The sequence below is a fragment of the Micromonospora sp. NPDC049004 genome (assembly GCF_040649315.1).
In the GTDB taxonomy this organism is placed as follows: Bacteria; Actinomycetota; Actinomycetes; order Mycobacteriales; family Micromonosporaceae; genus Micromonospora.
Genome location: NZ_JBEZFG010000008.1, coordinates 1 through 56,900, shown reverse-complemented (window position 1 = coordinate 56,900; position 56,900 = coordinate 1). Strand labels below are relative to the sequence as shown.

The 56,900-nt window shown below is 71.8% G+C and carries 47 protein-coding genes, 2 tRNA genes and 1 pseudogene; 8 read left to right on the top strand and 42 right to left on the bottom strand.

Annotated elements, in window-relative coordinates; genetic code table 11:
- Positions 1-116: 116 nt before the first annotated feature.
- The 6 genes from AB0B97_RS23310 to AB0B97_RS23285 all read right to left on the bottom strand — a co-directional run bounded on the left by AB0B97_RS23310 (position 117) and on the right by AB0B97_RS23285 (position 6,778).
- Positions 117-193, bottom strand: a tRNA-Ile gene (locus AB0B97_RS23310).
- A gap of 61 nt (positions 194-254) precedes the next feature.
- A complete protein-coding gene (locus tag AB0B97_RS23305; protein WP_357496358.1) occupies positions 255-1,943 on the bottom strand; it encodes an insulinase family protein in 1,689 nt (562 codons plus the stop codon).
- A complete protein-coding gene (locus tag AB0B97_RS23300) occupies positions 1,940-2,887 on the bottom strand; it encodes a hypothetical protein (RefSeq protein ID WP_357496356.1) in 948 nt (315 codons plus the stop codon). The genes AB0B97_RS23305 and AB0B97_RS23300 overlap by 4 nt, the downstream gene beginning before the upstream one ends.
- Positions 2,888-2,941: 54 nt before the next feature.
- On the bottom strand, positions 2,942-4,180 hold the full coding sequence (locus AB0B97_RS23295; RefSeq protein WP_357496354.1) for an FAD-dependent oxidoreductase: 1,239 nt from the start codon (positions 4,178-4,180) through the stop codon (positions 2,942-2,944).
- Entirely contained in the window at positions 4,170-6,293 is a 2,124-nt protein-coding gene (locus tag AB0B97_RS23290; protein WP_357496352.1) for an MMPL family transporter, read from the bottom strand. The genes AB0B97_RS23295 and AB0B97_RS23290 overlap by 11 nt, the downstream gene beginning before the upstream one ends.
- A 412-nt stretch (positions 6,294-6,705) precedes the next feature.
- A tRNA-Asn gene (locus AB0B97_RS23285) sits at positions 6,706-6,778 on the bottom strand.
- Positions 6,779-7,071: 293 nt separating this feature from the next.
- Between AB0B97_RS23285 and AB0B97_RS23280 the strand changes: the two genes are divergently transcribed.
- Complete coding sequence (locus AB0B97_RS23280; protein ID WP_234584388.1) at positions 7,072-7,476, top strand: hypothetical protein; 405 nt, start codon at positions 7,072-7,074, stop codon at positions 7,474-7,476.
- A 79-nt stretch (positions 7,477-7,555) separates the two neighbouring features.
- Here the strand turns inward: AB0B97_RS23280 and AB0B97_RS23275 are convergent, their stop codons facing one another.
- From AB0B97_RS23275 to AB0B97_RS23165, 23 genes are all read right to left on the bottom strand, one after another.
- Positions 7,556-8,563 carry a sugar phosphate isomerase/epimerase family protein gene (locus AB0B97_RS23275; RefSeq protein ID WP_234584387.1) on the bottom strand — a complete coding sequence of 336 codons (1,008 nt, stop codon included), beginning with the start codon at positions 8,561-8,563 and terminating at the stop codon, positions 7,556-7,558.
- A gap of 212 nt (positions 8,564-8,775) precedes the next feature.
- Positions 8,776-9,279 carry an ATP-binding protein gene (locus AB0B97_RS23270; protein WP_357496349.1) on the bottom strand — a complete coding sequence of 168 codons (504 nt, stop codon included), beginning with the start codon at positions 9,277-9,279 and terminating at the stop codon, positions 8,776-8,778.
- A 296-nt stretch (positions 9,280-9,575) separates the two neighbouring features.
- Positions 9,576-11,684 (bottom strand): lectin, encoded by a 2,109-nt coding sequence (locus AB0B97_RS23265; RefSeq protein WP_357496347.1) that lies wholly within the window; start codon positions 11,682-11,684, stop codon positions 9,576-9,578.
- Between the two features lie 60 nt (positions 11,685-11,744).
- Entirely contained in the window at positions 11,745-14,600 is a 2,856-nt protein-coding gene (locus tag AB0B97_RS23260; RefSeq protein WP_357496345.1) for a PQQ-dependent sugar dehydrogenase, read from the bottom strand.
- 476 nt (positions 14,601-15,076) lie between these two features.
- Positions 15,077-16,144 (bottom strand): polyprenyl synthetase family protein, encoded by a 1,068-nt coding sequence (locus AB0B97_RS23255; RefSeq protein WP_357496343.1) that lies wholly within the window; start codon positions 16,142-16,144, stop codon positions 15,077-15,079.
- Positions 16,141-17,556: a nucleotide pyrophosphatase/phosphodiesterase family protein gene (locus tag AB0B97_RS23250; protein ID WP_234584382.1), complete on the bottom strand. Its 1,416-nt coding sequence runs from the start codon at positions 17,554-17,556 to the stop codon at positions 16,141-16,143. Before AB0B97_RS23250 ends, AB0B97_RS23255 begins: the two co-directional genes overlap by 4 nt.
- The gene (eboE, locus tag AB0B97_RS23245; RefSeq protein ID WP_357496341.1) at positions 17,553-18,752 is read right to left on the bottom strand and encodes a metabolite traffic protein EboE; all 1,200 of its coding nucleotides are present in this window, start codon (positions 18,750-18,752) and stop codon (positions 17,553-17,555) included. Before eboE ends, AB0B97_RS23250 begins: the two co-directional genes overlap by 4 nt.
- Positions 18,752-19,606, bottom strand: coding sequence for a TatD family hydrolase (locus AB0B97_RS23240; protein WP_357496339.1), 855 nt, complete (start codon positions 19,604-19,606; stop codon positions 18,752-18,754). The genes eboE and AB0B97_RS23240 overlap by 1 nt, the downstream gene beginning before the upstream one ends.
- Positions 19,607-20,215 carry an EboA domain-containing protein gene (locus AB0B97_RS23235; protein WP_357496337.1) on the bottom strand — a complete coding sequence of 203 codons (609 nt, stop codon included), beginning with the start codon at positions 20,213-20,215 and terminating at the stop codon, positions 19,607-19,609.
- Between the two features lie 74 nt (positions 20,216-20,289).
- Positions 20,290-21,384 carry a sugar phosphate isomerase/epimerase family protein gene (locus tag AB0B97_RS23230; RefSeq protein ID WP_357496335.1) on the bottom strand — a complete coding sequence of 365 codons (1,095 nt, stop codon included), beginning with the start codon at positions 21,382-21,384 and terminating at the stop codon, positions 20,290-20,292.
- On the bottom strand, positions 21,381-22,397 hold the full coding sequence (locus AB0B97_RS23225; RefSeq protein WP_357496333.1) for an SCO3242 family prenyltransferase: 1,017 nt from the start codon (positions 22,395-22,397) through the stop codon (positions 21,381-21,383). The genes AB0B97_RS23230 and AB0B97_RS23225 overlap by 4 nt, the downstream gene beginning before the upstream one ends.
- Positions 22,381-23,547 (bottom strand): inositol-3-phosphate synthase, encoded by a 1,167-nt coding sequence (locus AB0B97_RS23220; protein ID WP_357496331.1) that lies wholly within the window; start codon positions 23,545-23,547, stop codon positions 22,381-22,383. The genes AB0B97_RS23225 and AB0B97_RS23220 overlap by 17 nt, the downstream gene beginning before the upstream one ends.
- A gap of 503 nt (positions 23,548-24,050) precedes the next feature.
- Complete coding sequence (locus AB0B97_RS23215) at positions 24,051-25,259, bottom strand: Gfo/Idh/MocA family oxidoreductase (RefSeq protein ID WP_234588915.1); 1,209 nt, start codon at positions 25,257-25,259, stop codon at positions 24,051-24,053.
- A 20-nt stretch (positions 25,260-25,279) separates the two neighbouring features.
- Positions 25,280-26,332, bottom strand: a complete 1,053-nt coding sequence (locus AB0B97_RS23210; protein WP_357496329.1) for a substrate-binding domain-containing protein — start codon at positions 26,330-26,332, stop codon at positions 25,280-25,282.
- A 119-nt stretch (positions 26,333-26,451) separates the two neighbouring features.
- Entirely contained in the window at positions 26,452-27,576 is a 1,125-nt protein-coding gene (locus tag AB0B97_RS23205; protein WP_234588911.1) for an ABC transporter permease, read from the bottom strand.
- Positions 27,573-29,210 (bottom strand): sugar ABC transporter ATP-binding protein, encoded by a 1,638-nt coding sequence (locus AB0B97_RS23200; RefSeq protein WP_357496326.1) that lies wholly within the window; start codon positions 29,208-29,210, stop codon positions 27,573-27,575. The genes AB0B97_RS23205 and AB0B97_RS23200 overlap by 4 nt, the downstream gene beginning before the upstream one ends.
- The gene (locus tag AB0B97_RS23195) at positions 29,207-30,385 is read right to left on the bottom strand and encodes an ROK family protein (RefSeq protein WP_357496324.1); all 1,179 of its coding nucleotides are present in this window, start codon (positions 30,383-30,385) and stop codon (positions 29,207-29,209) included. Before AB0B97_RS23195 ends, AB0B97_RS23200 begins: the two co-directional genes overlap by 4 nt.
- A gap of 232 nt (positions 30,386-30,617) precedes the next feature.
- Positions 30,618-30,890, bottom strand: a complete 273-nt coding sequence (locus AB0B97_RS23190; RefSeq protein WP_357496322.1) for a hypothetical protein — start codon at positions 30,888-30,890, stop codon at positions 30,618-30,620.
- Positions 30,891-30,919: 29 nt separating this feature from the next.
- Entirely contained in the window at positions 30,920-31,312 is a 393-nt protein-coding gene (locus tag AB0B97_RS23185) for a hypothetical protein (protein ID WP_234588904.1), read from the bottom strand.
- Complete coding sequence (locus tag AB0B97_RS23180) at positions 31,309-31,896, bottom strand: hypothetical protein (RefSeq protein ID WP_234588902.1); 588 nt, start codon at positions 31,894-31,896, stop codon at positions 31,309-31,311. Before AB0B97_RS23180 ends, AB0B97_RS23185 begins: the two co-directional genes overlap by 4 nt.
- A gap of 83 nt (positions 31,897-31,979) precedes the next feature.
- Entirely contained in the window at positions 31,980-32,297 is a 318-nt protein-coding gene (locus tag AB0B97_RS23175) for a hypothetical protein (protein ID WP_234588899.1), read from the bottom strand.
- Positions 32,298-32,367: 70 nt separating this feature from the next.
- A complete protein-coding gene (locus tag AB0B97_RS23170; protein ID WP_234588897.1) occupies positions 32,368-32,913 on the bottom strand; it encodes a hypothetical protein in 546 nt (181 codons plus the stop codon).
- 35 nt (positions 32,914-32,948) lie between these two features.
- Positions 32,949-33,488 (bottom strand): MauE/DoxX family redox-associated membrane protein, encoded by a 540-nt coding sequence (locus tag AB0B97_RS23165; RefSeq protein WP_357496319.1) that lies wholly within the window; start codon positions 33,486-33,488, stop codon positions 32,949-32,951.
- A 202-nt stretch (positions 33,489-33,690) separates the two neighbouring features.
- On the opposite strand from AB0B97_RS23165, the gene AB0B97_RS23160 reads away from it, so the two are divergent.
- The gene (locus AB0B97_RS23160) at positions 33,691-34,461 is read left to right on the top strand and encodes an AfsR/SARP family transcriptional regulator (RefSeq protein WP_234588893.1); all 771 of its coding nucleotides are present in this window, start codon (positions 33,691-33,693) and stop codon (positions 34,459-34,461) included.
- Here AB0B97_RS23160 and AB0B97_RS23155 read toward each other — a convergent pair.
- From AB0B97_RS23155 to AB0B97_RS23135, 5 genes are all read right to left on the bottom strand, one after another.
- The gene (locus AB0B97_RS23155; protein ID WP_357496316.1) at positions 34,427-35,437 is read right to left on the bottom strand and encodes a YihY/virulence factor BrkB family protein; all 1,011 of its coding nucleotides are present in this window, start codon (positions 35,435-35,437) and stop codon (positions 34,427-34,429) included. The two genes, AB0B97_RS23160 and AB0B97_RS23155, sit on opposite strands and share 35 nt — an antisense overlap.
- Before the next feature lie 64 nt (positions 35,438-35,501).
- Positions 35,502-36,311 carry an ABC transporter permease gene (locus AB0B97_RS23150; protein WP_357496314.1) on the bottom strand — a complete coding sequence of 270 codons (810 nt, stop codon included), beginning with the start codon at positions 36,309-36,311 and terminating at the stop codon, positions 35,502-35,504.
- A 9-nt stretch (positions 36,312-36,320) separates the two neighbouring features.
- Positions 36,321-37,112 (bottom strand): ABC transporter permease, encoded by a 792-nt coding sequence (locus tag AB0B97_RS23145; protein ID WP_357496312.1) that lies wholly within the window; start codon positions 37,110-37,112, stop codon positions 36,321-36,323.
- A 252-nt stretch (positions 37,113-37,364) separates the two neighbouring features.
- Positions 37,365-37,556, bottom strand: coding sequence for a DUF397 domain-containing protein (locus tag AB0B97_RS23140; protein ID WP_357496310.1), 192 nt, complete (start codon positions 37,554-37,556; stop codon positions 37,365-37,367).
- Positions 37,547-38,350, bottom strand: a complete 804-nt coding sequence (locus tag AB0B97_RS23135) for a helix-turn-helix transcriptional regulator (protein ID WP_357496308.1) — start codon at positions 38,348-38,350, stop codon at positions 37,547-37,549. Before AB0B97_RS23135 ends, AB0B97_RS23140 begins: the two co-directional genes overlap by 10 nt.
- A gap of 254 nt (positions 38,351-38,604) precedes the next feature.
- Here AB0B97_RS23135 and AB0B97_RS23130 point away from each other — a divergent pair, with 254 nt between their 5' ends.
- A complete protein-coding gene (locus AB0B97_RS23130; RefSeq protein ID WP_357496306.1) occupies positions 38,605-38,841 on the top strand; it encodes a flavin reductase in 237 nt (78 codons plus the stop codon).
- 65 nt (positions 38,842-38,906) lie between these two features.
- Here AB0B97_RS23130 and AB0B97_RS23125 read toward each other — a convergent pair whose 3' ends face one another.
- Positions 38,907-39,446 carry a hypothetical protein gene (locus tag AB0B97_RS23125; RefSeq protein ID WP_357496304.1) on the bottom strand — a complete coding sequence of 180 codons (540 nt, stop codon included), beginning with the start codon at positions 39,444-39,446 and terminating at the stop codon, positions 38,907-38,909.
- A gap of 131 nt (positions 39,447-39,577) precedes the next feature.
- Entirely contained in the window at positions 39,578-40,510 is a 933-nt protein-coding gene (locus tag AB0B97_RS23120) for an ABC transporter ATP-binding protein (RefSeq protein ID WP_357496302.1), read from the bottom strand.
- Positions 40,511-40,892: 382 nt separating this feature from the next.
- Between AB0B97_RS23120 and AB0B97_RS23115 the strand changes: the two genes are divergently transcribed.
- Together AB0B97_RS23115 and AB0B97_RS23110 are read left to right on the top strand one after the other, a co-directional pair.
- A complete protein-coding gene (locus tag AB0B97_RS23115; protein WP_357496791.1) occupies positions 40,893-42,911 on the top strand; it encodes a TRAP transporter fused permease subunit in 2,019 nt (672 codons plus the stop codon).
- A complete protein-coding gene (locus AB0B97_RS23110) occupies positions 42,908-43,927 on the top strand; it encodes a TAXI family TRAP transporter solute-binding subunit (RefSeq protein ID WP_357496300.1) in 1,020 nt (339 codons plus the stop codon). Before AB0B97_RS23115 ends, AB0B97_RS23110 begins: the two co-directional genes overlap by 4 nt.
- Before the next feature lie 7 nt (positions 43,928-43,934).
- Here AB0B97_RS23110 and AB0B97_RS23105 read toward each other — a convergent pair whose 3' ends face one another.
- Both AB0B97_RS23105 and dnaG read right to left on the bottom strand, forming a co-directional pair.
- Positions 43,935-44,471, bottom strand: a complete 537-nt coding sequence (locus AB0B97_RS23105; RefSeq protein WP_357496298.1) for a hypothetical protein — start codon at positions 44,469-44,471, stop codon at positions 43,935-43,937.
- Positions 44,472-46,377 (bottom strand): annotated as a pseudogene (gene dnaG / locus AB0B97_RS23100) (DNA primase).
- Between the two features lie 114 nt (positions 46,378-46,491).
- Between dnaG and AB0B97_RS23095 the strand changes: the two are divergent.
- A complete protein-coding gene (locus AB0B97_RS23095) occupies positions 46,492-47,694 on the top strand; it encodes a low temperature requirement protein A (protein ID WP_357496296.1) in 1,203 nt (400 codons plus the stop codon).
- Positions 47,695-47,697: 3 nt separating this feature from the next.
- On the opposite strand, the gene AB0B97_RS23090 is transcribed toward AB0B97_RS23095, so the two are convergent.
- Genes AB0B97_RS23090 through AB0B97_RS23080 form a run of 3 tightly spaced genes read right to left on the bottom strand, consistent with a single transcriptional unit; the run spans position 47,698 to position 50,140 of the window.
- The gene (locus tag AB0B97_RS23090; RefSeq protein WP_357496294.1) at positions 47,698-48,528 is read right to left on the bottom strand and encodes a siderophore-interacting protein; all 831 of its coding nucleotides are present in this window, start codon (positions 48,526-48,528) and stop codon (positions 47,698-47,700) included.
- A gap of 14 nt (positions 48,529-48,542) precedes the next feature.
- Entirely contained in the window at positions 48,543-49,796 is a 1,254-nt protein-coding gene (locus AB0B97_RS23085; RefSeq protein WP_357496292.1) for a deoxyguanosinetriphosphate triphosphohydrolase, read from the bottom strand.
- Positions 49,793-50,140, bottom strand: a complete 348-nt coding sequence (locus AB0B97_RS23080) for a VOC family protein (protein ID WP_357496290.1) — start codon at positions 50,138-50,140, stop codon at positions 49,793-49,795. The genes AB0B97_RS23085 and AB0B97_RS23080 overlap by 4 nt, the downstream gene beginning before the upstream one ends.
- Positions 50,141-50,389: 249 nt before the next feature.
- Here AB0B97_RS23080 and AB0B97_RS23075 point away from each other — a divergent pair, with 249 nt between their 5' ends.
- A complete protein-coding gene (locus tag AB0B97_RS23075; protein ID WP_357496288.1) occupies positions 50,390-50,890 on the top strand; it encodes a roadblock/LC7 domain-containing protein in 501 nt (166 codons plus the stop codon).
- A gap of 115 nt (positions 50,891-51,005) precedes the next feature.
- Here the strand turns inward: AB0B97_RS23075 and ppdK are convergent, their stop codons facing one another.
- Entirely contained in the window at positions 51,006-53,741 is a 2,736-nt protein-coding gene (ppdK, locus tag AB0B97_RS23070; protein WP_357496286.1) for a pyruvate, phosphate dikinase, read from the bottom strand.
- 259 nt (positions 53,742-54,000) lie between these two features.
- Here ppdK and AB0B97_RS23065 point away from each other — a divergent pair, with 259 nt between their 5' ends.
- The gene (locus AB0B97_RS23065) at positions 54,001-55,713 is read left to right on the top strand and encodes a beta-N-acetylhexosaminidase (protein WP_357496284.1); all 1,713 of its coding nucleotides are present in this window, start codon (positions 54,001-54,003) and stop codon (positions 55,711-55,713) included.
- The last annotated feature ends 1,187 nt before the right edge of the window (positions 55,714-56,900 follow it).

The window sequence follows — 56,900 nt, the reverse complement described above, 5'->3', positions numbered from 1 at the left end:
TCGACCGGGCGTTTACGTGCCCACCTCGACACGCCCGTGGGGGCGGATTTTCGGCGGCCCGCCCCCAGTTTGCCCCCAAAGCATCGCGCCATCCGCGCAACGATCTTCGTTTTGGCTGGTGGGGCGGGCGGGACTCGAACCCGCGACCGAGGGATTATGAGTCCCCTGCTCTAACCGGCTGAGCTACCGCCCCGACACCGCGCGGATCTTATCCCGCTCGGTGGATCACGGGCCAGCACCGGTGTGGCCCCGCCTCATCCCCGCCGCCGTCGCCACAGCAGCACGATGGGCAACGCGAGGATAACAGTGAGCAGCCAGGCCGCCACGATGACGCCCCAGAACCATTCCTCGCCCGGCTCGGTGCCGGCGGCGACCATGACGTACGTCAGCAGCAGGCTCACCGCGCCCACCACCAGGACGGCCACGCCGCTGACCACGATCGCCGCGATCTCCCACCAGGGGCGGTCGGCGGGCGTCGCGGCCGGCTGTTCGGCTGCCGACGGCTGCGGGATGGCGTCCGGCGAGCGGGCCGGCATGGCGATGTGCCGGTCGGCCGGCACCTGGGCGTCGATGACCGGAAGCGCCGCCGGGTGCAGGTTGAACATCGTCGGCTCGACGTGCAGCACGATGGCGTCCGCGCCGATCAGTTGCCGCGCCCCGTCGGGCCAGGCGAGCATCGCGGAGCAGTCGGCGTACCGGACGGTCAGCGGCCCGTCGGTGCCCAGGTAGGTCACCCCGTCCACGCCGATGCGGAGCGCGCCGGCGCCCTGCTTCGCCGCGTACGTGGTGCCGTCGACGGTGTCGCTGGAGTGGGTGGGGGCCGCGACGAAGCCGGCCCAGTCGGCGCGGAGACCGCCCGGCACCATGAGCAGCGCGGACGACGTCACCTCGCCGGCCACCTGGTGCAGGTCGGCGAGGCTGACGGCCTTCAGCTCGGCCCGGTGCTCGTCGATGCTGAGGTTCGGCTCGCCGGTCAACACGTTGAGGGCGTACCCCGGCAGGCGCGCGGCGTCGACCTCGGCGGTGCCGAGCACGTCCTGCCGCTTGGCGACTGTGGCGTCCAGGTCGGCCTGCTCGATCCGCCCGACCCGCAGCTTCGCCAGCACGTCGACGAAGCCGCCCAGCACGGCGTCCTGCTTCTCCGCCAGCGCGTCGGCGAGCGCCCGCAGCGTGGCGTACCCGTCGCCGCGCGGCTCGTACCCCGTGGTGGTGGTGTAGGAGAGCCCCGACTCCTGGCGCAGCGACCGGTACAGCTCCCGCTCGAGCACGCCGGAGAAGACGGTCGCAGCGGTGCTGCGCCGCACCACCGAGTCGAGCACGACGGCGCGGGCGCCGCTGACGAAGTACGCCGGGGTCTGCGGCAGCGCCGACGAGACCGCCGGCACCGGCTGCCGGACCCCACTGGGCAGCGCGAGGCGCAGCCCGGCGGGCACCCGGTCGCCGGCGATCCAGAGCACCGCGTTCTCCCGGGTGAACGAGCGGGCCGCCCACTCGCGCAGGTGGTCGGCGGTGAGCGCGCCCAGGCCCCACTCCGGGTAGCTGCTGAGCCCGAAGTCCCGCGCGCCGTGTCGCCACAGTGGGATGTCGTCGATCGCGGCGGCGCCCCGGCTGCTCCACTCGGTGCGCAGGATGTCCTTCTCGACGTCCAGCCGCGCCACCGGCAGGTCGGCCAGGTGCCCGCAGACGGCGGTCAGGAACGCCGCGATGTCCGCCTCGGAGCCCTGGGTGTGGAACATGGTGAACGCCGGGGCGGTCACGCCGTTGACGTGGTAGTCGGCCAGGCCGAGCGGTGCGAGCGCGAGGTGCTCGATGAGGTGGGTGATGCCGGCGCGGCTGAGCGTCTCGTCGGCGGTGCCGACCCGGAAGGTCAGCCCGGCGCGCATCGGCCCACCGGTGGGGGCGAGCAGCGTGGGCACCCCGTCCACGTCCAGGTGCTGGATCATGACTGGCCACCCTTCGCGTACGCCTTGGCGCGGTACTTCGTGAAGCCCTCGGCGTCGTCGACGTAGGCCCAGGGGTATTCGGTGCCCAGGTTGCCCAGGGCGGTGAACTGGCTGGCGGCGGCGGGCCACTGCTCGGTGAGGCTGAACATCAGCGCGAACGTCGAGCGGATCCAGACCCAGCCCGGCCGGTCGACGAAGTCCGGGTGCAGCACGGATCGCTGCCCGGCCTGCATCACCTCGTCCACGACGGGCGCGCTGCGCACGTACGCGGTGCGCTCCCGGTCGGTGTCGAAGTCCAGCCAGCGTTCCAGGTGCGCCTCGGCGACCAGCACGGCGTTGGGCGCCCCGGCGGGCGCGGCCTGCGCGCACTCGCGGGCGAACGCGAAGGCCCGGTCCCAGTCGCCGCTCCACTTCGGGCAGAGCTGCTGGAGCAGGGCCGCCTGTGCGGGGGCGTGGTGGGGGTGCTGCTGGGCGAGCCGGTCGTAGCGGCGGCGTGCCTCGTTCTGGCCCAGTTGCAGACCCCGGGCGATGGTGATCCGCTGCGTCCAGGCGGCCGCGTCGTCGGGGTACCGGGCGGTGACGTCGATGAGCACCTGCTCGGCGCGACGCAGGTGTTCGTGGAACTGCTCGAACTGCGACCGGCTGACGTGTTGGGCCCGGTAGGAGCTGCGGATCCGCCAGCCGTCGCAGATGAGGTGCGTGCCGTGCAGGGTGCCCGCCAGCCGGTCGGTGGTGTCGTCGTCGTACACGCGGTGCAGGAACGCCGCGGACGCGGCGTGGTCGCCGGCCTCCCTGACGAGCAGGGTGTGAAAGGCGGGGTCCCGGTCGGCGAACACGGCCCGGACGGCGGGCCAGTCGGCGGCGTCGAGCGCCTTGCGCAGGTCGTTGACCTCGGGGTACGCGGCAGCGGCATCGAAGGTGGGTGCCGGGAGGGGGGCGGGCATGGCGGCGATCATAGGTGATCAACTACGGCTGCGGTGCCCTCGTTCGAGGCGGGCTCAGCCGGCGCGCAACTCCTTGAGCACCGCCCCGGCGGCACGCCAGCCGCTGGCCAGAGCGCCCTGGATCGATGGACTGTCGCGGTGGTCACCGGCCACGAACAGCCCCTCCCCCATCGAGACGGGCTTGCGCAGCCGCCCCTGCGGCGGCGGCGCGGCAGGCAGCGCGTCCGGAACGACCACTGTGGTGAGGTGGGTCCAGTCGGCGGTGGATCGACCGTACAGCCGGGTCAACTCGGCCCGGATGGTCGACTCGGGCGGGGCCGTGGGACCCACCACCGACGTGGCCACGAGGTGCCGTCCGGCGGGCGCGTAGGTGCGTGCGGCGTTGCTGAGCACCACGGTGTTCGCGACGATCTCCCGCCGGTCGCCGTCGACGAGCAGGATCGGCTCGGCGAGCGGCGGCTCGGGCGCGCTGTGGTAGTACGTGGTGTAGCTGTGCATGCGTACCGTCGCCAGAGCCGGCAGCAGCGCGGCCGCGGCGAGCGGGTCGACGGCGACCACGACGGCCCGGCAGCGGATGTCGCCGGCCTGGGTGCGGACCAGGCCGGGCGCGACCTGCGCGACAGGGGTGTCCAGGTCGAGCAGGTCGGTGGGCAGTGGGTCGGCGATGGCCCGGGGCAGCGCGGCCATCCCCTCGGCGGGCAGGCCGATCCGGCCGCGGGCGAACGAGCGCAGCACCATCGCGAGCACGTGGCTGGACGTGGCCAGCTCCCGGTCGATGAACACGCCGGACAGGAACGGCCGCAGCAGCTCCTCGATGATCGCGTCGGAGAGACCGGCGCGGCGCAACGCCGTCTCGGCGCTGGTCTCCGGCGCGGTGAGCAGCCGGGACACCGGCAGCGTGGCGCAGCCGGTGGCGAGCGCGGCGAAGCGCAGCCGGTCGAGCAGCGAGCCCACGCCGGCCAGCGCGGTACGCGGCCCGCCGGCCGGCTCCCGCAACGGGTTGACCAGCCGCAGCAGGTCGTCGCCCCGGCGCACCAGCACCCCGGACGTGAAGTAGCCGAGGTTGAGCCGGTCGGTGTCGAGCAGCGTGCCGAGCCGCGGGTAGGCCGTGTTGAGCACCTGGAAACCGCTGTCGATCAGGTAGCCGTCCACGACGTCGGTGGCGATCCGGCCGCCCAGCCGGCCGCCGGCCTCCAGCAGGCGCCAGGGCACGCCGGCGCGGTGCAGCCGGCGGGCGGCGGCGAGGCCGGCCAGGCCGCCGCCGACGACCACCACGTCGGTCTCAGCCAGCATCGCGCGCCTCCCGCTCACCGTTCGCCCGGGACAACCGGCCCGGCCACCAGATCTTCGGCCCGATGTCGTACGCGAGCGCCGGCACCAGCAGCGACCGGACGATGATCGTGTCGATCAGTACCCCGATCGCGACAGCCGTGCCCAGCTCGACGAGCACCACCAGCGGCAGGACGGCAAGGGCGGAGAAGGTCGCGGCGAGCACGATGCCGGCGGAGGTGATCACCCCGCCGGTGACGGCGAGGCCGGCGAGCACACCGGCGCGGGTGCCCCGCTTGACCGACTCCTCGCGGACCCGGCTCATCAGGAAGATGTTGTAGTCGATCCCGAGGGCGACCAGGAAGACGAACGCGAACAGCGGGAACGACGAGTCCACGCCGGGGAAGTCGAAGACGTGGCGGAACAGCAGCGCGCAGAGACCGAGGGTCGCCGCGAAGCTGAGCAGCACCGTGCCGATGAGCAGCACGGGAGCAAGGAGGGCCCGCAGCAGCAGGGCCAGGATCACCGCGATGACCACCAGCACCACCGGGATGATGACGTTCTGGTCGCGTTTCGCGGCGTCGGAGGTGTCCACGTTGATGGCGGTGAAGCCGCCGACGACGGCGTCCGCGCCGGGCACCTGGTGTACGGCCACCCGCAGGTCGCGGATGGTCCGCTCGGCCCCATCGCTGTCGGGCGGGTCGGCGAGCGTCGCCTCCAGCTGCACCCGCCCGTCGACGACCTTCGGCGGGGCATTCCGCTCGGGTGGGCCGGTCTGCGGGCCGTTGGAGAGTGGACGGACGTCCGCGACGCCGCGTACGCCCTGGGCCACCTGCGCCACCTGCCGCGCGCTCTGCTCGGTGGCGAAGATGGTTGCCGGGCTGCCGGTGCCGGCCGGGTAGTGCCGGGCGATGACGTCCTGACCGTCCACCGAGTCGGTGCGCTGCGTGAACAGGTCGGACTGGCCGAGGGTCGTGGCGCCGAGCTGCGTCAGGCCGAGCGTGAGGAGAGCCAGGACGACTGCGGTGCTCAGCCAGATCGGTCGGGCGTGCCGGGCCACGAAACCGGCGATGCGACTCCAGATGCCGTGCTCGGCCCGCGGGTCGGCCTGGTCGACGTGGGGCCGTCGGGGCCAGAACGCCCACCTGCCGCCGAGCACCAGCAGCGCCGGCAGGAAGGTGAGCATCACCAGCAGGGTGGCGGCGATGCCGATGGCGGCGACCGGGCCGAGCGCCCGGTTCGAGTTGAGGCTGGACAGCAGCAGGCAGAGCAGACTGACGATGACCGTGCCGCCGGACGCGATGATGGCCGGAGCCGCACCCCTCCACGCGGCACGCATCGCGTCCCACGGGCGGTCGTGCCGGTGCAGCTCCTCGCGGTAGCGGGCGATCAGCAGCAGCGCGTAGTCGGTGCCGGCGCCGAAGACCAGCACGGTGAGGATGCCCTGCGCCTGGCCGTTGAGCTTGACGATGTCGGCGTCCGCGAGCAGGTAGACGAAGACCGAGGCCAGCGCGTACGACATTCCGGCGGCCAGCAGCGGAAAGATCCACAAAACGGGGCTGCGGTAGACGATCAGCAGGATGATCAGCACCACCACGAGCGTGACCAGCAGCAGTGGCCCGTCGATGGCGGAGAAGACCTCGATCAGGTCGGCGAGCAGGCCGGCCGGGCCGGCGACGTCCACCGTGAGCCCGTCCCGGTCGCCGCCGGCGATGTCGCGCAACTGTTCGACGACCGAGCCGATCTCCTCGCCCTCGGCGTCGTCCACCGGCACGACGACCTGGAGTGCTTGGCCGTCCTCGCTGGGAATCGGCGGGGGCAGCGGGTTGACCACGCCCGGCACCTGGGCGAAGCGGGCGGCGTCGGCGCTCACCCGCTGCCGGTCCACGTCGGTGATCCCCGACGACCGCTCGTAGACGACAAGCGCCGGCACGGTCTCCCGGTCGACGAACCCAGCGGCGAGGTCCTGGGCACGGGTCGCCTCGGCGTCGGTGGGCAGGAAGGCGGCGTTGTCGTTGGTGGCGACCTCGCTGAGACGTCCGGCGTACGGGCCGGCCACACCGCCGATCACCAGCCAGGCCAGCACGACCGCCACCGCGACCAGTGTGGCCCGGCCGAAGCCGCCTCGTCCCGACATTGCGATCACCCCAAGAATCGACGCATCAATCGACGCAGCTGGAGTCTAGGTCGACATCGACCATCCTGCCGGGCACGAGACCCACAAGCAGCCCAAACCCCCCATTCCGCCCACGCCCCCCACGCACGCCGCGCCGCCGCCCCAAGATCGTCACAACTTCGGGGATGTTGCTGCCTCAGGCACGCGGGAGACAGCAACATCCCCGAAGTTGCCGCAGCGAACGCCGGCCCCACCCCGCCAGCACAGTCGCGGCCTCAGAACCCGCGCCGATCTTGCAGTTTCGGTCGTGGATATGCGCAGAGCGCCCCTTATGCCGGGACAGTAAGTGCAAGATCGCGGAGGCAGGGGGCGGAGGCGCGGGGGGCAGCAGAAACGCCCGTCGGCGTGCTGCCGACGGGCGTTGGTGGAGAAGCTCCCCCGATTGGACTCGAACCAATAACCTGCCGGTTAACAGCCGGCTGCTCTGCCAATTGAGCTACAGGGGATCGTGCACCGCCTGGAACCGGATCTCGCCGGTGCCGTGCGACGGGACAAGAGTACAGGACATTCCCCGGTGGTGGTCCAGTGGGTTCCACAGGCATCCGCCCTTGATCCAGATTCGCAGGTCAGCGCCACGGCCGGATCGCAATCGGGGCAAATCGCCATCCCGGCACAAGCAGGCTTGAGCGGGGAGCAGGATGGGTAGTTAGCTGCGGACAGAGGACGCAGGCGCGAATTTGTCGCGCCCGACGGGGCAACCCGCCGGCGCGACGGCGCGTCAGGTACGGAAGGAGCCGCCATGCGCGGAAAGATCATGTTTCTTGGCGGGCTGGCTGCGGGATTCGTCCTGGGCGCCCGTGCCGGCCGGGAGAAGTACGAAGAGCTCGTGGTCCGGGGCCGCAAGGTGCTCGACCACCCGACCGTCCAGGAGGCGGCCGGGGTCGCGCAGGCCCAGGCCAACAAGCTCTACAGCGAGGGCAAGGACAAGCTCGGCCAGACCAAGCTGGGCGAGAAGCTGGGCACCGGCAACGGGAGCACCGGCAAGCAGGAGCTGACCGCCGCCGACGACGCGTTCGCCGGCACGCCCGCCACCGTGGGCGCCAAGGCGGGCAGCAGCTCGGTCGGCACGACCTCCGGGTCGCCGTCGGCCACCAACCCCCGCACCAAGCCGTCCGGCTCGGGCACCAACGCCAGCACGCTCTGATCCATCGCACGCAGACCCATCGCACGTCGACGGGCCGGTCGCCGAGAGGCGACCGGCCCGTGGTCTGTCCGAGCTGTGGTCAGTCCTTGCTGCTGAACGCCGCGTCGAAGGCGGCGCTCGGGGCGTCGAAGGCGAGCCGGCGGACGAACTGCAGCGCCTCCGGGGCGCCGACCAGGCGGTCCATCCCGGCGTCCTCCCACTCGACGGAGATCGGGCCCGTGTAGCCGATCGCGTTCAACGCCCGGAAGCAGTCCTCCCAGGGCACGTCGCCGTGGCCGGTGGAGACGAAGTCCCAGCCGCGGCGCAGGTCGGCCCAGGGCAGGTGCGAGGCGAGCCGGCCGCGCCGGCCGTCGCCGGTACGCACCTTCGCGTCCTTGCAGTCGACGTGGTAGATCCGGTCGGCGAAGTCGAAGATGAAGTTCACCGGGTCCAGCTCCTGCCAGACGAAGTGCGACGGGTCCCAGTTCAGCCCGAACGCGGGCCGGTTGCCGATCGCCTCCAGCGTCCGCTTGGTCGTCCAGTAGTCGTACGCGATCTCGCTGGGGTGCACCTCGTGCGCGAACCGCACCCCGACCTCGTCGAACACGTCGAGGATCGGGTTCCACCGATCCGCGAAGTCCTGGTAGCCGCGCTCGATCATCGACGGCGGCACCGGCGGGAACATCGCCAGGGTGTGCCAGATCGACGACCCGGTGAACCCGACGACGGTCTTCACCCCGAGCTTCGCCGCGGCCCGCGCGGTGTCCTTGATCTCCTCGGCGGCCCGCTGGCGGACCCCCTCGGGCTCACCGTCGCCCCAGATCCGGGCGGGCAGGATGTCCTGGTGCCGCTCGTCGATCGGATGGTCGCAGACCGCCTGACCGACGAGGTGGTTGGAGATCGTGAAGACCTGAAGGTTGTGCTTCGCCAGCGTCTCCCGCTTGCGGTCGACGTACGAGTCGTCGGCGAGCGCCTTGTCGACCTCGAAGTGGTCGCCCCAGCAGGCGATCTCCAGGCCGTCGTAGCCCCACTCGGAGGCGAGCCGGCAGACCTCCTCGAACGGAAGGTCGGCCCACTGGCCGGTGAAGAGCGTGATGGGTCGCGCCATTGTCCTTCTCCCCTGATGTGATGGGGATTCCGTTGTGCGGACCGGGGCGAGGGTGACCGGTCAGACCGGTGCGTGGCACCGAGGCGGAACACCGGTGGGTGCCGAGCGCACCTGAGCCCGACGGGTTGCGCCTCCCACCGAGCCACCGGCCACCGTCACGGTCGCCGCCCCCACCCTATTTCCGCCGGGGTCATCGCGAAAGCCCCGCAGGGTCACTCGGCCGCTTCTTCGGGCGCGGGCAGGACCGCCCGGACGGTGAACCCGCCGCCGGGATTCGGGCCGGCCGAGAAGGTGCCGCCGGCCCGCTCGGTGCGCCCGCGCACCGCGGCCAGCCCCCGCCCGACGCCCCGGGTCTCCCCGGCCGGCGTCGCGGCACCGGCGCCGTCGTCGCGTACCTCGATGGTGATGCCCTCGGCGTCGTAGCGCAGCCGGACCGCGACCGCCGCGCCGGGGGCGTGTCGGCGCACGTCGGCCAGCGACTCCTCGATGATCCGGTACGCCGCCACGTCGACCGCGCCGGGCAGCGGCCGGGGTGCCCCGCCGAGGCTCCAGCGCACGGGCTGGCCCGCGGCGAAGCCCTCCGCCAGCGCGTCGAGACGGTTCAGGCTGGGAGCCGGCCCGGTCAACGGGTCGGGCTCCTCGGCCCGGTGCAGCGCTGCGCGCAGGCGGTGCCCCTGGGTCCGCGCCATCCGGCGCCATCGCGCGAAACGCCCCATGCTGGTCAAGGTACGGCAGGCTCCTGAGAGCGGGCCCGCGGCGTCCACACAACGCCCCCACCGCACCGGTGGCTCCGACCATCGAGAGGCGTATACCTGTGAGTCATATCTATGACTCACAGGTATACGCCTCTTCGGTGACATCGGCCTCGCCAAGGACGCGCCCGGTGAGGCGGAGCGCGTCCGGTGTCGCTGAGCGGGCGGCGTCGGGAGCGGGTGGCTCGCAGGGGCCGTCGGCCGCGACCGGCGGCCCCTGCGCGCTCAGTGAGCCTGGTGGGCTCGGTGCGGTTGGCAGGTCAGGGCAGGGTCCACTTCTGGTTGGCCGCGCCGTTGCAGGTCCAGAGGTGCACGACGGTGCTGTCGGCCGAGTTGTTGCCGGAAACGTCCAGGCACTTGCCCGAGGCCGTGTTGCGCAGGCTGCCGTCGGACTGGGCCGCCCAGTTCTGCGCGCCGGTGCCGTTGCACGTCCAGAGCTGGATCTTGGTGCCGTCGGCGGTGCCGCCGCCGGACACGTCGAGGCACTTGCCGAGCGCCTTGATCGTCGAGTTCGGCGTCACGGTCCAGGTCTGCGCCGTACTGCCGTTGCAGGTGTAGATCTGGATCTGGGTGCCGTCGGCCGTGGCGCCGCTGCGCACGTCCAGGCACTTGCCGCCCAGGCCCTTGACCGGGCCGACCCCGGTGCTGCCGCCGGTCCCCTTGACCAGGGTGAAGTCGTCCACGTCGAAGAGCCCGGTGCCGCTGCCCCCGAACGTGAGGTAGAGGTTCTGGGCGCCGGACGGGACGTTGGACAACGCCGCGGTGACGTTGGCGAACGTCGTCCAGCTGCCGGTGTTGGGCACCGTGACCGTGCCGAGCACCGGACCGGTGGCCGAGCCGGTGCGGACTGCGATGGTGCCGCCCGCACCGCCGGAGACGACCCGGGCGGTGAACGAGGTGACGCCGGTCAGGTCCACGCCGTTGTACGCCGCCCAGTCGCCCGGGTCGATGTAGCCGACGGTCTGGCCGCCGTTGGCACCCGCCTTGGTGAACGCGGAGACGCCGTTGGCGGAGCTGAACGCCTCGGCCTGGATCGTGCCGGTCGGCGGAGGCGTGGTGCCCAGTTCCTTGATCCGGATGTTGCGGAACGAGGCGTCGTCGCCGGTGCCGTGGTTCTGGATGCCGATGTGGCCGGCCAGCGACCGTACCGGATTGGTGTTGGTGAAGTCGTTGATCTTCACCCCGTTGAGGAAGATCTGGAGCCGCTCGCCCTCGACCAGCAGCTCGTAGGTGTTCCACTCCCCCGGCGCGTTGAGCGCCGCGTCGCGGGCCGCGAGGTCCGCGGACTTGAAGGTGTAGACCGAGCCGGTGGTACGGTCCGCCGCGTCGGTGGCGTCGATCTGGATCTCGTAGCCATTGTCCACCGCCGACCACGGGTCGCTCGACGGCGGGAAGCCGATGAACACGCCCGAGTTGTCGTCGCCGGCCAGCTTCCAGTCCAGCTTCAGCGAGTAGTTGGTGAACTGCTTCGCGCTGTACCAGTACAGGCCCATGCCGCCCACCGAGGTGAGGGTGGCGTCGGAGTTGGTGAAGTTGCCCGGCCCGGCCTGCGACCAGCCGGTGGTGGAGCCGTTGTAGAGCGGGGTGTAGCCGGTCTCGGGCCGGCAGTCGGCCTTGCTCCGACCGGAGGCGTACCGGATGCCGCCGAGCAGGTGGTTCCGGAAGTTCGGCTCCGCGTACGACGCCTGGGTGTGCCCCGCGCCGGTGTAGAAGGAGCGGCCACCGTTGTAGCTCTTGCACCAGCTCAGCGGGTGGTCGGCGCCCATGCCGCCGCCGGAGTACGACGACTCGTCCAGGGTGGCCAGCACGTGCGCGGTCGACCGGGCGTTGGTGCGGTAGTTGTACCACTCGTCGGTGCGGGTCCAGGTCTGCGGCAGGTGACCGGTGGCGGCGTGGCCCCGGTCCTCCACCTTCATGTTGGCCTGCTGGATGGCCGGGTGCGAGGCGAACCACGCGCCGACCAGGTTGCCGTAGAACGGCCAGTCGTACTCGGTGTCGGCGGCGGCGTGCACACCCACGTACCCGCGACCGGAGGCGATGTACGACTCGAAGGCGGTCTGTTGGCTGGCGTTGAGCACGTCGCCTGTGGTGTTGAGGAAGACGACCGCCTCGTACTGGGCGAGGTTGCTCGTGGTGAACGCGGCGGCGTCCTCGGTGGCGGTGACGGTGAAGTTGTTCGCGGCGCCCAGGTCACGGATGGTCTGGATGCCGACCGGGATGGCGTCGTGCCGGAAGCCGGCGGTCTTGGAGAAGACCAGCACGTCGTACGGGGCGTCGGCGGCGCTGGCCGGGGTGGCGGGGGTGGTGCAGGCGATGACGGCGAGGACGGCGGTGGTGGCGCCGAGGACGGTTCGCAGGAGTCTGCGCATGTCGCTCTCCTATCGACGGTGGGAAGGGGCCCCCGCGCGACGGGGGCCCCTTCGCTCAGCTCAGGGCAGGGTCCACTTTTGGTTCGCGGCGGCGGTGCAGGTCCAGAGGTGCACCACGGTGCTGTCCGCCGAGCTGTTGCCGGAGACGTCCAGGCACTTGCCGGACGCCACGTTGCGGAGCGTGCCGTCGGCCTGCGCGGACCAGTTCTGCGCCCCGGTGCCGTTGCAGGTGTAGAGCTGGATCTTGGTGCCGTCGGCGGTGGCGGCACCGGCGACGTCGAGGCACTTGCCCAACGACTTGATTGTGGAGTTCGGCGTGACCGCCCAGGTCTGGGCCGCGCTGGCGTTACAGGTGTAGATCTGGATCTGCGTGCCGTCGGCGGTGGCGGCGTTGCGCACGTCCAGGCACTTGCCGCCCAGACCCTTGATCGGACCGGTCCCGCCGGTGGGGGCCGAGCCGGTGGTGAAGGTGAACGCGTCCAGGTCGTAGAGCGCGCCGGTGCCCGTACCCGCGAACGTCAGGTAGAGCGTGGTGGTGCCGGTCGGCGGGTTGGTGATCGCTCCCGTGACGGTGGTGAAGGTTTCCCAGCCGCCGGTCACCGGGACGGTCGCGGAGCCGAGCACCGTGCCGGTGGCCGAGCCGGCCCGCACCTGGAGGGTGCCACCGGAGCCGGCCGACGAGACCCGGGCGGTGAACGAGGTGACGTTGCCGAGCCGGTACGGCTGGAACGCGATCCAGTCGCCGTTGTTGATGTCGCCGACGGTCTTGCCGCCCTCGGCCGGGGTCTTGCTGAACACGTTGATCCCGGACGAGCTGCCGAAGAACTCGGCCTGGCGGTGACGCGGCGGCAGCGTGTGCTGGGTGTGCGTGGTCAGCCCACCGGCGTCGGTGTACTCGGCGTCGAAGATGGCGAAGATGTTCGCCGCGTCGTCGTGCTCACCGTCGACGGGGATGGTGATCGAGCCGGAGCAGCCGGTCTTCGAGGTGATCTGGTGCCCGTGCTGGTCGTGCCCGAGCACGTAGGTCATCTTGACCTTCGTGCAGTCGATCGTGCCGTCCTCCGGGTCGGTCACCGTGATGCTGTACGGCACGGTGTCACCGAAGCTGAACAACTGCCCGTTGCCCGGGTTGTTGATGGTCACCGTCGGCGCGGTGTTGCCGACGTTGATCTGCACGCTGGCGCTGCCGGTGGCACCCTGCGGGTCCCGTACGGTCAGCGTCGCCGTGTAGGTGCCGTTGGTGCTGTACGTCTTCGTCGGGTTCGCCGCCGTGGAGGTGGTGCCGTCGCCGAAGTTCCACGAGTAGGTCAGCGCCCCACCCTCGGGGTCGGACGAGCCGGCCGAGGAGAACGTCACGGCCAGTGGGGCCGCGCCGGAGGTCTTGTTGGCGCTCGCGGCGGCGTTGGGCGCCCGGTTGCCGCCGGCGACGTAGTCGAAGCGGTAGAGCGCCGAGTTGGCGTCGCCGTTGAAGTAGCCGGTGCCGTAGTCGAGCACGTAGTAGGCGCCGTCCGGGCCGAAGGCCGAGTCCATCACCTGCTTGCCGACCCACGGGAAGGTGTCGATGGTGCCCCGGGAACCGTCGGAGTTGACGTGGATGGGCTTGATCCAGCCCCGGCCGAACTCGGTGGCGAAGAACTGCCCGTCGAACGACTGCGGGAACTTGGTGGTGGAGGTCGACGAGGCGTTGTACCGGTAGACCGGGCCGCCCATCGGCGACTCGGAGCCGCCGCCGAACTCGGTGGGGGTGCCGGCGTCGCCGGCGTACCGGATCCAGGCCGGCTGGGCCGGCGGCAGGGTGGTCAATCCGGTGTTGCGGAACGAGTTGTTGGTCGGCCCGCCGGTGCAGTTGTACTTCGCCCCGCTGGCGTTGGTGGCGAAGTCCCACTCGTTGTACGTCTCGGTGGTGGTGTTGGTGCCGGTGCAGTACGGCCAGCCGTAGTTGCCCGGCGCGGTGACCCGGTTGAACTCGACCTGGCCGGACGGCCCGCGGGTGGAGCTGGTGCTGCCGGCGTCCGGCCCGTAGTCACCGACGTAGACGACGCCGGTGCCCTTGTCCACGCTGATCCGGAACGGGTTGCGGAAACCCATGGCGTAGATCTCCGGCCGGGTCTTGGCCGTGCCGGGGGCGAACAGGTTGCCCGACGGGATGGAGTACGTGCCGTTGGCGTTCACCTTGATCCGCAGGATCTTGCCCCGCAGGTCGTTGGTGTTGCCGGCGCTGCGCTGCGCGTCGTATGCCGGGTTGCGGTTGGTCCGCTCGTCCAGGGGCGAGTAGCCGGCCGACTCGAAGGGGTTGGTGTCGTCGCCGGTGGACAGGTAGAGGTTGCCGGCGGCGTCGAAGTCGATGTCCCCGCCGACGTGGCAGCACAGTCCGCGGTCGGCCGGCACGTCGAGGACGTCGACCTTGCTGGCCTGGTTGACGGTGAAGTCGCTGTTGAGGGTGAACCGGGAGAGGCGGTTCACTCCCTGCCAGGCCGAGAAGTCGGTGCCGGTCGCTGGCGCGTCCCCGGTGGGGGTGGACAGCGGCGGCGCGTAGTAGAGGAAGATCTGCCGGTTGCTGGCGAAGTTCGGGTCGACACCGACGCCCTGCAACCCCTCCTCGTCGTGGTTGTAGACCGACAGGGTGCCGATCACCGACGTGGTGCCGTTCGCGTCGGTGCGGCGCAGCGTGCCGTTGCGGGCGGTGTGCAGGACCGAGCGGTCCGGCAGCACGGCCAACGACATCGGCTCACCCATGTCGGACACGCCCCGGGCGAGTTCGACCTGCTGGAAGTCGGTGGCGTTGATCGTGTGCGCCTGGGCCGGTGTCGAGCTGGCCGCCAGGGTGACCGTGCCGGCCGCGGCCACGAGGAGCAGGGCCGATCCGGCGGAGAGCCATCGTCGGGATCGACGAGGGGGTGCGTCCTTGTTGGACATCTGTGCTGTCCCTTCCTGACGAGTGAGGCCAGGCCGGGCGCGCGCCGTCGCGCCGGATGCCGTAGCGGTGGTGGGGGTCGATGGGTTACCGCGCCGCCGGTTCACCTCGACGAAACAATGTCGTGTTGGCCCCGACACTAAGTCGCGCATGTCGATGTGTCCATACCTTCCGACGATCCAGCATCAACTTTCGTCGATTTGATCGAAAGTTGCCGGGTCGGGGCCGTACGCAAGGGTCCGGGGCGTTCGGCGGCGCCCCCCCCCCCGGGGGGCGGGGCCCCCGCCCGCCCCCCCCCCCCACGTCCCGGGTCTGCCGGGCGATCTCCCGTTCCTCATCGGTACGGATGACACAGACGCTCCACACCCTCATAAATTTTTCGTTTTTTTCTCCTTTTGGGGGGGGGGGGGGGCCGCCGCGCGGGGGGGGGGCGGGGGGGGCCCCCCCCCGGGGGGGGCCCCCCCCCCACGCCGACACGTCAGGACTGCCGACCGGTCACCTGACTGGCCAACCCCACCAACGCCGCCCGTACCGAATCCGGGAGCGGGACCGCCGCCAGCGCTCCCGTCGCGGCCTCCTTGCGAATCCTGATCATCTGCTCGATCCGGTCCCGTGCGCCGGTGGCCTCGATGATCTCGCGCAGCTCGACCGCGCCGTCCGCGTCCAACTTCGGATTGCCGAACAGCTCGCGCAGCCGGACGGTCTGCGACCGGTCGGCGGCGCTGCGGGCCAGCGCCATCATCACCGTGGGCTTACCCTCGCGCAGGTCGTCCAGGACCGACTTGCCGGTGACCGCCGGATCACCGAAGACGCCCAACACGTCGTCGCGGAGCTGGAACGCGTCGCCCAACGGATCACCGAACTCGCCGAGAGCCGCGATCAGCTCCGGCCCCGCCCCGGCCAGCGCCGCGCCGATCTGCAACGGCCGGGTGACCGTGTACCGGGCCGCCTTCATCCGGATCACGGTGAGCGCGCTGGCCACCGAACCGTCACCCACCCCGGAGACCAGGTCGAGGTACTCCCCCGCGATCACCTCGGTACGCATCAGCGCGAACACGGCGTAGCCCCGGTGCACCTGCTCGGTGGCCAGCCCGCACTCGTGGAACATCTGATCCGACCAGGCCGCGCAGAGGTCCCCGCAGAGCAGGGCGGTGTTGCGCCCGTACGCCTCGGGGTCGCCACGCCACGACGAGCGGGCGTGCAGGTCGGCGAAGAGGCGGTGCACCGACGGTTCGCCCCGGCGGCGGTCGCTGCCGTCCAGGATGTCGTCGTGGATCAGCGCGAACGCGTGGAACAGCTCCAGCGCCGCCGCGGCCACCACGATCGGGCGGCCGTCGGCGGCCCCGGCAGCGCGCCAGCCCCAGTAGCAGAACAGCGGACGCAGCCGCTTCCCGCCGGCCAGCACGAACCGTTGCAGCGCGGTGAACACCCCGCGCGGCGCTCCGTCGGGCCAGTCGGGGCCCTGCCGTTCGAGGAAGGCGGCCAGCTCCGCGTCGAAGCGCGCCCGCAGCCTGCTCGCGTCCGCCGGAGCGACGGTGGCCGTCACGATCCCACCCCGGACCGGCCACCGTCACCGTTGGCCAACCCGGCCAACTCCAGCAGCAGCGCCTTCACCTCGGTGGCCGCCACCCGGTCCCGGGCAGCGGACCTGTCGGAACAGAGCAGCACCGGGGCGTCCGCCGGGTCGCTGGGCAGCCGCCCGTGCGAGCCGCGCACCGCCCGGGCGCCGGCGTCCAGGCCGACGGCGCTCATCAGGTAGCGCATGCCGAGCTTCTTGCGGGCCAGCGCCACCCCGGCCCGAGCCTTCGCGGCGCCGGGGTTGGCCGGGTCGAAGAACAGCTCGGCGGGGTCGTACCCCGGCTTGCGGTGGATCTCGACCAGCCGGGCGAAGTCCGGGGCGCGGGCGTCGTCGAGCCAGTAGTAGTAGGTGAACCAGGAGTCCGGTTCGGCCACCAGCACCAGCTCACCGGCGCGCGGGTGGTCCAGCCCGTACGCGGCCTTGCCGTCGGCGTCCAGCACCTCGGCCACCCCGGGCAGCCCGGCGCAGAGCTTCGCCACCGCCGGCACGTCGGCCGGATCCTTGACGTAGACGTGCGCGACCTGGTGGTCGGCGACCGCGAACGCCTTCGACGTCCACGGGTCGAGGTACTCCATGCCGGCCTGGGTGTGCACCCGCAGCAGCCCTTCGGCACGCAGCAGCCGGTTGACGTCCACCGGCCGGGACACGTCGGTGATGCCGTACTCCGAGAGCACCACCACTGTCGCGTCGCGGGCCCGCGCGGCGTCCAGCAGCGGGCCGAGCACCGCGTCCAGCTCGGCCGCGGCGGCCGCGGCCTGGGCCGACGAGGGGCCGAAGCGTTGCAGGTCGTAGTCCAGGTGGGGGACGTAGACCAGGGTCAGGTCGGGTGACACGTCGGCCAGGATCTGCTCGGCCGCCTGGCAGATCCACTTCGACGACGGCAGCCCGGCGGTCGGCCCCCAGTAGGTGAACAGCGGGAAGGTGCCCAGCCGCCCGGTGAGCGCGTCGTGCAGCTCCGGCGGGTCGGTGTAGCAGTCCGGCTCCTTGCGGCCGTCGGCGTAGTACACCGGTCGCGGCGTGACGGTCCAGTCGACGTCCGCGCCCATGGCGTACCACCAGCAGACGTTGGCCACCGTGTAGCCCGGTTCGGCCCGCCGCGCCGCCTGCCAGAGCTTGTCCCCGCCGACCAGCGCGTTGTGCTGGCGCCACAGGAACACCTCGCCCAGCTCCCGGAAGTACCAGCCGTTGCCGACGATCCCGTGCCCGCTGGGCTGCTCGCCGGTGAGGAAGGTGGACTGCACCGAGCAGGTCACCGCCGGCAGCACGGTGCCCAGTTCGGCCCGGAAGCCGCCGTCGGCGACACCGCGCAGCCGAGGCATGTGCGCCAGCAGGCGGGGGGTCAGCCCCACCACGTCGAGTACCACCAGTCGTCGGCTCATCGCGTCACTCCCGCGCTCACTGTGCGTTCCGGGGTCAGCCCGAGGCCGACCAGTTCGTCTCGGGCGAAGGCCAGCTCGGCGGCGATGCCGGCGGCCAGCTCCGCGTCGGTGCCCGGCCGCCGCGCGGCCGGTAGAACCCCCCAGGTGTACGTCTCGACGTCGAGGTGGTCGCACCCCGCGGTCGGCCCGCTGTAGAGCGCTCTCAGCGCGGCGCGCAGGACGGGCAGGGTCGAGCCGAGCGGTTCCTCCGGTGGGGCGTGCAGCGGCACGTGGTAGTGCACCCGCCACGGGCCGGGCAGCGCCCGGTCCAACGCCTCGTCCAGGTCGTCGGCCGCGTACGCCGCGTCGGCCGGGTCGGCCAGACCGGCGCAACCGGCGCTCCGGGTCTGGTGCAGGAAGCGCGGCTCCACCCAGCGGCGCAGCGCGTCCGCGCCGCCGGCCGGGTCGGCCGCCTCGACGGCGGCGGAGACCTGCACCTTCACCACCGGCAGCCCCGCCGTCCGCAGTCGTTCCAACGCCTCGGCCGGCTCCTCCCAGGCGCACGCCAGGTGGGCCAGGTCGACGCAGACACCCAGCCGGTCGGTGTCGATGCCGTCCAACAGCGCGGCCGCCTGCCCGGTGCTCTCCACCACGCAGCCGGGCTCCGGTTCGAAGGCGACCCGCACCTCGCGGCCGGTGTCGCGCTGCACGGCGGCCAGACCGGCGGCGAGCTGGTCCAGCCGACGGCGGGCGGCGTCGGCCCGCCCGGTGTCCCAGGGCCGCCGCCAGGCCAGCGGCAGGGTGGAGATCGAGCCCCGGGCCGCGTCGTCGGGCAGCAGGTCGGCGAGCACCCGGGCCAGATCCAGCGTGTACGCCAGCCGCTGCTCGGTGGTCCAGTCCGGGTGGTACACGTCCTGCTTGACCACCGGCGCCTGGAAGGCCGCGTACGGGAAGCCGTTGAGGGTGACCACCTCCAGACCGCGCGCGTCCAGCTCGGCGCGCAGCCGCAGGCGCAGCGCCGGGTCGGCGGCCAGCTCGGCGGCGACCGGGGCGGCCAGCCACAGGCCCAGGCCGAGCAGGTCGCTGCCGAGCGCCTCCCGCACCGGCACGGCGTACGTGTCCAGTTGACCGAGGATGCCGGCGAGGTCCTCGGCGGGGTGCACGTTGGTGCAGTAGCCGAGATGGACGGTGTCGCCGCCGGAATGTCGCAGCCGCATCAGCTGCCGCCGCGCAGGATCGAGTTGCCGGTCTGCGGGTCCACGGCGGTGACGTCGAGGTCGCTCAGGTCGAGCCGACCGGACTGGCCGTAGAACTCCACGGGGTTGCGCCACAGCACCCGGTCGACGTCGTCGTCGCTGAACCCGGCGAGCAGCATCGCCTCGCCGGTTGCCCGGGTCAACAGCGGATCGGAGCGACCCCAGTCGGCTGCCGAGTTGACCAGCATCCGTTCCGTGCCGTACTCGCGCAGCAACTCGACCATCCGCTGTGGCGTCATCTTCGTGTCCGGGTAGATGGAGAAACCCAGCCAGCAGCCGCTGTCCCGCACGAGCTTGACGGTCACCTCGTTGAGGTGGTCGACGACCACGCGACCGGCGTCGATGCCGGATTCGGCGACCACGGCGAGGGTGCGCTCGCAGCCGCGCGCCTTGTCCCGGTGCGGGGTGTGCACCAGCGCCGGCAGGTCGTACGCCACGGCCAGGGCGAGCTGCGCGGCGAACGCCTCGTCCTCCTCCGGGGTCATCGAGTCGTACCCGATCTCGCCGACCGCCACGACCGCGTCCTTGTCCAGGTAGCGGGGCAGCAGGTCGAGCACCGGGCGGCAGCGCGGGTCGTTGGCCTCCTTGGGGTTGAGCGCGATGGTGGCGTGGTGCCGCACCCCGAACTGCCCGGCCCGGAACGGTTCCCAGCCGATGAGCGAGTCGAAGTAGTCGATGAACGAGGCGGCGCTGGTGCGCGGCTGGCCCAGCCAAAATGCCGGTTCCACCACCGCGCGGACCCCGGCGGCGGCCATCCGTTCGTAGTCGTCGGTGGTGCGTGAGGTCATGTGGATGTGGGGGTCGAAGATGCGCATTCACGCCTCCCGGGGCAGTGCGGCGGTGAGCCGGTCGAGCAGGTCGGTGGCGTCGGCGGGCATCTCCCGGCCGGCGGCGTGCCGCTCGGCGGTGAGCGCGGCCAGCATCGCGGCCAGCTCCCCGTCGGCGCGGGTCTCCAGGTCGGCGACCACTGCCAACGGCACGCCGCTGAACACGCACTTGAGCACCGCCTGCCGCCAGGCGGCCTCATCGAGGTGCCGGGCGTACGGGCCGAGGGCGGCGGCGACCAGCCGGGTGTCGTTGGTCCGGATCGCGTCGTGCAGCAGCGGCACCCCGGCGGCGCCGATCGGCAGCAGTGGCAGGGCCCGCAGCACGGCCCGCCGCTCGGCCGCGTCACCGTGCTGGTAGAGGTTCTCGGCGTACGAGGCGTGCTCACCGGGCAGGGCGGTGAGCAGCAGCACCCGGGCCGCGTCGTCGGCGGTCCAGCCGGGGGCGTCGGGCAACGCGGCCCGACCGCACCGCCGACCGACGGCGGGAAAGAGCCGGGCGATCGCGGTGGGCTCGGCCGCGACCTGCCGCAGCGCCTCGTCCAGCCAGTCGGGATCGGGTACGCCCCGCAGCGCGGCCCGTAGTGAATCCGGTGTCATCCCGTCTCCTCCCCTTGTGCTGCTGGTCCCCTTGTGTGGCTGACGGGCACCCCTGGCACACCCTTTGCTCTGCTTCACTCCAGGCGACGGTCGGTGTCCGGATATCGGACGCCCGCTGTCGCCTCCGTTGAAGCAGAGCAAAGGGCGTCGGCGGGTGCCTCGTCCTCGATGCGCCGCGCGCCGGTCTTTGCCGCGGCGGTGGCGGCGGCGCGCAGGAACTCGATCGAGCGGGCGGCGACCGCCGGTGCGGCGTGCGAGTCGCGGGGCAACTCGACGGCGACCAGCCCGCGGTAGCCGGCCTCGGCCAGGGCCGCCAGCACCGGCGGGAAGTCGATCTCACCGGTGCCGAACTCCAGGTGCTCGTGCACGCCCCGGCGCATGTCGTCGATCTGCACGTTGACCAGGTGGTCGGCCACCTCGGCGACGCACTGCGGCACCGGCCACGGCTCCAGGCACCGGCAGTGGCCGATGTCGAGGGTGATGCCGAAGCGGGCCGGCGCGTCGAGCGCCGCGTGCAGTCGACGCCAGTCGGTAATGCTCTCGACCAGCATGCCCGGCTCCGGCTCGAAGCCGAGGGTGACGCCCGCGCTGTCGGCGGCGTCGACCACGCTGGCGCAGCCGGCGACCAGCCGGTCCCAGGCGCACTGCTGTGACACCGTCTCGGGCCGCACACCGGCCCAGAACGAGACCGCCTCGGCTCCCAGGTCGGCGCCGATCCGCACCGCCCGGCGAAGGAACTCGATCCGCCGGGTGGGGTCGTCGTGCAGCAGCGTCGGTGCGTGCTTGTGCCACGGGTCGAGCAGATAGCGGGCACCGGTCTCGATCACCACCCCCAGACCCAGCGCGTCCAGCCGCCGGGCGACCGCCGCGATCCGGCGGGTGAGCCCGGGTGCGAACGGGTCCAGGTGGTCGTGGTCCAGGGTGAGCGCCACGCCGTCGTAGCCGAGGTCGGCGAGGACGGCGAGCGCGTCGTCGAGCCGGTGGTTGGCGAAGCCGTTCGTGCCGTACCCGAGGCGCAGCCCCGTCGCGTCGGCGCTCGACGGCTCGACAGTCCCGTTGCCGGACTGCTCGGGTCGAGGCTGCGCGGTTCCGGACTGCGCGGTTCCGGGCTGCGCGGTTCCGGGCTGCGCGGTTCCGGGCTGCGCGGGCCGGGGCCGGGGCACGGTCATGTCGGGGAGACCTTCCGGGCCAGCCGACGGCCCAGCGGCGCCGCCGCCGCGACGGCCAGCCCGAGCAGACCGGCGCCGCCACGTGCGGTGAGCGCCCCCTGCAGGGCGGGCAGGCCGGTGATCCCCGCGCCGACGGCCGCGCGGACCTTCCCGGCCGAGGGATCCCGGACGACCTGGGCCTGGGCGGCGCCGTAGCGGGCGGCGTACCACCCGGCCAGCAGCGCGGGCAGCGCGGCGGCGACTCCGGCCGCCCGGGCCCGGCCCGCGCTCACCTCGGCCCGCCCGTCGGCGCTGGCAGCACTGGCAGCCCCGCCAGCGCTGGCAGCTTCGGTGCCGGGGACGGCAGCGCGACGGGCGCCGGGGACGGCAGCGCGACGGGCGCCGGGGACGGCAGCGCGGCGGGCGCCGGGGACGGCGACGGCGGCGCTGGCGGCGACCAGGGCGGTGCCGGCCAGTGTGCGCATCGGCAGGGCCGCGTCCGCGCCGGTGACCTCGCGCCGGGACAGGGTGGTGACCGTCCAGGTGTGGGCCGCCACGGTCGCCGCCGAGGGAAGCGCCCGCCACAGGTGGCCGCCGGAGGCGCCCAGCAGCACGTCCAGCCCTCGGCAGGCGGCCATCACGGCGGGGCCGGCGGCGGTGTTCTTGGCCAGCAGGTCGTACCCCCAGATGCTGGCGGCCAGCGGCACCGCGAGCGCGGCCGCGCGGCGACCGCCCACGGCGGCGGCCAGGCCCACGCCGGCGGCGGTGAGGCCGGCCGCGAGGCCCAGCGCGGCGGTCGGGGTGACCCGGCCGCTGGGGATCGGTCGCTCGGGGCGTTCGACGGCGTCCAGCTCCCGGTCGGCCCAGTCGTTGGCGGCCATGCCGGCCCAGTAGAGCAGCACCGACGCGCCGGCGAGGGCGGGGGTACGCGGGCCCAACGCGCCGGCGGCCGCCGCGCCGGCAACCACGTCACCGGGGACCGAGAGGGCTGCCGGCGCCCGGACCAGCTCGGCCACGTCAGCCAGCGTGGTCATGGCCACCGTCCAGGCCGGCGTGCAACCGCCGGGTGAAGTCGGTCAGCCGGGCCCACTGCTCGGCCAGCGAGTGGGTGGGCGCACCGAGCGGGTCCTTGAAGAAGAAACCCAGGTCGGCCAGCGGCCCCACCTGCCCGGCGGCGTGCGCGGCGGCGGTGAGCCGCGCCAGGTCGAGCACGAGCGGCGCGGCCAGCGCGGAGTCGCAGCCGTGCCAGGTGAACTCCATCCGCATCCCGGTGCCGAGGAAGCCGGCGAACGTGATCAGATCCCAGGCGGTCTTGAAGTCGCCCAGCTCCTCGACGTACTCGATGCGGGTGTTGCCCTGCGGGACGTAGCCCAGCGTCTCGCCGAGCACGCGTTGCTTGCTCTGCACCTTGGCCGCGTTGGCGGCCGGGTCGGCGAGGGTGGCACCGTCGCCGCCGCCGAGCAGGTTCATCCCGGACCAGGAGCGCACGGCGAGGTTGCGCATCGCGAACATCGGCGCGAGGACCGACTTGACCAGGGTCTCACCGGTCTTGCCGTCGTGCCCGGCGTACGGCAGGCGCAGCTCTTCGGCCAACGCGGCCAGCGCCGGCAACCGCAGCCCGGTGGACGGGGTGAAGTCGACGTACGGGCAGTCGGCCAGCAGCGCCGCGTACGCGTACAGGGAGCTGGGCGGCAGCACCTCGTCCGGTCCGGCGAGCGCGGCACGCAGCGCGACCGGGTCGGCGTGCCCGGGGTGCGGTCGAGGCGCCGGTTCGGTGGCGGAGACGTTGACCACGACCACGCGGTCCAGACGGTTGCGCTCCCGGAAGGATGTGAGGTCACCCACGATGGTCGCGACCCGGTCGGCCTGGGTGCCGCCGAGCGGGGCCGGACGCAGTTCCTGCTCGACGGCGGCCAGCTCGTCGGGGAGCGCGGCGACCAGCCGACCGGGTATCACACCGGTGTCGGCCAGGGCCTCGGCGCGCTTGCTCAACGGGGTGGTGGCCACGTCGTGGCCTCCGAAGACCAGGTCCGCGAAGGACGGGAGGGCGGGACCGCGCAGATCCGGCAACTCGGTGACGCAGCCGGTCGGCCCGGCCAGGCCGGCCCGCAGCGCGAGCCCTCCGACGATGCTGGTGGTCGCGACCGAACCGCGTGCTCCTACCAGCCAGACACCCGTTCGCATGGTGCTCCTTCCCATCCAGGAGGAACCGTCGGTTCGATTTAAATATAGGAATATCAGAATATTTCTCGAAAAGCTACGGCCTTGAGCGGATGGGCCCCGCCCGCCCGACCCGTACCGGAACGACACCGGATCCGGCGTCGGCGTCGGCGGCGACGACGACGGACCGGTTACCGGTACGGGTGCGGGCAGACGGGGCTGGCAGGCAGGGTCGGTCGGCGTCTCGACCCTGCCTCCCCCGCATCCGACTGGGGCGTTGGCGTGCCCCGACCGGACGTCTCAGGTGGTGGCGGTCCTCCGGTGCGGCCGGGGAATCCCGGTCCGGTCGCACCGGACGACCGTCCTGCTCGTGCGCCACCGGGCCACACGGCCCGGCTGCACACTCTCCGGAGCCGACCTCGTCCCGACCGCGGGGCGCAAACCGCTGTCGGTCCCTCGCCGGTCGGCTCCGGAAAGCCGGTCGGGCGACGGCGGCGCGAGCACCGCCGTCGCGGATGGTCAGGGGGTCAGACGGCCACCGCGGTCAGCGCCGGTTCCACGTCGGTCCAGGAGGAACCGACGTCCGCCGAACGGGTCACCGCGTCCAGCACGAGCTGGACCTGCAACGCGTCGGCGAAGGAGGGCGCCGGGTCGGTGCCGGTGGCGATCGCCTCGATGAGATCGCGCATCTGGTGGGTGAAGGAGTGCTCGTAGCCGATGATGTGGCCGGGCGGCCACCACGCCGACATGTACGGGTGGTCGCCCTCGGTCACCAGGATCCGGCTGAAGCCCTGTTCCAGGGTAGGCCGGGTGGCGTCGTAGAACTCCAACTCGTTGAGACGCTCCAGGTCGAAGACCACGCTGCCCAGCGAGCCGTTGATCTCGACTCGGAGGGCGTTCTTGCGGCCCGTGGCGAAACGGCTCGCCTCGTACGTCGCCAGGGCGCCACCGTCGAGCCGGGCCACGAAGATCGCGGCGTCGTCGACGGTGACCGGCCCGGTGGGCGCCGAGCCGCCGTCCACGGTGGCCGCGAGACCGCTCGACTCGGCCGGCAACGGCCGCTCCTTGACGAACGTCTCGGTGACCGCGCTGACGCCGGTGATCCGCTGGCCGACGACGAACTGCGTCAGGTCGATGATGTGCGCACCGATGTCACCGAGCGCGCCGGAGCCCGCCCTGTCCTTCTGCAACCGCCAGACCAGCGGGAACTGCGGATCCACGATCCAGTCCTGCAGGTACGTCGCTCGGACGTGCCGGATCACCCCGAGTCGTCCGTCGGCGACCATCTGGCGCATCATCGTGACCGCGGGGACCCGGCGGTAGTTGAACCCGCACATCGAGCGCACCCCGGAGGCGCGGGCGGTGTCCGCCGCGGCGGTCATCGCCCGTGCCTCCGCCACTGTGTTGGCCAGCGGCTTCTCGCACAGGACGTGCTTGCCGGCGGCGAGTGCGGCGAGGGCGATCTCGGCGTGACTGTCGCCGGGTGTGCAGATGTCAACCACGTCGATCTCGTCGGAGTTGATCACGTCGCGCCAGTCCGTCGTGTACGCGTCCCAGCCGAGCCGGTCGGCGGCCTCGGCCACCTTCGGTGTGTCGCGGCCGCAGATCAGCGACATCCTGGCTCGTGCCGGCAGGTCGTAGACGCGGTTCACGGTGCGCCACGCCTGTGAGTGCGCGGCGCCCATGAACGCGTAACCGACCATGCCGATCCGCAGTTCTCTGTCTGTCGTGGACAAGGTGGGTCTCCCCCCGTGTATCAGAACCCGAGCTTGAGGTAGCTGCTCGCGTTCTCCTTCGTGATCGTCTCCGAGGCGAGCACGATCTCCTTGGGCACCTGGAGTTCCACCAGGTCGGACATGCCCTTGCCCTGGCCGATGAGGCGGGCGAGCGAGATGGCCGAGGAGGCCATCGACGGGCTGTAGGTGACGGTGGCCTTCAGCACGGTGTTGTCCGCCTGGATGTCCTCCATCGCCTTCTTCGAGCCGGCGCCGCCGACCATGAAGAACTCCTTGCGGCCGGACTGGTTGATCGCGGCCATCACGCCGACGCCCTGGTCGTCGTCGTGGTTCCAGATCGCGTCGATCTTCGGCAGGGCCTGGAACAGCCCGGTCGCGGCCTGCTGGCCGGAGTCGACGGTGAATTCGGCCGGCCGGCGGTTGGCCACCTTGAAGCCGCTCGCGGCGAGCGTGTCGTTGAAGCCCTTCGACCGCTCCTGGGTCAGCTCCAGCGCGTCGATACCGGGGATCTCACCGATGATCGGGTTGCTGACGCCCTTGGCCTTGAGCTGCGCGATGATGTACGTCGCCGCGGCGACGCCCATGCCGTAGTTGTCGCCCTTGATCTGCAGGCGGTACGCCCGGGCGTCGGGGAAGGCCCGGTCCAGGTTGACCACCGGGATGCCGGCGGTCATGGCCTCCAGGCCGAACGCGTTGAGTTCCTTGCCGTCGTGCGGCAGCACCACGATGACGTCGGGCTTCTGCGACACCAGGGTGGACAGCGCCGCCCGCTGGGTCGCCGGGTCCGCGCCCGCCGCGACGGGCTTGAGCTCCACGTCGGAGTACGCGCCGGCCTGCGCCTTGGCGTTGTTGGTGATGGCGGCGATCCAGCCGTGGTCGTCGGCGGGGGCGGAGAAGCCGATGACCACCTTCTTGCCGGGCTCGTTGTTGACGCCGGTCGCCGCCGCCTTGGTCTGCGCGGTGGTGGGCGACGACTCGTTGCTCGTGCAACCGGCCAGCAGTACGCCGGCGCCGACCGCGACCCCGCCGAAGAGCATTCGGCGGCGCGACAGGTCGGGACTGTGCTGGGTCATGACGACCTCCTGTGTTCGCAGGTGGTGGGATGAGTGGAGGGTGCGTGGTATCCGGTCACCGTCGATGCTCGGGTGACCCTGCGGTGGTGCGGCAAGGTGGTGCGGGTGCTAGTGGTTGGTCAGCTGCTGGTGAGCCTGTTGCGGCCCAGGAACTGGGTGATGCTGCGGAACTGCACCTGCTGGACCAGGACGGCCGCCACGATGATGCCGCCCTTGACCATGTTCTGGGCCTCGCTGGAGAGGCCGTTGATGGCGAAGAGGTTGGTGATGGTCGAGAAGATGATCACGCCGAGCAGGGAACCGATGATCGTGCCCCGCCCGCCGCTGAGCAGCGTGCCACCGATGATCGCGGCGGCGATCGCGTCCAGCTCGTAGAGGTTTGCCGTCGCCGCCTGGGCCGAGTTGGCCTGCGCGGTGAGCATGATGGCGGCGATGCCGCAGCAGAGGCCGGACAGCGCGTACAGCAGCAGGGTGTGCCGCCGGACGTTGATGCCGGCCAGCCGGGCCGCCTCGGGGTTGCCTCCGACGGCGACCGTGCGCCGGCCGAAGGTGGTGCGGTTGAGCAGCACCCAACCGGCCGCGACCACCGCGGCGAGGATGTAGACCAGCAGCGGGATGCCGAGCACCTTCTCGCTGGCGATGTTGTTGATGAAGGTGTTGTTGGACAGCTGGGTCTGCTTGTTGGAGATCTCCGCCGCCAGACCGCGGGCGGCCACCAGCATCGCCAGGGTGGCGATGAAGGGCACCAGCCGGCCGTACGAGATGAGGATTCCGTTGACCACGCCTACCGACAGCCCGACGACCAGGGCGGTGAAGATCATGCCGCCGGCGCCGTAGCTCTGCGTGGCGACAGTGGTGGCCCAGACCGCGGAGAGCGCGACTATCGCGCCGACCGACAGGTCGATACCGCCGCCGATGATGACGAAGGTCATCCCGACGGTGACCACGCCGACCACCGAGGCCAGCTTGAGGATGGTGAGGGTGTTGTCCCACACCCAGTCCGGGTTGGAGTAGAGGTCCCAGCGGCTCACGGCGCCGATGATGACCAGGACCACCAGCACCCCGATGAGGCCGAGGTTACGGCGGGCACCTTCGCCGCTGTCACCCCGCCACCACGAGAGCCGGTTGCTGGTCGTCGCCGCCTCGCTGGCCACCGCCGTCTCGGCGGGATCCACCGGCGGCGACTGCGCCGGCAGCTGCGGGCGCTCCGGGGTCGCGGTGGGGGTGGGAGTCGCGTCGCTCATGCCGGTGCGCCTTCCATCAGGGACCCCGCCATCACGAGGTCGAGCACAGTGTTCTCGTCGAGTTCGCCGGCCAGGGCCTCGCGGACCACCCGGCCCTCCCGCATCACCAGGACCCGGTCGGCCAGACCGAGCACCTCGGGCACCTCGCTGGAGACCAGCAGGACCCCGACGCCCTGGGCGGCCAGACCCCGGATCACCTGGTACAGCTCAGCGCGGGCACCGATGTCCACGCCTCGGGTCGGCTCGTCCAGGAGCAGCAGTTTGGTGTCGCCGAGCAGCCACCGCCCCACCACCACCTTCTGCTGGTTGCCGCCGGAGAGGGTGCGCACCGGGCGGCGGACGTCGCGGGGGCGCAGTTCGAGATCGTCGGCGATCCGGTTCGCCTCGGCCTGCTCGGCCGCCACGTTGGTGAAGCCGAACCGGGCGTACCGGCTGAACGTGGAGAGGGTGACGTTGCGGTAGATCGGCTCACCGAGCAGCAGCGCCTGACTCTTGCGCTCCTCGGGCGCCATGCCCATGCCGGCCCGGACCGCCGCGCCGACACCCGCGCGCAACGCCCGGCCGGCCATCCGGACCGTGCCCGCGTCGGCTCGGCGGGCGCCGTAGATGGTCTCCAGCAGCTCGGAGCGGCCCGAGCCGACCAGCCCGGCGATGCCGACGATCTCACCGGCCCGGACATCGAGCGACACGTCGGCGAACTCGCCCGCCCGGGTCAGCCCCTCGACCTGGAGCAGCTCCGCGCCGGCCGGACCGGCCGCCGGGCGCTCCGGGAAGACGTACTCGATGCTGCGGCCGGTCATCCGGCTGACCAGGTCGCGGGTCGGGGTGTCGCGCGCCGGCAGGTTCGCCGCAGTGGTCCGGCCGTCCTTGAGTACGGTGACCCGGTCGCCGATCTCGCGGATCTCCTCCAGGCGGTGGGAGATGTAGATGACGGCGATGCCCTGGGCGGTCAACTCCCGGATGATCCGGAACAGGTTGCCCACCTCGTCGTGCGCCAGCACCGCGCTCGGCTCGTCCATGATGATCAGTCGCGCCTCGTGCGACAGCGCCCGGGCCATGCTGACGATCTGCTTGCCGGCCGCCGGCAGCGCGCGGACCATCCGCTTGGGGTGGATCTCGCCGTGCCCGAGCCGGCCGAGGATCTGGCGGGTTCGTCGGACCATTTGCCCGCGACGGACGAAGCCCAGCCGGCGCGGCTCGTGGCCCAGGAACGCGTTCTCCCCCACCGACAGGTCCTCGACGAGGTCGAGCTCCTGGTAGATGGTGGCGATGCCGGCGCGCATGGCGGCCTGCGGGTTGGCGAAGCTGGTGGGCTCGCCCCGCCACTCGATGAGACCGGAATCCGGTTGGTGCACCCCGGCCAGCACCTTGATCAGGGTGGACTTGCCGGCGCCGTTCTGCCCGAGCAGGCAGTGCACCTCGCCGGCACGCACCTCCAGCTGCACCCCGTCGAGGGCGCGTACGCCGGGGAAGGTCTTGACCACGTCGGTGAGGCGCAGGACCACCTCGCCGGCGACGGTGTCCGCGGGGGCCTCGACCAGCGACGCCCCGGCGACGGCGGCGTTCTCCTCGGGCTGGGCCACAGTCTCCTCCTCGCTCACGGTGGGTTTCGCGCCTGACGACCGCAGGTTCATGAGGCCTCGCCGAAGGCGACGTCGCTGGCGAGCACGGCCGCGCCGGCGACGCCGGCCCGACCACCCAGCTCGGACAGCACGACGGGCAGGTTGCCGGTGGCCAGCGGCAGCGACCGGCGGTAGACCACGCTGCGGATCTCGGCGAGCAGGATGTGCCCGAGCTGGGCCAGCCCACCACCAATCACGATCATCGACGGGTTGGTGAAGCTCACCAGGCCGGCGAGGACCCCGCCGACCCGCCGCCCGCCGTCGCGGATCAGCTGGATACAGGTCACGTCGCCCTCGACCGCGCCCTCGGCGACGTCCAGAGCGGTCACCACGCCCCGCAGGCTCATCCGCTCGGCCAGTGCCGGCGACGCCCCGCTGCGGGCGGCGGCGGTCGCGTCCTTGGCCAGCGCGGCGCCACTGAACAACGCCTCCAGACATCCGACGTTTCCGCACGAGCACATCGGCCCGTGCGCGTCGACCTGGATGTGGCCGATGTCCCCGGCGCAGCCGTCGGTGCCGCGGTAGACGTCGCCGGTCAGGTAGATGCCGCAGCCGATGCCGGTGCCGATCTTCACGAAGAGGAAGTCGTCCACCGAGTGGGCGACCCCGCCGTGCCGCTCGCCGATCGCCATGATGTTGACGTCGTTGTCGACCACCGCCGGGCAGCCGTGCTCCCGGCTGAGCAGTTCGCGGACCGGAAACCGGTCCCAGCCCGGCATGATCGGCGGCGAGACCGGGACGCCGTCGCGGAAGCTGACCGGGCCGGGAACTCCGATGCCCACCGCGTCCAACCGCTCGTACGCGCCGTCGACCCGGGCCTTGTGCAGCAGCTCGTTGACCCGTTGCAGGGTCACTTTCGGTCCATTGCGGATGTCGGCCGGCTCGGCGTAGTGGGCCACCGGTTCGAGACGGCCGTTGACCACCTCGACGTCCATCGAGCTGGCGCCCAGGTCGACTGCCGCGAAGCGCAGTTTCGGGTTCAGCTCGACCAGGGTGGAGCGACGCCCGCCGCGGGAGGCGGCGAGCCCGGCCTCGGCGACGTAACCCAGTGCGACCAGCCGGTCCAACTCGGCCAACAGTCGCGGGCGGGGCATCTGGAGGCGGTCACCCAGCTCGGCCCGGGACACGGCCCCCTCGTCGCGGAGCAACCGCAACAACCGGACGTGCAGGGGCTCGACGGTCCGCACCGGGGAGTTCACCTCTTCATCGAACTCGTTCACATCGACGCAACGCCGAGGTGTTGTGTCCGACACAGTAGGAGCGTTCCGCACCGCCTGTCCAGAGCTTCAACCGTTCCGGTGGCAACTTTTGTCCGTAAGAGCAAAAGCTAATAGTGGATCAAGAAAAGGGCCTGCGGAAACGAACCGGGGGCGGGAGCGCCTCGCGCTCCCGCCCCCGGGCGGTGTCGGACGATCGGACCTACATGCGCCGTAGGTCGGCCGTCGCATCCAGGGCACGGATCTGTACGGCGTTGCCGCTGTCGTACACCTCCACCGGCTCGGTGGTGAACTGACCGTGCTCCCCCGCGCTCAACCGCACCGCGGGATCCACCACGATCTGCTTCGGTGCGACGTGCATGGCGTACACCCCGTCGATCTGACCGTCGATGATGCTGGTGCCGACCATGACGGCGGTACGACCGCGGGCGTCCTTGGTGATCGCCACCAGGCCGCGGTCCGTGGGAATGGGCATGACTACCTCCTTCTGGCTTCCGTTCGTGATCAGTCGTCCCGCACGCAGGCGTGCAGGGGTGAGTGCGCGGCGACCGGCGAGCCGAACATGATCTGCCGCCAGTCGCCGGTGAAGGTGAAGAAGCCGGCAGTGGTCCGCACGCCGAGGCGGCCCGGGATGCGCGACCCGGAGACGTGCTCCGGCACCGACCCCATCCCGTACACGCTCTCCAGCGACGGCCACACGGAGATGCTCAGCAGCGTCCGGGTGCCCCAGTCGACGATCAACCGGCTGCCGACCAGCTCGGGCAGCCGTCGCCGGACCGCCCGCTTGATCCGCAGGTGCAGCACCACCAACCGCAGCAGGACGAGCCGCGACGGGCACTCGAACCGCGTGATGACCACCTGCCCACCGGCCGGATCCGGCCGGAAGACCGGGGTCACCCCCAGCTCAGCAGCGATGCCTGAGCCACGGCCGCGACCAGCAGCGTCGCGCCGGACCACCGGCGGATGATCCTCTGCCAGTCCTGCCATCTCCGTCCCTTCTCCTCATCGATCGGCGTCGTCGTCGGCTTACGGATGCTCAGCGCCACCATCGACAGCACCGCCAGGACTGCCACCACGACCAACGTCGTCGGCAGCGCCGCCGGACTCAGCAGCACTAGCGCGGCCAGGGCCACCCACAGGAACGAGGTGGTCTTCTGGGTGGTGAACAGCAGGGCCAGGTCGAAGCCCCACACCACTCCCAGCGAGCCGGGAGGCAGCGTCCGGGCCAGCGACTGCGGCACCTGCCGCCACACGTGCGGAGTGCGTTGCCGCAGATCCGCCACACCGAAGCCGAGCGCCACCACGATCACCAGTCCGACCCGCACCGCTTCCGGCAGCACCGCGGTGATCCCGCTGGCGAGCAGGTAGAACGGGACCGCCAGAACCGCCGCGCCGAAGATCCCACCGACCAGCAGGCCGAGCAGGAACCGACTCCCGCCCCACCGGTCGTCCCGCAACATCGGGCCGGCGACCCCGGCCATGGAGACGCCTCAAGGGCTGTAGCCCTGCAGGATCGCCCCCAGCAGGGCGACGCCGATCCAGACCTCCATCCCCGGTCAGGCCGTCAGCAGTTCGAGGTGCAGGTGCACTTGCCGGCGGAGGCGTTGTACGAGCCGTCGGAACGCTTGCGCTCGCAACACTGGCAGCGGTAGATCGGTCCCACCGTGCCGAACGTGCAGGTCCACACGTAGTGGCTGGCCGCCAGGCAGGTCGACATGCTGATGTTCGGTGGCACGTACTCGAGGCTGCAGCAGTTCCAGTTGGCCGCCTGGGCCGGCGACCCCTTGGCGAAGACCGCGACGGCGGCGGCCAGTCCGCCGGCGCCGATCCCGCGCAGCACGCCCCGTCGTTTGACCGAGGACTTGGGGACAGCAGTGGTCATGACACCTCCTGTGTGAGATGGGCTGCCGGGTCGCGTGCCTCGTCGCACGCCACCCGGGGTCCTGGCGCGCTCACGCCTCCTGGGCGGAGTGGGCGGAGTGCAGGTGGCCGGTGGCGGCGAGGGCGCTGTCGAGCGTCCAGAAGAGCAGCGCGGTGTCCAGCCGACCGTGCCGGAACAGCAGGGCCGCCGGGCTGGAGTCGATGTTGAACTCCCCGGTGCTCCAGGCGCCGCCCTGGTCCAGGTACGGCCGGGCCCGCTCCAGCTCGTGCCGGCGGATGAAGTCCTCGCCGCGCTCGCGGACACCGCACGAGACCACCACGCTGAGGTCGACGCCGCGGTCCAGCGCGCCCGGAACCTGGGCGGCGATCTGCTCACAGCTCGCACACGAGGAGCTGAGCACCAGCACCAGGGCGCGCTCGCGGTCGCGCAGGTGCGCCAACTCCGCCGGCCAGTTCAGCGACTCGGCGCCCAACCGGGCGTTCTCCAGCGGTTCGACCTGGGCCGACGGCTCGTTGCTCTGCTCCGGCAATCGCGCCGCCAACTGACCGAGCATCGCGAAAAACAGCACCATCGTTCCGGCGAGAACCAGCAGGACGAAAGCAAGGAACATGGTCATGGCGTTCATTACCCTTCGTGGTGGAGAAGCGCCCGTCACACCCGGTCGGATTGCGGGAACAGCGGTCGTACGATCGGGAGAATCCAGCGACGGTTGGCGTAGAGCGACAGCAGCAGCGCGGCGAGCGCGGCACCGATCACCGGCCCGGCGGGCTGGTTGGCGGCGGCGCCGACGACGGCGAGGTTGCCCACCGCGACGGCCAGCAGGCCGACACCGATGGCGATGTTGACCGGTCCGAAAGGAGCACCCTCGGTGCGGCCGAAACACCCGCACGGCTCCTCGCTGCCCCGGACCACGCCGACCAGACCGACCACCGCGAACGACAGTCCCAGCGCCGCCACCAGCAGCGCACCCGCACGTCGAGTGGGCTCCACGACCAGGGCCACCGCGGCGCACAGTTCCAGCAGGGCCACCAGCCGCACGAGGCCGGACCCGGACGCCCAGGGCAGCCCGATCTCGGAAAGAGCACGTCCCAACTGCGTGCCGTCCACGGTCTTCGCGGCGGCAGCCTGCATCAGCAACGCCGCCGCCATACAGTTGACGAATAGGATGCCGACAATGGATATTGAAGCCACAACGGGCTCCTTCCCCGCTATTAGCGGAAGCGCGTCGTTACTGGCACTCTGACCCATCGGCTCATTCGTACGGCACATCCCCGGCACCGCGACCGCACGGATCCGTCATCGTCATGTCATCGGCGGGCATGACTCGGCCGACGACCGTGCCGTGAGCCTTGGCACGGCTCTGCGGGCCACCCGGCCCACCGAACGGAGAAACGTGGAATTCGCCATTCTCGGCCCGCTGGAGGTTCGCTCTTCAGGCACGCCGGTGGATCTGCCCGCGCCCCGTCAACGACGGATCCTGGCCGCGCTCCTGGTCGCCAGCGAGGGTTGGCTCTCGGTCAACCGCCTGATCGAGGCATGCTGGGACGACGCGGGGCCGTGGACCGCCCGCAAGCAGGTACAGAACCAGGTCGGGGCGCTGCGGCGGCACCTCGTCCGACACGGCGGTGACGCCAACATCGTGGTCACCCGCCCCGACGGCTACCAACTGGACGTGTCCGACGCGTACGTGGACGCGCGGGAGTTCGCCGAGACGGTCCGGCGGGCCCGGCAGGCCGCCGAGGTCGACACCGCCCGCGCGGTAGCCCTCTACCAGGGCGCGTTGACCCTGTGGCGCGGTCCGGCGCTGGACGGGCTGAACAGCCCCGCACTGGAACCCGCCGCGGCGCGACTTGCCGAACTGCGGCTGCTCGCCGCCGAGGAGCGCTACGACCTGGAGCTGCGGCTCGGCCGACACCGCCAGGTGCTGGCCGACCTGATCGAACTGGCCGCCGAACACCCCTCCCGGGAGCGCCTACAGGCGCTGCTCATGCTGGCGTTGTACCGGGAGGGGCGACAGGTGGAGGCACACGGCGTCTACCGGCGTCTGCACGACCACCTCGCGGAGGAGCTCGGAACCGGGCCCGGTGGCGAACTCCGGCAGCTGCGCGAGCGGCTGCTGTGCGATCAGGTCAGCGCTTGGCAGCCGAATTCCGCTTCTTCCTGAGCTTGCGGTCGTCGCGCAGCTCCAGGTACGGCTCGTCGTCGACAGCGTGGCCGGCCGAGATGGCCCGGCCGCGCTCCAACTCCGCGTCGAACTCGGCGCCCAGCAGGATCGCGATGTTGCTCAGCCAGAGCCAGACCAGAAAGACGATCACGCCGGCCAGCGCACCGTACGTCTTGTTGTACGAGCCGAAGTTGCTCACGTAGAGGGCGAAGAGACCGGAGATCACCAGCCAGATCACCACGGCGAGCACCCCACCCGGGCTGACCCAGCGGAACCCGCCGTGCCGCGCGTTCGGCGAGGCCCAGTAGAGGATCGCGAACATCAGGCTGACCAGGAGCAGCAGCACCGGCCACTTGGCGATGTCCCACACCGTGACGGCCGTCGAGCCGAGGCCTACCGCGTTCCCGACCAGTTCGGCGAGTCGGCCGGTGAAGACCACGATCACCGCGCAGGCCAGCAGGAGCACACCGATCACGGCCGTCACACCGACCCGGATCGGCAGGGTCTTCCAGATCGGCCGACCCTCCGGCACGTCGTAGATCGTGTTCGAGGCGCGCATGAACGCGGCGATGTAACCCGACGCGGACCAGAACGCGGCCAGCAGACCGATGATCGCCGCGACGCTGGCCAGCCCTCCGCTGCCCTGCGCCTGTTGGATCGCATCCTCGATGATCTTCTGGATGCTCTCGTTGGGCACCGCCTGGTTGACCGTGTCCTTGACGCCCTCGGTGGCGCTGGTGCCCAGCAGGCCGAGGATGGAGATCAACACCAGCACGCCCGGGAAGATGGACAGCACTCCGTAGTAGGTCAGCGCCGCCGCCCAGTCGGTCAGACTGTCGTCCTGGAACTCGGCGACCGTGCGGCGCAGCGCTGCCTTCCAGCCGCTGCCGGGCAGGTCGGTGGGGCTGTCCGGCCCGGCGTCGGGCCCGACCGGCCCGCCGCGCTCACGGTGGTCGGACGTCTCGTCGGAGGCCATCGCCCCTCCTCTTCGTCGGCGGTGTCGCCCGAAGGACATGCCCCACGAACAGCGGCGATAACCCCTACGGGTAGAGCAACCTGCCCATCCGGCGCGACGCCACGAGAAGGCCGACCGCCAACAGCGCCAGCAGATAGAACACGTCGAGCAGCCAGAGCCAACCCCCGGTGCCCAGCGCGACGCCGCGAATCAGGTGCACGGCCCGGTACAACGGGGTGACCTCGATCAGCCAGTGCAGCAGGGTCGGGTAGGCCTGCGCCGGCACGAAGGTGCCGGAGAAGAGGAACAGGGTGAACTGCGCGGACGCCACCAGGTCGAAATCCTGCCAGCTGCGCATGACTGTGGAGACCGCCATGCCGAGCGCCCCGAACGCGAACCCGACCAGCACCGCAGCGGGCAGCGCGGTGACCGCGTGGACGACGCTTGTCAGATCCAACGCGACCATCACCCCGAGGAACGCCGCCGAGTAGGCGCTGCCCCGCAACATCGCCCAGCTCAGCTCACCGAGGGCGATCTCGAACGGCCGTACCGGGGTGGCGATCATCCCGTCGTACAGCTTCATGTACTTCATCTTGCCGAAGAAGTTGAAGGTGGTCTCGGAGAGCGCCCCGGTCATCGCGGAGGCGGCCAGCATCGCCGGAGCCACGAACGCGGCGTACGACACCAGCCGCCCGTCGGGCAGCGGCAGGTCGCCGACAAGCGTCCCGACACCCACGCCGATGGAGAGCAGGTAGAGCAGGGGCTCCACGAAGCCGGAGAGCAGCAGCAGCCAGTAGACCGACTTCAGCGCGGCGAGATTGCGCTCGACCACCGACCCCGACCGCCGGGAGGCGGCGGAGACGTCGACCAGCCGGGGCAGCACCAGCGTGACCACGAGATCTCCCTAGACGACGAGCTTGCGGCGGAAGGCGCGCAGCGCCAGCAGCCAACCGACGGCCGCCCAGGCAGCCAGGTAGAGCAGGTGCCCGGCGACCGACCACTGTGGGGCGACCCCGAGCGTCGCCGCCCGGCAGAGATCGACGGCGTGCCACAGCGGAGTCGCGTACGCCAGCCAGCGCAGCGCCTCCGGCAACGACTCGACCGGGAAGAACACGCCGGCGAACAGCGTCATCGGGATGACCGCGAACCGGAACAGCATCGCCAGCCAACTGTCACTGGACACCACCGCGGCGTACGCGAACGTCGGCGTGGCCCCGGCCAGCGCGAGCAGCGCCACCACCGGCAGGGTGGCCAGCGCCCACGGCGAGCGCAACGCCCCGAACAACCCGGTGACCAGCAGGAAGGCCGCGATCGTCGTGAGCACCCGGAACAGCACGAAGGCCAGGTGCCCGGCCAGGATGTCGGCCACGCGCAGCGGCGACGCCGTCTGCGCGAAGTAGGTCTTGATCCACTGGAAGTTGCTGAACACCGGCCACGTCGAGTCGCCCACTGTCACCTGGAGGGCCGTCGAGGCGATCAGCCCCGGGACCAGCCAGTCGAGATAGCGCACCCCGTCGACGCCCTGGTCGATGTACGCGCCGACGCCCAGCCCGAAGCCGAACACGGTGAGCACCGGCAGCAGGAACGACGAGAACACCCCGGCCCGCCAGGTGCGCCGAAGACCCACCAAATAGTGCTCGAACACCGCGTACGCCGGCACCCAGGGCACCCGCGTCCGCTGCGCCACACTCACCATGACCACCCCCGTCCCCGACCTTCCTACCCCCGGGGTACGACAGGCCGCCGGTCACCCTACGGCGACCCCGTCGACGTGTCGCCCGGGTTTCCCCCGTAGCGCGCCACGCCGGCGGCGGGCCGGCGCGATGATCGACTCGGGTTCGCGGATTCCGGGGTGTCCCGGTCCCGCGGATGCCCCGGTTTACAGGAAGCCGAGTGGACCTTGACGGTGCCGGCACCGAGCGGGCGGGCTGCGCGACCGTCCGGGGACCTACCGCCGGACGGCGTCGGACCCGACGAACGTGCGCCACGCGTCGGGCGTGAAGACGAGCACCGGGCCGCCCGGATCCTTCGAGTCACGAACGGCCACCAGCCCCGGAAGGCTGTCGGCCACCTCCACACAGGCACCGCCGCTGCCGTTGCTGCGGCTGCTCTTGCGCCACCGGACGTCGGTCAGCTCCATGTCTCCGCCACTTCCGCAATCAGGTCGAGGGACTGCTGCTGCGATAGTGCCTCACCCCGGATCGATTCCCACACCTCGACCATCTGCCGGACGTACTCGGGGCGGTCGATCACCTGACCGTGGCGCTGCCCGTCGAGGTAAACGACATCCTCACCGGAGGATGCGGTGGCGATCACGAAGGGACCATCGAGCCCAGCGTACGCACCGGCGATGAGCGGCACGACCTGGATTCGGACCCGGGGCAGGGCCGAGCCGAGCTTCACGAGGTGACGCAACTGCTCGCGCATCACCTCCGGGCCGCCGACACGACGGCGCAGCGTGTACTCGTCGATGACCACGCTGAGCAGCGGCGGCCGGTCCCGGGTGAGCACGCCCTGCCGGTCGAGCCGAGCGGTCACCTGCTGTTCGACCTCGTCCGCCGCGAAGAGCCCGGCACCGGCCAGGATGGCGCGGGCGTACCCCTCGGTCTGCAACAGGCCCGGCACGTAGACCGGCTCGAACCACCGCAGCGCGGTGGTCTCCTGTTCGACGCCGGCCCAGTCGCGGAACCACGGCACAACGGCCTCGCGGCTGATCCGCCGCTGGATGCGCTCGAAGCGCCCGTCGGTCGCGAACACGGCGTCGCACCGACGCGCGAAGTCCAGGCTCGGCCGGCGCTCGGAGGTCTCCACCTTGGCGACAAGTGCCCCGGAATAGCTCAGCGCTTCCGCCAGCGTCGCCTGGGACATGCCGCTGGCTGCCCGGGCCAGCCGTAGCTCCTCCGCGAAGTGCTCCAGCATGGACGAACTCTCCACGGACAGCCTCCGTACATCTTCGTACCGTGCCGGGCCGATCACCGTACGCCCTGGTCGTCGGCGCGCGGAACCTCCCACGGTAGTCGCGTCCTCAGCAGACTGTCACGCAGCGGGACCGCTCACGGGGTCGGACGGCGGGCGGAACCAGGCCGGGGGGCGTTCCGTGACCGCACACGGTCCGGGACGCCCCCACCCACCCGATGGAGGTTCCCGGTGCGACTCGCCTCGTCAGCTCGCGACCACGGAGGGCTCTGATGCCTCGCTACCGCCCGCACGTGGCGGCGCGTCCCTCCTGGCGCTGCCGGGTCTGTGGTGCGGCGTGGCCGTGCTCGCCAGCGCGTCTGGCGTTGCTGGGCGAGTACCGCGAGAACCGGGCCGGCCTGCTGATCTACCTCGCCACGCTGCTTCAGGAGGCGGACGGGGACATCGGCGGCAGCACCGCGCCTGACCTGCTCACGAACCGCTTCCTGACCTGGGCCAGAGCCCGCTGACCCACCGGCCGACCGGCGCGTCAGACCGGCCGGCGGACCGGGTCGGGCCGGTCGGCAGGGACGGGTCAGGCCGGCCGGTACGCGCGGGCCAGCGCCTGCACGGCGTAGCCGAGCAGCAGTACGCCCGCACCCGTGCCGATCACCAGGCCGGGGGACACCGCCGAGGCGAGCCCGACGACGAGACCCGCCACCGCCACCACGCACAACGCGACACCGAGCGGCCGCAGCAGTGGGTCCCCCAGCAGCGGGGCGAGGGGAAAGAAGTGCAGTCCGACGATCAGGCAGACAAGCACCGGCACGTACGCGGACCAGCCGGCAGCGACCAGCACTGCCGCTCCCAGCCCGGCGGCGACGAACTCGGCGACGACGATGAGCAGGTAACGGCGGTCGGTGGCCCGGTTCCGCGGGCCGACCGCGCCCCGGGTGCGTGCCGACAGCACGCCGCCCAGCACGGCGGTCAGGAGTGCGGCGACGCTGCCCACCACAAGCAGGGCGCGCAACGGCTGCTCGGCCGCCGGCACGCTGAACCAGACCATCGCGAAGATGCCCAGGTAGAGAGCGGTCAGCCCGGCCTGGTGGCGGCTGCTGGTCACCAACGCGGACATGGAACCTCCCCTGATCAACCCGCGTCAGGCGGATGCGTCGACCGGGCCCGCCGATGGTACGCAAGATCATTCACGCCCGCACTTCGCAGCGACCACGGGGATCGGCACGCCCTGAAGGATCGCGTCCCCCGTCAGTCGACCAGGGTGCGGCCGGTCAGGTGCAGGAAGACGTCCTCCAGGCCGCTGCGCCGCACCAGGACGTTGGCCGGGTTGAGCCCCAGCGCACCGACCTCGGCGACGGCCGCGTCGCCGTCGGGCACATAGAGCAGCACCCGGTCGGGCAGCACCTCGACCCGCTCGCCCACACCGTCGAGCTTGCCGGCGAACGGCTCCTGCGACTCGGCCGCGAAGCGCAGCTCGACCACCTCGCGGGTGGAGTGCTCCTCGATCAGCGCCCGGGGTGAGCCCTCGGCGACGATCCGCCCGCCGTCCATCACCACCAGCCGGTCGCAGAGCTGCTCGGCCTCGTCCATGTAGTGCGTGGTGAGCACCAGTGTCACGCCCTGCTGCTTGAGCCGGAACAGTCGCTCCCACACCAGGTGCCGCGCCTGCGGGTCGAGCCCGGTGGTCGGCTCGTCGAGCAGCACGATCTCCGGATCGTTGACCAGGGCGCGGGCGATGGTCAACCGGCGCTTCATGCCACCGGAGAGCGGCTCGACCTTACTGTCGGCCCGCTCGGTGAGCTGGACGAAGTCGAGCAGCTCGGCGGCCCGTTCCCGGGCGGCCCGCCGGGAGATGCCGAAGTAGCGGGCGTACACCGTGAGGTTTTCCCGGACGGTCAGCTCCGGGTCGAGGTTGTCCATCTGCGGGCACACGCCGAGCCGGGCCCGGATCGCCGGCCCGTCGCGGACCGGATCCAGGTCGAGGATGCGCAGCTCGCCGTCGCTCGGCGGGGAGATGCAGCCGACCATCCGCATGGTGGAGGACTTGCCGGCGCCGTTGGGCCCGAGGAAACCGAACGCCTCACCCGAGCGCACCTCGACGTCGATGCCGTCGACGGCGGTGAAGTCGCCGAACCGCTTCACCAGCCCACGAGCCTGAATCAGTGGTCGCCCCGAAGTCACCGCCCGACCCTAACCGCCGGGTCCGACACCCCTCCACGCAAATACGCACGCGCCGACCCGCCGGAAGCAAACGCCGCTCAACGCCCCACTACGACGGGCAATCGACAGGTATCGTCCTCACGTGTCGCCCGCCAGCTCGCCCGATGGTCCGCCGTCACCCGCCCGGCCAGCCAGCTCACCCGGCGACCGGCCTGCCACGAACGCCGCCGACGGGCCACCCCGACCACGTCCAGCAGCCGAGACCGCAGACCTGGCCGAGACCGCAGACCCAGCCGGACCAACCGACCAGACCGCAACCACAGAACCGGCCGTGCCGACCGGACAGACCGCGACCACAGAACCGGCCGGACCGGCCAGCGCGGCCGAGCGGGCGACCCGGGACCTGGCGGCCCAGTTCGAGGACGAGAAGCCCGGCCGGGTGCTGTCCGGGCCGGCAGCTCTGCTCCTCGGCACGGTGGCGCTGGCGGTCGGCGCGCTGGCTCTCTGGCAGGTGTTCCGTCCACTCGCGCAGGGCAGCAAGTACTACCTGATCATCTTCTTGGCCGGCGTACTCCCCCTGGTTTTCCTCGCCTACCCGGCCGACCTGCCGCGCTGGGCCCGCCCGCGCCGACGCAGCGACAGCAGCGACAACGCCGGGCCCACCGTCACCGACTGGGTGCTGGCCGCCCTGACCGTGGCGGCCTGCCTGTATCCCGTCCTGCCGATCCACATCGGTACGGGTGGCGGCGGCTACAACGCGTTCCTCGACCGGCAGGGACTGCTCGCGCCGAGCGACCTGGTGCTGGGTACGGTGCTGCTGCTCCTGCTGCTGGAGGCGTGCCGCCGCACGACAGGTTGGATCCTGCCGGCCGTCTGCCTGCTGTTCCTCGGGTACGGCTACTACGGCGGGTTGCTGCCGCAGTCCTGGCCGGTCGCGCACGCCGGGCTCGACTTCAGTCAACTGGTCGACGCGTTCTACAACTCCGACAGCGGTTTCTACGGCACCCCGTTGGACGTGGCCGCCTCGTACATCGTGCTGTTCACCATTTACGGCGCGGTGCTGGAACTGTCCGGGGCCGGGCGGTTCTTCGTCGACCTGTCGGCTGCGGCGTTCCGCCGCTCCCGTACCGCCGCCGGCCGAACGGCGGTGGCCTCGGGCTTCCTGCTCGGCACCGTGTCCGGCTCCGGCGCGGCGACAACTGTGAGCATCGGCGCGGTCACCTGGCCGCTGCTGCGCCGCGCCGGTTATCCCCCGGAACGGGCCGGCGGCATGTTGGCCGCGGCCGGGGTGGGCGCGATCCTCTCCCCGCCCACTCTTGGTGCGGCGGCGTTCATCATCGCCGAGTACCTGGGCGTGTCCTACCTTCAGGTGCTGGGCTGGGCGACGATACCGACGGTGCTCTACTACCTGGGCATCCTGCTCGCCGTGGAGATCGACGCCCGCCGGTCGGGCGTACGCCCGGTCGTCCTCGACGTCGACTCGCCGTGGCGGCTGCTGGGCCGGCTCGGCTACCACTTCGCGTCGCTGATCGCGATCATCGTTCTCCTCGCGGTAGGTGTGTCCGCGACGAGGGCCGTCGTCTTCGCCATCGTCCTGGCCGCCGCGCTGTCGTACCTGGACCGCACGCACCGGCTCACCCCGACCCGGCTGGCGACCGCGCTCGTCACCGGCGTACGCGGGGTCCTGGCCGTCACGGCGGTCTGCGCGGCCGCCGGCATCATCACGGCGACCACCACGAAGACCGGTCTCGGGCCGCAGGCGGCGGCGCTGCTGATCGGCGGGGCGCAGGCGGCCACCTCGGACCCGACGCTGGTCCTGGTGCTCACGGCGCTGCTCGCCGCCGTCGCGCTCACTCTCTTGGGCCTGGCCGTGCCGGTTACCGCTTCGTTCGTGATCGGTTGGGTGATCGTCGGCCCGGCCCTGCTCGACCTGGGCGTGACAGCGCCCGCCGCGGCGATGTTCGTCTTCTACTTCGCCGTGCTGTCCGAGGTGTCTCCGCCGACCGCGCTCGCCGCGGTCGCCGCGGCCGCCGTCACCGGAGGCCGGCTGGTGCCGACCATGTGGCAGACCCTGCGGTACGCGCTGCCGGCATACCTGATCCCGATCGCGTTCGTCATCACCCCCGCCGGGCTGGGCCTGCTCGGCATCGGCGGTGTCCAGCGGATCGTCGTCGCCGTCCTGGTCACCGCGCTCGGCGTGGCGGTGCTCGCTGTCGCTGCCGGTGGTTGGCTGCCCGGCGTGGGTCGGGCCGGCGCCCCGGAGCGGGTGCTCGGCGCTCTCGGCGGCGTCACACTGCTCTGGCTCGAACCCGTGCCGGTCGCCCTGGGCACGACGCTGGCCGCCGTCGCGGCGACGGGTGTGTTCCTGCGAGGCCGATCCGCCAGTCGACAACCGACCAACCCTGTCAAGGAGAGACCGTGAGACGAATCGACGTACGGCTCGCAGCGGGCCTGAGCGTGCTCGCCCTCGTCACGACGGGCGTCACCGGCTGCGGAGGCCAGCAGGGCGGCGCGGCCAAGGACGACACGGCCAGCGAGGTCACCTGCGAGGTGACCCGGGAGACGCGCGTGGGCATCGCCACGGGCAACGCGACAGGTGTCTACTACGTGGTCGGCAACGCCCTGGCCGGCCAGTTGTCCGGGGCGACCGGCGGCAAGCTCACCGGCACCGCCGCCGAGACCGGCGCCTCGGTGCAGAACGTCGAGCAGTTGGTCAGTGGCAAGTACGACGTGGCGTTCTCGCTGTTCGACACGGCGGTCAACGCGGTCGAGGGCAAGGGCAGCTTCAGCGCGCCGCAGCCGGTGCAGGCGCTGGCCCGTATCTACGACAACTACACGCAGGTGGTGGTCCGTAAGGACTCCGGAATCACCTCGGTGGCCGGGATGCGCGGCAAGCGGATCTCCACGGGCTCCCCGAAGTCCGGCACCGAGGCGATCGCGAACCGGCTGCTGGAGGCTGCCGGCCTCGACCCGGCCAAGGACGTCCGGGCCCAGCGACTCGACCTCGCCAAGACCGTCGACGGAATGAAGGACGGCAGCATCGACGGGTTCTTCTGGTCCGGTGGCCTGCCCACCGGCGGCGTGACGGACCTGTTCACCACCGCTGGCGACACTGTGGCGTTCGTCGACATCTCGGCGCTACTGCCGAAGCTGACCGCGCTGAGCCCCGGCTACCAGTCCGGCACGATCGGTCGGGACGTGTACCGGACGGCGTCCGACACCCCGACCATCGTCGTACCCAACGTGCTGCTGGTCCGCGAGGACCTGGACGCCAACGTCGCCTGCGCGATCACCCGGACGGTGTTCGACAAGCGCGACGTCCTGGCCCAGGCCAACCCGGCGGCCAAGGGGATCTCGCTGGAGAAGGCCCGCAGGACCCTGCCGGTGCCGCTGCACCGCGGCGCCGAGAAGGCGCTGACGGACCTCGGCGCGAAGTGACGGCCGGTCAGCTGTCGGCCGGGGCGGTGGCGGCGCGGGCCGCGCCGACCAGGCGGTCGGTCTCGGCGAGCAGGGCCTCGTCGTCCGCCGGTGTGCCGGGGTCGAGGCGGACCGTCCAGGTCAGACCGTCCACGCCGGCCACCCGCCGGGCCGCGACCCGCGCCGCGCCGCCGGGCACCGGGTGGTGTTCGGTGTACGCGACGGAACGGGTCACCCGTGCCCGCACCTGGTGCGGCAGCTCACCCGGGTCGAGCAGCAGGTACGTCTCGGCCGGCCCGTCGACGACCACTGTGTAGCCGTCGCGCTCGACTACCGTCTCGGCGGGCGTGACGGTCAGCTCCCGACCGGACCAGACCGCCTTGAGGACGTCGTGCCAGCCGATGCGGTGCCCCCGACCGGGCAGCCACAGCCCGAGGTTGCTGGCCACGACGACCCCGTCGCCCTCGCCGTTGCCCGCCGCCGACCAGGCGAGCACCCGCTCGTCGGCGGCCAGCGGTGGCCGGTCGGCCGGCGGCAGCTTCGGCTTGCGGCTGAACAGTCCCATCTAGAGCCCTCCCGCGGCCTGCTCGCGCAACGCCCGGGCATGCTGCTCCAGCGACAGCAGTTCGCCGAAGGCCGCGAAGTACTCGTCCTTGTTGTTGACCGGGTTGATCCGCTGGATGCGCGACTTGAGGTCGCGGATGCGGGCCGTCACCGACCCGAACTGCACCCGGGCCATGGTGATCGACACGTAGCGCGGGTCCGGTTCACCGTCGATCCGCAGCGGCTCCACGGCCAGCTCGCCGACCAGCGCCGCCGAGGCCAGGTCGTCGCACGCGTCGCGGACCTTCTCGATCCAGACGGCGCCGCCGGTCGCCGACACGGCCCCACCGGCCTGCGCGACGGCAGTCCGCACGCCGACGTGCACCGGGTTGCGGTATTCGGTCGCCTCGACCGCGTCGAACATCGGCCCGGCCAGCACCGGCTGTTGCAGGGCGAGCTTCAACGCCTCGCGTTCGACCATCGACTGCGGGCTGTCCACTGCCGGTTCGGGACGGGCCGGGGCGGGTCGTGGGGCGGGTGCGGCGTCCCGCCCGCCGCCGGACGGCGGAGTGTTGGCGGCGGCGAGCACCGCCCGCTGCACCGGCTCGATCTCCATGCCGAGGTCCATGGCGAGCTTGCGGACGTACTCCGGGCGCTTCTCCCGGTCCTTCAACTGCGCGACAAGCGGCGCGGCCCGGCGCATCGCCTCGACCCGGCCATCGACGGTGTCCAGGTCGAAGCGGCTGATCTCGTGGCGCAGCGCGAAGTCGACCAGGGGCTCGCGCCGGGCGACCAGGTCGCGGACCGCCAGGTCGCCCTTGGCCAACCGCAGGTCACACGGGTCCATGTTGTCGGGGCTGACCGCGATGAACGTCCGACCCACGAAGCGCTGGTCGTCGGAGAAGGCGCGCAGCGCCGCCTTCTGCCCGGCGGCGTCCCCGTCGAAGGTGAAGATGATCTCGCCGGCCACCGAGTCGGTGTCCAGCAGGAGCCGGCGCAGCACCCCGATGTGGTCCGCGCCGAACGCGGTGCCGCAGGTCGCCACCGCCGTCGTCACCCCGGCCAGGTGGCAGGCCATCACGTCGGTGTACCCCTCGACGATCACCGCCCGACCCTGTTTGGCGATCTCCCGCTTGGCCTGGTCGATGCCGTAGAGCACGTGCGACTTCTTGTAGATCGGCGTCTCGGGGGTGTTCAGGTACTTCGGGCCGTCGTCGTCGTCGAAGAGCTTGCGCGCGCCGAAGCCGATCACGTCGCCGGCGAGGTCCCGGATCGGCCACAGCAGCCGGCGCCGGAACCGGTCGATGAGCGTGCCCGAGCGGGCTTCCCGGGACAGCCCGGCGGTGACCAGTTCCTGATGGGTGAAGCCCTGCTGGCGCAGGTGCTTGGTGAGCAGGTCCCAGCCGTCCGGCGCGAACCCGCACCCGTAGCGCTCGGCGGCGGCCCGGTCGAAGCCCCGTTTCGCCAGGAACTCCCGGGCCGGCCGCGCCCCGGCGGTGCTGAGTTGCGCCCGGTAGAAATCGACAGCGGCGGCGTGCGCGGCGACGAGGCGCTGCCGTTGGCCCTGCTGCGGGCGGGGACGCGGGGTGCTCCGGTCGTCCTCGACGTAGCGCAGCTGGATGCCGGCACGCCCGGCCAGCCGCTCGACCGACTCGACGAAGCTGAGGTGCTCCGCGTCCATCAGGAACTTGATCGCGTCGCCGCCGGCCCCGCAGCCGAAGCAGTACCAGACGTTGCGGGCGGGCGAGACGTTGAACGACGGGCTCTTCTCGTCGTGGAACGGGCACAGGCCCTTGAGGTTGCCGCCGCCGGCGGACTTCAACGTGACCGTCTCGGAGATCACATCCCCGATCGAGGTGCGTTCCCGGACCAGTGCGATGTCCTCGTCCCGGATCCGCCCAGCCATGCGCCACCCCCTCGGCGTACATCCTGCCCTGCCGGACCGATGACACGCCGGCCGGGGGACACCGGTGTGGCGGGGGCCGCCGTCGGGCTCGCCCGTTCCGGCCCGGCCGCCGGGCCCGCGCGGGGACCATGACCAGATGCGCAGGGTACGCGGTGACGGCGCCCGCCGGCCGCGCCGGATCCTCGGCCGGCTGGGGCTGCCTGGCGTGGCGCCCGCCCAGGACGAGGCCGGCCACCGGCACGCCACCTGGCTCGAACTCTTCCTCGACCTCATCTTCGTGTACGCGCTGGCGGCCGTCGTACGTCGGCTCGGCGACGACCCGACCCCGGCGCCGACGGCCGTGCTGGCCGTGATCGGGCTGTTCCTGGTGATCCAGTGGTGCTGGCTGGGGCAGGTCTTCTACGACAACCGGTTCGACCCGGACGACGCGCTGCACCGGCTGCTGGTGCTGGTCGCCCTGGTCGGCGCCGGCGCGATGACGCTCGGCGTCGACGAGGTGCCCGAGAGCGTGCTGCTTCCGGTGGGATACCTGATCGTGCGGGGTGTGCTGCTCCTTTTGTATCTGCGGGCCCGGCCGACCAGCCCGATGGCCCGGACCGTGACCACGATCTACCTGCTCGGGTTCGGGTCGGGCTGGCTCATCTGGCTGGCCTCGCTCGTCGCACCCACCGGGTCGCGCCCGACGCTGTGGATCATCGCGATGGTCATCGAGCTGGCCACCCCCTGGGTCGGCCGGCGCTGGCTCAACGATTGGCCGGTGGACAACCGGCACCTGCCCGAGCGCATCGGCCAGTTCACGATCATCGTGTTGGGCAGCGCGATGGCCAACCTGCTCTTCGCGGTGCCGGATCACCCCCCGCCGCACATGATCCTGACGGCCGGGCTGGCCTTCCTCATCCCGGCGGCCGTCTGGTGGGCCTACACCGCCTTCGTCACCACCCGCGTGCTGCAGAGCCGACTGCGCGGCGGGCAGGCGTACGGCTATCTGCACTTCCCGCTCGGCGGTGCCCTGTTGCTGCTGGGCTGGGCCCTCGGTCAGGTGGTCCGACTGGTCGACGACAACGTGGCCCGCATGCCGCTCGAACTGCGACTGGCGCTGGCCGCCTCAGTGATCGTCTGGACGTTGTGCGGCCTGGCCCTGTCCTGGCTGTGGGCCAGGCCGAGCGCGGGCCGGCTGGCGATCACCGGCTACGGGATCGTCTCGGTCGGCGTGGTCACCACCTGGGTGCGTGAACCGCGGCCGATGCTGCTGCTGCTCGCGGTGGCGATCGTCGGGTACGCCGTGCTGCTCAGCCGGGCCCTCGGCAAACTCGACGAGGACCCGGCAGCTGGCGCCTGACGGTCAGGCCGCGGCCGGCTCCTCGGCGGCGACCTGCCGGTTCCAGTCCGCCTTGCTCGAGCGCCAGCCCTCGTCGTCCATGCCGCGCCGCCAGTAGCCGGAGATGGAGAGCCGGTCGGCCGGCACGCCGCGCTCGCCGCGCAGCAGTCGGCGCAGCTCCCGGACGAACGTCGCCTCGCCGTGCACGAAGGCGTGCACCGAACCGGGCGGGAACTCCAGCTCGCGCACCGCCGCCACGAGGGCGTCGCCCACCGGTCGGTCACCCCGGTGCAGCCAGGTCAGCTCCACGGCGCCGGGGCTGAGCAGCTGCTGCTCCTCCGCCGGGTCGGCGATCTCGACGAGGACCCGGGCCGCAGCGCCCAACGGCAGCCGTTCCAGGGCGGCGGCGATCGCCGGCAGGGCGCTCTCGTCGCCCACCAGGAGGTGCCAGTCGGCGTCCGGGTCCGGCGCGTACGCCCCGCCCGGGCCGACGAAGTGCACCGGGTCGCCCGGGCGCAGCGCCGCGGCCCACGGGCCGGCCAGCCCCTCGTCGCCGTGGTGCACCACGTCCACGGTCAGCTCCCCGGCGAGGGGGTCCCACCGCCGCACGGTGTACGCGCGCAGCCGGGGCCACTGCTCCCGGGGCAGGTCACGGCGGATCGCGGCGAGGTCCAGCGGCTGCGGGTACGCGACGCCGGGCACCGGAAAGACCAGCTTGATGTAGTGGTCGGTGAACTCGCCCACCGGCAGCCCGGTCAGCTCGTCCCCACCGAGGACGAGCCGGATCAGGTGCGGGGTGGGTCGCTCGGTGCGCAGCACCTGGACCGAGGTGACGTTCCTTGGGCGTTCCGTCATGCAGTTAGGTTAGCCTAAGTTGCCGCATCCGCCTCGGGCGGTGCGCCGCCGCCGGCCAGACGGGCGTGCCAACTCATCGCCCCCGGGTCGGTGAGCGAGGCGATCTGGTCGATCACCACGCGCAGCCGAGCCGCGTCGTCGGGCGCGGCCCGCCACAGCGGGGCGAACACCGGGTCGAGCCCGTCCGGGGCCCGTCCGACGAGCGCCGCCGCCAACTCGGCAAGCATCGTCCGCTGCCGCTCGTAACGGCCCCGAAAGCCGGTGCGTCGCATCACGTAGCGCAGGGCGATGCCCTTGAGCAGCGCGCACTGCGCCCGGACGCGTCTCGGCACCACCAGATCGGCGGCGTAGCGGCGGTGCGGCCCGGGCCCGTACCGCTCCTCGGTGGCCGTCACCGCCGCCGACACGAACCGACCGGTCAGGCCGCTCGTGGTGGCCTTCAGCGCTACCTGGGCGCGGTGGCTGCCGTCGTACCCGGCGAGCGGGGCGAGCAGCGGGTCAGCCAGCAGCTCGACCAGCACCTCGGCCAGGTCGGCCGGCGACTCCCCGGAGTAGGCGGCGGCCACGTCGGCACAGAGCGCGGCCCGCTCGTCGGCGTCCACGAGCAGCGGGCGCAGCCCGACGTACCCGCCGTGGATCCCGTCCTCCACGTCGTGCACCGAGTACGCGACGTCGTCGGCCCAGTCCATCACCTGCGCCTCCAGGCAGCGCCGGTCGCCGGGCGCACCGGCCCGGATCCAGCCGAAGACCGCCGCGTCGTCGGCGTACACCCCGAACTTGCGCTGCCCGTCGCGGCGCGGCCAGGGATACTTGCCGATCGCGTCGAGCGACGCCCGGGTGAGGTTCAGCCCGGCCGACGAACCGTCCGGGGCGAGCACCTTCGCCTCCAGGCGGGTCAGCACCCGCAGCGTCTGCGCGTTGCCCTCGAAACCGCCGCAGGGCGCGGCGAGCAGGTCCAGAGCTGCCTCGCCGTTGTGCCCGAACGGCGGGTGCCCGAGGTCGTGGGCGAGCCCGGCGACGTCCACCACGTCCGGGTCGCACCCCAGCCGGGCGCCCATCTCCCGGGCGATCTGGGCCACCTCCAGCGAGTGGGTGAGCCGGGTCCGCAGGAAGTCGTCGGTGCCGGCGGTGTGCACCTGGGTCTTGGTGGCCAGCCGGCGGAACGCCGCGGAGTGCAGCACCCGGGCACGGTCACGCTCGTACGGTGAACGGCGATGCCCGGTGTCCTTGGGCGGCTCCTCGACCAACCTGGCGTCGGCGCGGTTCACTTCTGGCGCAGGACGCAGAACTCGTTGCCCTCCGGGTCGGACAGGACCGTCCAGTCGACGTCACCCTGACCGATGTCGACGTGCCGGGCGCCCATGTCGACAAGACGCTCGACCTCGGCCTCCTGGTCGGCCGGGCGCAGGTCGAGATGCAACCGGTTCTTGCGCTCCTTGGCGTCGGTCACCGGAACGAAGACCAACCCGGGAAGGCGGTCGGCGGACTGGCGGATCTCCACCTCGTCCGGTCTCTCGGTGACGACCTGGTATCCGAGCGCCTCGGCCCACCAGCGGGCCAGTCGGGCCGGATCGCGGGCGTCGATGGTCAGGTTCTCCCAGACGCTGGTCATGCAGCCACCTCTCCCGTCGACGGCGGACACAGCCGGCCGTGTGTGAGCGAGCCAAGGTTACGCCCGCCGATGCCGCTCGACCTGCCCGCGACGCAGCACCGGTGCGCGCGCAACCGCCGATCGGCCCCCAGTTGCCGACCGATCGCCGTGGGTTACGGGCTCGCGGGTACACGTGGCCACCGGTAGCGTTCCCAGCGCGGAAAGTGACCAACCAGCCGAGACGCGGGGCCGACCGCTAGGGAGACGCTCGTGGATGCCGACACGGTGGTGGGAACGGAACTGCTCGGGCTGCGTCGACGCCGACCCGAGGTCGCCGGCGCCGTACTGGCCGGCACCGACGGGCTGCTCATCTCCAGCGACCTGCCGAGCACCGACGCCACCCACCTCGCCGCGCTCGCCGCGGCCAGCTACGGGCTCGGCCACCGGGTCGCCGACACGGTCCGGCGGGGCGAGTTCCGCGAGTCGGTGGTGTGCATCTCCGACGGCTGCGTGGTCACCTACCCGGCCGGGCGCAGCGCCCTGCTGACACTCGTCACCGGGTCGGCGGCGACGGATCTGGAAGGGCTGCACGAGGAGGCCCGGGCGGTGGCGCACCGGGCCGGCCGCGTGCTGGACACCCGTGGTGGCGGGATCGGCGCCACAGCCGTGCCCGACGCGCACGCGCCGCTGGCCGTGCGTACACCGATGGCGACCCTGCCGGCGCAACTGCGCCGCTCGGCCCGACCCACCTGGCGTCGCCCGCCGATCTGAGCGCCGTCGACGGCCCGGCCTGCCGCCGGTGTGGGCGCTGGCGACGCGTCGGCCCGCCGCCGGTGTGGGCGCGCTGGCGGCGGCCCGGTCGTTCGGGCCGCCGCCAGCGCCCGCGTCAGCGGCTGTCCGACCCGTCGGTCTCCACTGCCGCCCGGCCGGCCTCCAGGCGGGCCACCGGCACCCGGAACGGCGAGCAGGACACGTAGTCCAGGCCGACCTCGTGGAAGAAGTGCACCGAGTCCGGGTCGCCACCGTGCTCACCGCACACGCCGAGCTTCAGCCCGGGCCGGGCCGCCCGCCCCTCCTCGGCGGCGATCCGCACCAGCCGGCCCACGCCGTCACGGTCGATCGACTCGAACGGCGAGATGCCGAAGATGCCCAGCTCCAGGTAGCGCCAGAAGAACGCGCCCTCGACATCGTCGCGGGAGAAGCCCCAGCCCATCTGGGTCAGGTCGTTGGTGCCGAAGGAGAAAAACTCGGCCGCCTCGGCGATCTGCCCGGCGGTCAGCGCCGCCCGGGGCACCTCGATCATGGTGCCGATCAGCACCTCGACGCCGCTGTCCCGGACCACCTCAGCGATGATCTTCTCGGCCTCGGCGCGGACCGTCTCCAGCTCCTGCACGGCTCCGACCAGCGGCACCATGATCTCCGGCTTGGCCACCCGACCCTCCCGGGCGCAGGCCACCGCCGCCTCCGCGATGGCCCGGACCTGCATCGCGAACAGGCCGGGGATGACCAGTCCGAGGCGGACGCCGCGCAGCCCGAGCATCGGGTTCTCCTCGTGCATCCGCCGGACGGCGGCGAGCAACGCCTCCTCCTTGGCCACGTCCTCGCCACGTTCCTGCGCGACCGCGACGTTGACGGCGAGCTGCTCCAGCGGCGGCAGGAACTCGTGCAGCGGCGGGTCGATCAGCCGGACGGTGACCGGCAGCCCGTCCATCTCCCGGAAGATCTCCTCGAAGTCGGCCCGCTGCAACGGCAGAAGGGCCTCCAGCGCCGCCTCCCGCTCGTCCGCGGCGCGGGCCAGGATCAGCCGCTCGACCAGCTCGCGCCGGTCACCGAGGAACATGTGCTCGGTGCGGCACAGCCCGATGCCCTCGGCGCCGAAGCGCCGGGCCCGGGCGGCGTCCGCGCCGGTGTCGGCGTTCGTGCGGACCGCCAGCCGCCGCTTCCCGTCGGCGCGCGTCATGATCCGGTGTACGGCCCGGACGAGCGCGTTGTCGATGTGCTCGGGGTCGAGGCTGCCCTCGAAGTACTGCACGACCTCCGACGGCATGACCGGCACCTCACCGAGGTACACCTTGCCGGTGGTGCCGTCGATGGACACGACGTCGCCCTCGTTGACGGTCTGCCCGGCCACGGTGAACTGCTTCGCCGGCACGTTCACGTCGATCGCGTCGGCGCCGGAGACGCAGGTCTTGCCCATGCCCCGGGCCACCACTGCGGCGTGGCTGGTCTTGCCGCCGCGCGAGGTGAGAATTCCCTTGGCGGCGATCATGCCGTTCAGGTCGTCCGGGTTGGTCTCCCGGCGGACCAGGATCACCGACTTACCCTCGGCGGCCAGCTCGACGGCCCGCGCGGAGGTGAAGACCACAGTGCCGGACGCCGCGCCCGGTGAGGCGCCGATGCCCGTGGCGACCGCCTCGAACTCGTGGTCGAGCTGGAAGCGAGGAAACATGAGCTGGGCGAGCTGCGCGCCGTTGACCCGGTGCAGCGCCTCGTCCTCATCGATCAGGCCCTCGTCGACGAGTTGCCCGGCGATCACGAACGCTGCGGCGGCCGTCCGCTTGCCGACGCGGGTCTGCAACATCCACAGCTTGCCGCGTTCGATGGTGAACTCGATGTCGCACAGATCCCGGTAGTGCTCCTCCAACCGGGCCATGATGCCGAGCAGCTCGTCGTAGGACGACTTGTCGAGCTGCTCCAACTCCTGCAACGGCACGGTGTTGCGGATGCCGGCGACCACGTCCTCGCCCTGGGCGTTGGCCAGGTAGTCGCCGTAGATGCCCTGTGCGCCGCTGCCCGGGTCGCGGGTGAAGGCGACCCCGGTGCCGGAGTCGGGGCCGAGGTTGCCGAAGACCATGGTCACCACGTTGACAGCGGTGCCGAGGTCGGCCGGGATGCGCTCCTGGCGGCGGTAGAGCACCGCGCGCTCGGCGTTCCACGACTCGAACACCGCCCGGATGGCCAGGTCGAGCTGCTCACGCGGCTGCTGCGGGAACTCCCGACCGGTGTGCTTGGCGAAGATCTTCTTGTACGCGTCGACCAGCCCGCGCAGGTCGTCCGCGTCCAGGTCGAGGTCGTTGTGCGTGCCCTTGGCGCTCTTGGCCTCGTCGAGGGCGTGCTCGAACTCCTCGCCCGGCACCTCGCAGACGGTCTTGCCGAACATCTGGATCAGCCGGCGGTAGGAGTCCCAGGCGAACCTGTCTGCGCCGCCGGAGGCGGCCTGGCCAGCCGAGCCGCCGGCCTGGGCGGAGAGCCCCACCACGCTCTGGTCGTTGAGGCCGACGTTGAGGACGGTCTCCATCATGCCGGGCATGGAGAACTTGGCCCCGGAGCGGACGGACACCAGCAGCGGGTCCTGCGGGTCGCCGAGGCGCTTGCCCATCGCCCGTTCCAGCGCCTCCAGGTGCGCCTCGATCTGACCGGCGAGGCCGTCCGGCTCCCGCCCGGTCGTGAGGTACGCCTGGCACGCCTCAGTCGTGATGGTGAAGCCGGGCGGGACGGGCAGGCCGAGGTTGGTCATCTCGGCGAGGTTCGCGCCCTTGCCGCCGAGCAGATCCTTGAGATCCTTGTTGCCCTCGGAGAAGTCGTAGACGTACTTGTGTTCGTCGGTCTCTTGCGCTGCCACCAGAGCCTCCCACGCGCGCCGGATTGACACTTAACGAAGGTTCAGGGCGAAGGTTAAGCGAAGATCGGGTGGCCTGGGACCGTTCGGTGACAATAGGCACAGCCATCACGACTATCCGCGTTCGTACCGGTTTTTGGGAACGCTTCCACGCGCACGATCACGCAATATCCCCGGTCCTCGTATTGTTGACGCCACTGGTTCTGCCGAAGCTCGCTTTTGCCATATCCGACGCGAAATAACCCCTTCCGGAGCCGTCGTCGTGTCCTCCCTCCCGATCTCCTCCCCCACCCCCGAGCCGTCCGCCGCCGCCGACCCGGTCGCGCTGCCCGCGCACCAGCCGGAGGCCGCGGACCTGGCCGCGCGCACGGCCGGCGACGACCTGCTCGCCCCCGCGGTACGCCTCGACGACGTCGTACCGGCACCGGAACGGGTCGAAGCGGATCCCACCGCGTCCTTCGTGCTCACCGCGGACACGACCATCCGGGTCACCGCCGACCCGGGCGCCCGCGCGGTGGCCGACCACCTCGCCGAGCTGCTCCGACCGGCAACCGGGTTCCTCCTGCCGGTAGCCGACGACACCCGTACGGACGGGCCGACCGGCACGCTGACGCTCACCCTTGCCGCCACGCCCGCCAGCCCGGCCCCCGCCACCGAGCGACCAACCACGGACCTCGGGGCCCAGGGCTACCGGCTCGACGTGACCGCCGCCGCGGTACGCCTCGTCGCCGACACCCCGACCGGCCTCTTCTACGGCGTCCAGACGATCCGGCAACTGCTCCCCGCCGCCGTGGAGAGCCCGACCCCGGTGACCACGCGCTGGGCGCTGCCCGGCGGCACGATCCTGGACCGCCCCCGCTTCCCCTACCGGGGCGCGATGCTCGACGTCGCGCGACACTTCTTCACCGTCGAGGACGTCCTTCGGGTGATCGACCACCTCGCCCGCTACAAGCTCAACCACCTGCACCTGCACCTCACCGACGACCAGGGATGGCGCATCGCCGTCGACTCCTGGCCGAAGCTGGCCACCGTCGGCGGGGCGAGCGAGGTCGGCGGCGGCCCCGGCGGGCGCTACACCAAGGCGGACTACCGGCGGATCGTCTCCCACGCGGCCGCCCGGCACGTCACCGTCGTCCCGGAGATCGACCTGCCCGGCCACACCAACGCGGCGCTCGTCGCGTACCCCCAGCTCGCACCGGACAAGCTCGCGCCGCCGCCGTACACCGGCACCGAGGTCGGCTTCAGCTACGTCGACCCGGCCGACGAGCAGACGTACGATTTCATCGCCGACGTGCTCGGCGAGGTGGCCGCCCTCACCCCCGGTCCGTGGCTGCACATCGGCGGCGACGAGGCGTTCAAGGTCAAGGGTGCGGTCTACACCGATTTCGTGGAGAGGGCGCAGCGGATCGTCGCCGACACCGGCAAGGCCGTCGTGGGCTGGCACCAGCTCGCCCCGGCGGCGCACCTCGACGGGCGGGTCCTGCAGTGGTGGGGCACCGACGCCGACGATCCCACCACTGCCGACGCGGTCCGGCGGGGCGCCCGGCTGATCCTCTCCCCCGGCAACCACGCCTACCTGGACATGAAGTACGCCCAGGACACCCCGATCGGGCACGACTGGGCCGGCCTCATCGACGTACGTCGGGCGTACGACTGGGATCCGGGCACGCACATCGCCGACGTGCCCAGCACTGCCGTGCTCGGCGTGGAGGCCCCGCTGTGGACCGAGTCGGTCACCTCGCTCACCGACATCGAGTTCATGCTGTTTCCCCGGCTGCCCGCCATCGCCGAGCTGGGCTGGTCACCCCGCGCCACGCACGACTGGGACGGGTTCCGCGAGCGCCTGGCCGGACACGGCCCGCGCTGGTCCACCGCCGGGATCACGTTCCACCGCTCCCCCGAGATCCCCTGGCCGGCGACCCCCACAGTCCCCCGACAGAACCGCGCACCCCGGAACGACACGGAATCCCACTGAAGCACGACAGACCGCAAGGTCGCGCCCTCCGGTCCCGGTGGGCAGTTTGTCCGGTGGCGTGAGAAGTCGAGTCGATCAACCCGGGCGGTCGTCGGATGCTCGGGTCCGGTTGGTGGTTTGTCCGGTGCCGGCGGTGGCCTGATCCCCAGGTCGCCGTGTCATGGGGTGCCGGCCCCGGCGTCGGACACCGCTGGCGGCGGGCGTTTCGGCGGGCCTGGTCGTGCTCGATCCGTGGATTTAGTGGCCTCGCCCGCGTCGCGAGGGCCCTGTTTCCCGGATCGAGCGCGATCATCCGGTTGGGCGCAGGTCCCGTGCGGGGTTGATCGACTCGGGTTCGGCGATGTCGGGGTGTCCCGGGCGTCCGGATACCGCGACTTCAGCGAAGTCGGGTCGATCAACCGCCGCCGGTGGTGGATGTCCGTGTTTCCAGGATCGAGCACGATCATCCGGTTGGGCGCAGGGTCCGTGCGGGGGTGATCGACTCGGGTTCGGCGATGTCGGGGTATCCCGGGCGTCCGGATACCGCGACATCAGCGAAGTCGAGTCGATCAACCGGCGAGTGGTGGTGGATGTCCGTTTCCCGGTGGGCGGTTTGTACCGTTGCGGCGTGGCTGTCCTGTGGCCGGTGGCACTCTGGCGGCGGAATCGGTGACCCGCCGGGGTCGTTATACCTGGCATGCCGCCGCGACCTTCGGGCGAGCGGCGCACCGCAGCCGCCGGGAACACCCACCCGGCCGCCACGGTTACACCCCCCGCACCGCCAAGCACCACCGCAAGTTGGTGTGACAGCCGCCGGGAACACCCGCCCGGCCGGCACGGTTACACCCCCCGCACCGCCAAGCACCACCGCAGGTCCGTGTGACAGCCCGCCGGGAACACCCGCCCGGCCGGCACGGTTACACCCCCACACGGCCAAGCACCAACCGAACACCCCCGGGCAAGCCGCGTTGTGGAATGCCTCGCGGCCCGGGTCGTTGCACCACCTCCGGGACACCCCCGTGCAGGCCCCCGCCGGGCCGCCAGGCCACGTCCCCCCATGAACTTTCCCGCCCGACACACGCACCCCCGTTCGTGTCGGCGCGTATCCCCCGAATGCAGAGGAGCACGCCATCATGCGTACCGATCTGATCCGTAAGACCGCCCTGACCGCTGCCGGCCTCGCCTTCACCGGCGGCGCCATCGCCGGC

Bases quoted from the DNA above. Each gene is read 5' to 3' on its own strand.
- AB0B97_RS23180 (WP_234588902.1), bottom strand. From the start codon at position 31,896: ATGGCCGGGGTCGCCGGCCCGATGTTGCGGGACGACCGGTGGGGCGGG.
- AB0B97_RS23140 (WP_357496310.1), bottom strand. From the start codon at position 37,556: ATGGAGCTGACCGACGTCCGGTGGCGCAAGAGCAGCCGCAGCAACGGC.
- AB0B97_RS23205 (WP_234588911.1), bottom strand. From the start codon at position 27,576: ATGAGCGACGCGACTCCCACCCCCACCGCGACCCCGGAGCGCCCGCAG.
- AB0B97_RS23105 (WP_357496298.1), bottom strand. From the start codon at position 44,471: ATGGGACTGTTCAGCCGCAAGCCGAAGCTGCCGCCGGCCGACCGGCCA.
- AB0B97_RS23265 (WP_357496347.1), bottom strand. From the start codon at position 11,684: ATGCGCAGACTCCTGCGAACCGTCCTCGGCGCCACCACCGCCGTCCTC.
- eboE (WP_357496341.1), bottom strand. From the start codon at position 18,752: ATGCGGCTGCGACATTCCGGCGGCGACACCGTCCATCTCGGCTACTGC.
- AB0B97_RS23095 (WP_357496296.1), top strand. From the start codon at position 46,492: ATGCGCAGGGTACGCGGTGACGGCGCCCGCCGGCCGCGCCGGATCCTC.
- AB0B97_RS23155 (WP_357496316.1), bottom strand. From the start codon at position 35,437: ATGGCCTCCGACGAGACGTCCGACCACCGTGAGCGCGGCGGGCCGGTC.
- AB0B97_RS23175 (WP_234588899.1), bottom strand. From the start codon at position 32,297: ATGACCACTGCTGTCCCCAAGTCCTCGGTCAAACGACGGGGCGTGCTG.
- AB0B97_RS23170 (WP_234588897.1), bottom strand. From the start codon at position 32,913: ATGACCATGTTCCTTGCTTTCGTCCTGCTGGTTCTCGCCGGAACGATG.
- AB0B97_RS23080 (WP_357496290.1), bottom strand. From the start codon at position 50,140: ATGACCAGCGTCTGGGAGAACCTGACCATCGACGCCCGCGATCCGGCC.
- AB0B97_RS23220 (WP_357496331.1), bottom strand. From the start codon at position 23,547: ATGCGAACGGGTGTCTGGCTGGTAGGAGCACGCGGTTCGGTCGCGACC.
- AB0B97_RS23250 (WP_234584382.1), bottom strand. From the start codon at position 17,556: ATGAGCCGACGACTGGTGGTACTCGACGTGGTGGGGCTGACCCCCCGC.
- AB0B97_RS23240 (WP_357496339.1), bottom strand. From the start codon at position 19,606: ATGCGCATCTTCGACCCCCACATCCACATGACCTCACGCACCACCGAC.
- AB0B97_RS23235 (WP_357496337.1), bottom strand. From the start codon at position 20,215: ATGACACCGGATTCACTACGGGCCGCGCTGCGGGGCGTACCCGATCCC.
- AB0B97_RS23290 (WP_357496352.1), bottom strand. From the start codon at position 6,293: ATGTCGGGACGAGGCGGCTTCGGCCGGGCCACACTGGTCGCGGTGGCG.
- AB0B97_RS23275 (WP_234584387.1), bottom strand. From the start codon at position 8,563: ATGGCGCGACCCATCACGCTCTTCACCGGCCAGTGGGCCGACCTTCCG.
- AB0B97_RS23305 (WP_357496358.1), bottom strand. From the start codon at position 1,943: ATGATCCAGCACCTGGACGTGGACGGGGTGCCCACGCTGCTCGCCCCC.
- AB0B97_RS23125 (WP_357496304.1), bottom strand. From the start codon at position 39,446: ATGTCCGCGTTGGTGACCAGCAGCCGCCACCAGGCCGGGCTGACCGCT.
- AB0B97_RS23260 (WP_357496345.1), bottom strand. From the start codon at position 14,600: ATGTCCAACAAGGACGCACCCCCTCGTCGATCCCGACGATGGCTCTCC.
- AB0B97_RS23280 (WP_234584388.1), top strand. From the start codon at position 7,072: ATGCGCGGAAAGATCATGTTTCTTGGCGGGCTGGCTGCGGGATTCGTC.
- AB0B97_RS23090 (WP_357496294.1), bottom strand. From the start codon at position 48,528: ATGACGGAACGCCCAAGGAACGTCACCTCGGTCCAGGTGCTGCGCACC.
- AB0B97_RS23295 (WP_357496354.1), bottom strand. From the start codon at position 4,180: ATGCTGGCTGAGACCGACGTGGTGGTCGTCGGCGGCGGCCTGGCCGGC.
- AB0B97_RS23300 (WP_357496356.1), bottom strand. From the start codon at position 2,887: ATGCCCGCCCCCCTCCCGGCACCCACCTTCGATGCCGCTGCCGCGTAC.
- AB0B97_RS23230 (WP_357496335.1), bottom strand. From the start codon at position 21,384: ATGACCGTGCCCCGGCCCCGGCCCGCGCAGCCCGGAACCGCGCAGCCC.
- AB0B97_RS23200 (WP_357496326.1), bottom strand. From the start codon at position 29,210: ATGAACCTGCGGTCGTCAGGCGCGAAACCCACCGTGAGCGAGGAGGAG.
- AB0B97_RS23145 (WP_357496312.1), bottom strand. From the start codon at position 37,112: ATGGTGAGTGTGGCGCAGCGGACGCGGGTGCCCTGGGTGCCGGCGTAC.
- AB0B97_RS23190 (WP_357496322.1), bottom strand. From the start codon at position 30,890: ATGCCCATTCCCACGGACCGCGGCCTGGTGGCGATCACCAAGGACGCC.
- AB0B97_RS23270 (WP_357496349.1), bottom strand. From the start codon at position 9,279: ATGGGGCGTTTCGCGCGATGGCGCCGGATGGCGCGGACCCAGGGGCAC.
- AB0B97_RS23225 (WP_357496333.1), bottom strand. From the start codon at position 22,397: ATGACCACGCTGGCTGACGTGGCCGAGCTGGTCCGGGCGCCGGCAGCC.
- AB0B97_RS23210 (WP_357496329.1), bottom strand. From the start codon at position 26,332: ATGACCCAGCACAGTCCCGACCTGTCGCGCCGCCGAATGCTCTTCGGC.
- AB0B97_RS23130 (WP_357496306.1), top strand. From the start codon at position 38,605: ATGCCTCGCTACCGCCCGCACGTGGCGGCGCGTCCCTCCTGGCGCTGC.